The organism is Pseudomonas pseudonitroreducens (genome assembly GCF_021603645.1).
Taxonomy (GTDB): domain Bacteria; phylum Pseudomonadota; class Gammaproteobacteria; order Pseudomonadales; family Pseudomonadaceae; genus Pseudomonas; species Pseudomonas pseudonitroreducens.
In genome coordinates this window covers 389,755-439,862 of sequence record NZ_BQHJ01000006.1, presented here as the reverse complement: position 1 = coordinate 439,862, position 50,108 = coordinate 389,755, and the positions used below count along the sequence as shown (strand labels likewise).

The following is a 50,108-nucleotide window of genomic DNA, read 5'->3' as shown; positions in this document are numbered from 1 at the left end:
TCCTGATGCCGATCGAAGACGTGTTCTCGATCTCCGGTCGTGGCACCGTGGTAACCGGCCGTGTTGAGCGTGGCATCGTCAAGGTCCAGGAAGAAGTGGAAATCGTCGGCATCAAGGCGACCACCAAGACCACCTGCACCGGCGTTGAAATGTTCCGCAAGCTGCTCGACGAAGGTCGTGCTGGTGAGAACGTCGGCGTTCTGCTGCGTGGCACCAAGCGTGAAGACGTAGAGCGTGGCCAGGTTCTGGCCAAGCCGGGCACCATCAAGCCGCACACCAAGTTCGAGTGCGAAGTGTACGTGCTGTCCAAAGAAGAAGGTGGTCGTCACACCCCGTTCTTCAAGGGCTACCGTCCGCAGTTCTACTTCCGTACCACCGACGTAACCGGCAACTGCGAGCTGCCGGAAGGCGTTGAGATGGTAATGCCGGGCGACAACGTGAAAATGGTTGTCACCCTGATCGCTCCGATCGCCATGGAAGATGGCCTGCGCTTCGCGATTCGCGAAGGCGGCCGTACCGTTGGCGCCGGCGTGGTTGCCAAGATCATCGAGTAATCGCTGATCTGCTCCAGAAAAAGGGACCCTTCGGGTCCCTTTTTCGTTGAGTTGGTTAAATATTGACACCCCCCAGGCGCATCCGTACAATTGCGCCTCCTTTTAACGGGCGGAGTCCGTCCGTTGGGAATGGCAACTTGGAGTCTGAGGTCAAATGCAAAATCAACAAATCCGTATTCGGTTGAAGGCTTTTGATCACCGCCTGATCGACCAATCTACCCAGGAAATCGTGGAAACCGCGAAACGTACTGGCGCTCAGGTGCGTGGTCCGATTCCTCTGCCGACCCGCAAGGAACGTTACACCGTGCTGATTTCCCCGCACGTCAACAAGGACGCTCGTGACCAGTACGAAATTCGTACCCACAAGCGTGTTCTCGACATCGTTCAGCCGACCGACAAAACCGTCGACGCGCTGATGAAGCTCGACCTTGCTGCTGGCGTCGAAGTACAGATCAGCCTCGGCTAATGCCTTCGGCATTGGTCGTGTAACGCTCTGAAATGGGCGGCCATAGCGGGTGAAAGCCCCGTACACTAAAGAGGTTCTAAAGATGACAATTGGTGTTGTCGGTCGTAAGTGCGGCATGACCCGCATCTTCACCGAAGATGGTGTCTCCATTCCGGTCACGGTCATTGAGGTCGAGCCGAATCGCGTCACCCAGTTCAAAAACGAAGAGAGCGATGGCTATCGCGCTGTGCAGGTAACTGCTGGCGAGCGTCGTGCTTCTCGCGTGACCAAGGCGCAAGCCGGTCACTTTGCCAAGGCGAATGTCGCCGCCGGTCGCGGCGTGTGGGAATTCCGTCTGGGCGAAGAGGAGTTCAAGGCAGGCGATTCCATCTCTGTCGATCTGTTCCAGGCAGGCCAGCTGGTAGACGTTACCGGCGAGTCCAAGGGTAAAGGCTTCGCCGGTACCATCAAGCGCTGGAACTTCCGTGGTCAAGATAACACCCACGGTAACTCCGTTTCCCACCGCGTCCCGGGTTCCATCGGCCAGTGCCAGACTCCTGGTCGAGTGTTCAAGGGCAAAAAAATGTCGGGCCACATGGGTGCTGAGCGCGTAACCGTTCAATCCCTTGAGGTCGTGCGTGTCGATGCAGAGCGCAATCTGCTGCTGGTCAAAGGTGCCGTTCCTGGCGCTACCGGTGGTGATGTGCTGGTGCGTCCGGCAGCCAAGGCTCGCGGTTAAGAGAGGAAGCTGAGATGCAACTGAATGTAAATGGCGCTCAGGCGATCGAGGTTTCCGAGCGTACCTTTGGTAGCGAATTCAACGAGACCCTGGTTCACCAGGCAGTCGTCGCCTACATGGCTGGCGGCCGTCAGGGCACCAAGGCTCAGAAAACTCGTTCCGAAGTCTCCGGTGGTGGCAAGAAGCCGTGGCGTCAGAAGGGCACTGGTCGTGCTCGTGCTGGCACCATCCGTAGCCCCATCTGGCGTGGCGGCGGCGCGACTTTCGCAGCCAAGCCCCAGGATCACTCCCAGAAGCTCAACAAGAAGATGTACCGCGCTGCTCTGCGCTCCATCCTCTCTGAGCTGGTTCGTCTGGATCGTCTGGTTGTCGTTGCCGACTTCGCTGTCGATGCACCGAAGACCAAGGGTCTGGTCAGCAAGCTGGAAGGCCTGGGCCTGAAAGATGTACTGATCGTCACCGAAGGCGTCGATGAGAACCTGTACCTGGCAGCTCGCAACCTGGCCCACGTCGATGTACGTGACGTTCAGGCTTCCGATCCGGTCAGCCTCATCGCCTACGACAAGGTGCTGGTCACCGTGTCTGCCGTGAAGAAGTTCGAGGAGCTGCTGGCATGAACCAGGAACGCGTATTCAAAGTGCTGCTGGGCCCGCATATCTCCGAGAAGGCCACTGGCCTGGCGGACGGCAACAGCCAATTCGTTTTCAAGGTTGCCACTGATGCAACCAAGCTGGAAATCAAGAAGGCCGTAGAGAGCCTGTTCGGCGTGAAAGTACGTCGCGTCACCACCCTGAATGTTCAGGGCAAGACCAAGCGTACCGTTCGCGGCCTGGGCAAGCGTAACGACTGGAAAAAAGCGTACATCGCTCTCCAGCCGGGCCAGGATCTCGATTTCGCAGCTGGCGCTGAGTAAAGGGGTGCATCATGGCAATCGTTAAATGCAAACCGACTTCCGCTGGTCGTCGTTTCGTCGTCAAGGTAGTGAACCAGGACCTGCACAAAGGTGCTCCGTTCGCTCCCCTGCTCGAGAAGAAGTCCAAGTCGGGCGGCCGTAACAACAACGGTCGTATCACCACCCGTCATATCGGTGGTGGTCACAAGCAGCACTATCGTCTGGTCGACTTCCGCCGCAACAAGGATGGCATTCCTGCCATCGTTGAACGCGTCGAATACGATCCGAACCGTACTGCTCACATCGCTCTGCTGAAATACGCGGACGGCGAGCGTCGTTACATCATCGCCCCCAAAGGCGTGGTGGCTGGCGATCAACTGATCTCCGGTATCGGCGCTCCGATCAAGGCCGGCAACAACATGCCGCTGCGCAACATCCCGGTTGGTAGCACCATCCACGGTATCGAACTGAAGCCTGGCAAAGGCGCTCAGATCGCTCGCTCCGCTGGCGCTTCGGCTCAGCTGGTTGCCCGTGAAGGCGCTTACGTCACCGTGCGTCTGCGTTCCGGCGAAATGCGCAAAGTCCTGGCTGACTGCCGTGCGACCCTGGGTGAAGTCTCGAACTCCGAGCACAGCCTGCGTTCGCTGGGTAAAGCTGGTGCCAAGCGCTGGCGTGGCGTTCGCCCGACCGTTCGTGGTGTTGCCATGAACCCGGTCGACCACCCGCATGGTGGTGGTGAAGGTCGTACCTCTGCTGGTCGTCATCCGGTATCGCCGTGGGGTCTTCAGACCAAGGGTAAGAAGACTCGCGCGAACAAGCGTACCGACAACATGATCGTCCGTCGCCGCAAGTAAATAGAGGGATACGACAGTGCCACGTTCTCTGAAAAAAGGTCCTTTTATCGATCTTCACCTGCTGAAGAAGATCGAAGTGGCGGTAGAAAAGAACGACCGCAAGCCGATCAAGACCTGGTCGCGCCGTTCTATGATCATGCCGCACATGGTTGGTCTGACCATCGCTGTCCACAACGGCCGTCAACACGTGCCGGTTCTGGTCAACGAAGACATGGTCGGTCACAAACTCGGCGAGTTCGCTGCTACCCGCACTTATCGTGGGCACGCTGCGGACAAGAAAGCCAAGCGTTAAGGGGTAAGGAAGATGGAAGTAGCCGCTAAGCTCTCGGGCGCTCGTATCTCCGCCCAGAAAGCCCGCTTGGTCGCCGACCAGATCCGCGGGAAGAAGGTGGGCGACGCGCTCAACCTCCTGGCTTTCAGCAACAAGAAAGCCGCCGAGATCATGAAGAAAGTGCTGGAGTCGGCCGTTGCCAACGCCGAGCACAACGAAGGCGCCGATGTAGACGATCTCAAAGTCTCCACCGTCTTCGTCAACGAAGGTCGTTCGCTCAAGCGCATCATGCCGCGTGCCAAAGGCCGTGCTGATCGCATCGTCAAGCGGTCTTGCCATATCACTGTCAAGGTTGCGGACAAGTAACGGAGTCGATCAGATGGGTCAGAAAGTACATCCCAATGGCATCCGCCTGGGTATCGTCAAGGAGCACACCTCCGTTTGGTACGCAGATAAGCGCACTTACGCCGATTATCTGTTCGCCGACCTGAAGGTACGTGAGTATCTCCAAGACAAACTAAAAAGCGCGTCCGTAAGCCGTATCGATATCCATCGCCCGGCCCAAACCGCACGCATCACCATCCACACCGCTCGTCCCGGCATCGTGATCGGCAAGAAAGGTGAAGATGTTGAGAAGCTGCGTCAGGACCTGACCAAGCAAATGGGTGTGCCTGTGCACATCAACATCGAAGAGATCCGCAAGCCGGAACTCGACGGTATGCTGGTTGCGCAAAGCGTAGCTCAGCAGCTGGAGCGCCGCGTTATGTTCCGTCGCGCCATGAAGCGCGCTGTACAGAACGCCATGCGTATTGGTGCCAAAGGCATCAAGATCCAGGTAAGCGGTCGTCTGGGCGGCGCTGAAATCGCTCGTACCGAGTGGTATCGCGAAGGTCGTGTGCCCCTGCACACCCTGCGTGCCGACATCGACTATGCAACCTACGAAGCGCACACCACTTACGGTGTGATCGGTGTGAAGGTTTGGATCTTCAAAGGCGAGGTCATTGGTGGCCGCCAGGAAGAGCTGAAGCCCCAAGCGCCCGCTCCTCGTAAAAAAGCTGCTAAGTAAGGAGTACGCAAATGCTGCAACCCAAGCGTACGAAGTTCCGCAAGCAAATGACCGGTCACAACCGTGGCCTGGCTCATCGCGGTTCTAAAGTCAGCTTCGGCGAGTTCGCCCTCAAGGCAACCAGCCGTGGCCGTCTCACCGCGCGTCAGATCGAGTCCGCACGTCGTGCGCTGACCCGTCACGTAAAACGTGGCGGCAAGATCTGGATCCGCGTATTCCCCGACAAGCCTGTTACCAAGAAACCCCTGGAAGTACGTATGGGTAAAGGTAAGGGCGGCGTCGAGTACTGGGTAGCCCAGATTCAACCGGGCAAGGTCCTGTACGAGATCGAGGGTGTATCCGAAGAGCTGGCGCGTGAGGCATTCGCCCTGGCTGCTGCAAAGCTGCCGCTCGCCACCTCCTTTGTTAAGCGGACGGTGATGTGATGAAAGCGAATGAACTTCGTGAAAAATCCGTTGAGCAGCTGAACGAGCAACTGCTCGGCCTGCTGCGCGACCAGTTCAATCTGCGCATGCAGAAAGCAACTGGCCAGTTGGGGCAGTCTCACCTGCTCTCGCAGGTTAAGCGCGATATCGCTCGCGTGAAAACTGTGCTCAACCAGCAAGCAGGTAAGTAATCATGGCTGAAGCTCAGAAAACCGTCCGTACGCTGACTGGCCGCGTCGTCAGCGACAAAATGGACAAGACCATTTCCGTTCTGATCGAGCGCCGCGTTAAGCACCCGATCTACGGCAAATACGTGAAGCGTTCGACCAAACTGCACGCACACGACGAAACCAATCAGTGCCGCATTGGTGACCTGGTCACCATTCGCGAGACCCGTCCGCTGGCCAAGACCAAGGCCTGGACCCTGGTTGATATCGTCGAGCGCGCGGTTGAAGTCTAAGGGTCGGAGATAGAAGATGATTCAGACTCAATCCATGCTCGAAGTCGCTGATAACAGCGGCGCGCGTCGCGTAATGTGCATCAAGGTACTCGGCGGTTCGCACCGCCGTTACGCCGGCATTGGCGACATCATCAAGGTCACCGTCAAGGAAGCAATTCCGCGTGGCAAGGTGAAGAAGGGCCAGGTAATGACTGCCGTGGTCGTTCGCACCAAGCACGGCGTACGTCGTACCGACGGTTCCATTATTCGCTTCGACGGCAACGCCGCCGTCCTGCTGAATAACAAGCAGGAGCCGATCGGCACCCGTATCTTCGGGCCGGTGACTCGTGAACTTCGTACCGAGAAGTTCATGAAGATCGTCTCCCTTGCCCCTGAAGTGCTGTAAGGAGTAGCCGTCATGCAAAAAATTCGTCGTGACGACGAAGTCATCGTCATTGCCGGCAAGGACAAGGGCAAGCGTGGCAAAGTGATCAAGGTTCTGGCTGACGACCGTCTGGTCGTTGGCGGTGTGAACCTGGTCAAGCGCCACACCAAGCCCAACCCCATGCTCAACCAGCAAGGCGGGATCGTCGAGAAGGAGGCGCCTCTGCACGTCTCCAACGTCGCCATCTTCAACGCTGAAACCAACAAGGCTGACCGCGTTGGTTTCAAAGTCGAAGACGGTAAGAAGATTCGTGTCTTCAAGTCGACCCAGAAACCGGTTCAGGCTTGAGGGAGCTAGGTAGATCACCATGGCACGATTGAAAGAAATTTATCGGAAGGAAATCGCTCCCAAGCTGAAGCAAGAGCTTCAGCTGGCGAACGTGATGGAAGTTCCGCGCGTTACCAAAATCACCCTGAACATGGGTCTTGGCGAAGCTGTCGGCGACAAGAAAGTCATCGAGAGCGCCGTAGCTGATCTGGAAAAGATCGCGGGTCAGAAGCCGGTCGTGACTTACGCTCGTAAGTCCATCGCTGGTTTCAAGATTCGTGAAGGCTGGCCGATCGGCGTGAAAGTCACCCTGCGTGGCGATCGCATGTACGAGTTCCTGGACCGTCTGCTGTCGATTTCCCTGCCGCGCGTTCGTGACTTCCGCGGTCTGAATGCCAAGTCCTTCGACGGCCGTGGCAACTACAGCATGGGCGTCAAAGAGCAGATCATCTTCCCGGAAATCGATTACGACAAGATCGATGCCCTCCGCGGTATGGATATCACTCTGACCACTACCGCGCGTTCGGATGATGAAGGTCGTGCGCTGCTGCGCGCCTTCAAATTCCCGTTCCGCAACTGATTGGAGTAGGACCATGGCTAAAGAGAGCATGAAGAACCGTGAGCTGAAGCGTCAGCGCACGGTAGCCAAGTACGCCAAAAAGCGTGCCGAGCTGAAAGCGATCATCGTTAATCCGAGCACCACTGCGGAAGATCGTTGGAATGCCCAGGTCGCCCTGCAGAAGCAACCGCGTGACGCGAGCGCCAGCCGCCTGCGTAACCGTTGCCGTCTGACCGGTCGTCCGCACGGTTACTACCGCAAGTTCGGCCTGAGCCGTAACAAGCTGCGTGAAGCAGCAATGCGCGGTGACGTACCGGGCCTGGTGAAAGCCAGCTGGTAAGTGCTAGACGGAGCTGGCAACAGCTCCGTTGATCGCTTTGCGAAGCAAGCCCCCTCGTGGGGCTTGATTCGTTTTTGAGCGATCTCTAGAATACCCGGCTCCCCCGAGCCCGGGTTTAGATCGCCCGGCGTTTTGAGGGCGAGTTTTGTAGTTGAAGGCTTATCTTTTGTATCAGGAGCATTAAGCCCATGAGTATGCAGGACCCGTTAGCAGACATGCTAACTCGCATCCGTAATGCCCAGATGGCTGAGAAGACCGTCGTGAGCATGCCGTCTTCCAAGCTGAAAGCGGCAGTCGCCAAAGTCCTCAAGGACGAAGGTTACATTGCGGATTTCCAAGTCACCGCCGAGGCCAAGCCTCTGCTGTCGATCGAGCTGAAGTACTTCGAAGGCAAGCCTGTCATCGAGGAAGTGAAGCGAATCAGCCGTCCTGGCCTGCGCCAGTACAAATCCGTAGACCAGCTGCCGAAAGTTCGCGGCGGCCTGGGCGTTTCGATCGTCTCCACCAACAAAGGTGTGATGACTGACCGTGCTGCCCGTGCCGCTGGCGTTGGTGGCGAAGTGCTCTGCACTGTGTTCTAAGGGGAATCAGCATGTCTCGCGTTGCTAAGAACCCCGTCATTCTGCCTGCCGGCGTTGAAATCAAGCTGGCTGGTCAGGAACTTTCGATCAAGGGTGCCAAAGGCGCTCTGGAGCTGAAAGTACATCCGTCCGTCGAAGTCATTCAGGACAACGGTGAGCTGCGTTTCGCTGCGCGTAACGGCGACCAGCAGACCCGTGCCATGGCCGGTACCACTCGCGCTCTGGTCAACAATATGGTGATCGGCGTCAGCCAAGGCTTCGAGCGCAAGCTCCAGCTGGTTGGTGTTGGTTACAAAGCGCAGGCCAAAGGCCAAGTGCTGTCCCTGGCTCTCGGCTTCTCCCACCCGGTTGATTACGAACTGCCTGCCGGCATCGTCGCGGAAACCCCCAGCCAGACCGACATCCTGATCAAGGGTATCGACAAGCAGCTGGTTGGCCAGGTTGCCGCGGAAATCCGCGACTTCCGTCCGCCGGAGCCGTACAAAGGCAAGGGCGTGCGTTACGCCGACGAAGTCGTCCTTCGTAAAGAAGCCAAGAAGAAGTAGGGCATAGCAAATGAGCGTCAAGAAAGAAACCCGTCTGCGCCGCGCTCGCAAGGCTCGCCTGAAGATGCGCGAACTGGAAGCCGTACGCCTCTGCGTGTACCGCTCCTCCCAGCACATCTACGCCCAGGTTATTGCAGCCGACGGCGGCAAGGTCCTGGCCAGCGCCTCGACCCTGGACAAAGAACTGCGCGAAGCTGCCACCGGCAACGTCGACGCAGCCAAGAAAGTTGGTCAACTGGTCGCGGAACGCGCCAAGGCTGCCGGCGTCACTCAGGTGGCGTTCGACCGTTCTGGCTTCAAGTACCACGGTCGTATCAAGGCCCTGGCTGATGCCGCTCGTGAAGGCGGTCTGGAGTTCTAAGTTATGGCAAACAACGATCAAAAGCGCGACGAAGGCTACATCGAGAAGCTGGTTCAAGTGAACCGCGTCGCCAAAACCGTAAAAGGTGGCCGTATCTTCGCCTTCACCGCGCTGACCGTGGTTGGCGATGGCAAGGGCCGTGTTGGCTTCGGTCGTGGCAAGGCGCGTGAAGTGCCGGCCGCTATCCAGAAGGCAATGGAAGCTGCTCGCCGCAACATGATCCAGGTTGATCTGAACGGCACCACCCTGCAGTACCCGACCAAGTCCGCCCATGGCGCCTCCAAGGTGTACATGCAGCCGGCTTCCGAAGGTACCGGCATCATCGCCGGCGGCGCCATGCGTGCTGTCCTGGAAGTGGCCGGTGTGCAGAACGTTCTGGCGAAGTGCTACGGCTCCACCAATCCGGTGAACGTGGTCTACGCAACCTTCAAGGGCCTGAAGAACATGCAGTCCCCTGAGTCGGTAGCGGCCAAGCGTGGCAAGAGCGTCGAGGAGATTCTCTAACCATGGCAACTGTCAAAGTTACCCTGATCAAGAGCCTGAACGGCCGTCTGGCCAATCACAAGGCTTGCGTCAAAGGCCTCGGCCTGCGTCGCATTAATCACACCGTCGAAGTTCAGGACACTCCTGAAAACCGCGGCATGATTAACAAGGCCTACTACCTGCTGCGTGTGGAGGGTTAATCCATGCAACTGAACGATCTGCGTTCCGCGCCGGGTGCCCGCCGCGAAAAGCACCGTCCGGGCCGTGGCATCGGTAGCGGTCTGGGCAAGACCGGTGGCCGTGGTCACAAAGGTCAAACCTCCCGCTCCGGTGGCTCCATCGCTCCGGGCTTCGAGGGTGGTCAGCAACCGCTGCACCGTCGTCTGCCGAAGTTCGGCTTCAACTCGCTGAAAGCCATGGATCGCGCAGAAGTGCGCACTTCCGAACTGGCCAAGGTCGAGGGTGATGTCGTTACCGTGCAGTCCCTGAAGGATGCCAACGTGATTAACCAGAACGTACAGCGTGTGAAAGTCATGCTGTCGGGCGACGTTACTCGCGCGGTCACCCTGAAAGGCATCGGCGCCACCAAGGGCGCTCGTGCGGCTATCGAAGCAGCTGGCGGCAAAATCGAGGACTAAATGGCTAAGCAAGGTGCTCTCTCTGCGCTGAGCAACGGTGGTGGTTTGTCCGAGCTCTGGGCACGTCTGCGTTTCCTGTTCCTGGCGATCATCGTCTACCGGATCGGCGCGCACATCCCAGTCCCGGGCATCAACCCCGATCGCTTGGCGGCACTGTTCCGGCAGAACGAGGGGACCATTCTTAGCCTCTTCAACATGTTTTCCGGCGGCGCGCTGGAGCGCATGAGTATTTTTGCACTGGGGATCATGCCGTACATCTCGGCATCGATCATCATGCAGCTCATGACCGCTATCAGCCCGCAGCTGGAGCAGTTGAAGAAAGAGGGTGAGTCTGGGCGTCGCAAGATCAGCCAGTACACCCGCTACGCAACTCTCGCTCTGGCACTCGTCCAGGCCATTGGCATGTCCATTGGTCTGGGTAGCCAGGGTGTGGCCTTCTCCAACGACTTCGGCTTCTACTTCGTGTCGGTCACCACCTTCGTGGCGGGTGCACTGTTCATGATGTGGCTGGGTGAGCAGATCACCGAGCGGGGTGTCGGCAACGGCATCTCCATGTTGATCTTCTCCGGTATCGTCGCGGGCCTGCCCCGAGCAATCGGTCAGTCCTTCGAGTCCGCGCGTCAAGGTGACATCAACATCTTCGCCCTGATCGCCATCGGCCTGCTGGCCGTGGCCATCATCGCGTTCGTGGTGTTCATCGAGCGTGGTCAGCGCCGTATCGCCGTGCATTACGCCAAGCGCCAGCAAGGTCGCAAGGTGTTTGCCGCCCAGACCAGCCATTTGCCGCTGAAAGTGAACATGGCGGGTGTAATCCCCGCGATCTTCGCCAGCAGCATTCTGCTGTTCCCGGCATCCCTGGGTGCCTGGTTCGGTCAGTCGGAAGGCCTGGGTTGGCTGCAGGACGTTGCGCAAGCGATCGCTCCTGGTCAGCCGCTGAACATTCTGCTGTTTAGTGCAGGGATCGTCTTCTTCTGCTTCTTCTATACAGCGCTGATGTTCAACCCGAAGGACGTGGCGGAAAACCTCAAGAAGTCCGGTGCATTTATTCCGGGTATTCGTCCGGGCGAACAGTCGGCGCGCTACATCGATGGCGTACTGACCCGTTTGACCATGTTCGGTGCCCTGTACATGACGGCTGTGTGCCTGCTGCCCCAGTTCCTGGTCGTAGCTGCCCACGTTCCGTTCTACCTTGGCGGGACCTCGTTGCTGATCGTGGTCGTGGTTGTGATGGACTTTATGGCCCAAGTACAATCGCACCTCGTTTCTCACCAGTACGAATCCCTCATGAAGAAAGCCAACCTGAAGGGCTATGGCAGCGGCCTGCTGCGCTGACCCGTAAGGTTCGAGGAGTCACTGATGAAAGTTCGTGCATCGGTTAAGAAGCTGTGCCGCAACTGCAAGATCGTCCGTCGCGAAGGCGTCGTTCGTGTGATCTGCAGCGCGGAGCCGCGTCACAAGCAGCGCCAAGGCTGAGTGTGATTCACGCGTGATAGCCCGGCAGCTAGTGTGCTGCCGGGTTGATTATTTGTTTTTACAGCGCTAATATCCGCGCCCTTTCTTGGCTCCCTGGGCGCCGGGTAGCTGTCAATTGGAGTTTTTCTGAATGGCCCGTATTGCAGGCGTAAACATTCCGGATAACAAGCACACTGTTATCTCGCTGACCTACATCTATGGTGTTGGTCGCACTACCGCACAGAGCATCTGTGCAGCCACCGGCATCAGCCCGGCTGTAAAGATCAAAGAGCTGAGCGAAGAGCAGATCGATTCGCTGCGTACCGAAGTGGCCAAACTGACCACCGAAGGTGACCTGCGTCGCGAAATCAACATGAATATCAAGCGTCTGATGGACCTCGGTTGCTACCGCGGTCTGCGTCATCGTCGCGGTCTGCCGGTTCGCGGTCAGCGTACCAAGACCAACGCGCGCACCCGTAAGGGCCCGCGTAAGCCGATCCGCAAGTAATCGCTTAGGAATATAGTCATGGCAAAACCTGCTGCTCGTCCTCGCAAGAAAGTCAAAAAGACGGTGGTTGACGGGATCGCGCATATCCACGCGTCCTTCAACAACACCATCGTTACCATCACTGATCGTCAGGGCAACGCCCTGTCCTGGGCCACTTCCGGTGGTTCGGGCTTCCGTGGCTCGCGTAAGAGCACCCCGTTCGCTGCCCAGGTAGCGGCCGAGCGTGCCGGCCAGGCTGCTCTGGAATACGGTCTGAAAAACCTTGACGTCAACGTCAAGGGCCCGGGCCCGGGTCGCGAGTCGGCTGTTCGTGCGCTGAATGCCTGCGGTTACAAGATCGCCAGCATCACCGACGTAACCCCGATTCCGCATAACGGCTGCCGTCCGCCGAAAAAGCGTCGCGTGTAATAGGAGACAGTGAGAAATGGCTCGTTACATTGGTCCCAAGTGCAAACTGTCCCGCCGCGAAGGCACTGATCTCTTCCTGAAGAGCGGCGTTCGTGCCCTCGACTCGAAGTGCAAGGCAGAACAAGTTCCCGGCCAGCATGGCCAGCGTCGTGGTCGTCTGTCCGACTACGGTCTGCAGCTGCGCGAGAAACAAAAAGTTCGCCGCATCTACGGCGTTCTGGAACGTCAATTCCGTGGCTACTATCAGGAAGCGTCCCGCCGCAAGGGCTCCACAGGTGAAAACCTGCTGCAGCTGCTTGAGTGCCGTCTGGACAACGTCGTCTACCGTATGGGCTTCGGTTCCACTCGTTCCGAATCCCGTCAGCTGGTGTCCCACAAGACCATCAGCGTCAACGGTCAGACCGTAAACGTACCGTCCTACCAGGTCAAAGCCGGTGATGTGGTTGCTGTTCGCGAGAAATCGAAGAACCAGCTGCGTATCGCCCAAGCTCTGGACCTGTGCGCCCAGCGCGGTCGCGTTGAGTGGGTCGACGTGGACACCGACAAGAAAGCTGGCACCTTCAAAAGTGTCCCGGCTCGTGCCGATCTGTCCGCCGACATCAACGAAAACCTGATTGTCGAGCTCTACTCCAAGTAAGGGCTAGAAAATAGGTGCATCCATGCAGAGTTCGGTAAATGAGTTCCTGACCCCCCGCCACATCGATGTGCAGGTGGTCAGCCAAACCCGCGCCAAGATCACTCTCGAGCCTCTCGAGCGTGGTTTCGGCCATACCCTGGGCAACGCGCTGCGTCGCATCCTGTTGTCCTCCATGCCTGGCTGTGCGGTAGTCGAGGCCGAGATTGACGGTGTACTCCATGAGTACTCCGCCATCGAAGGTGTGCAGGAAGATGTCATCGAGATCCTGCTCAACCTGAAAGGCCTGGCCATCAAGCTGCACGGCCGTGACGAAGTGACGCTGACCCTGGCGAAAAAGGGCTCGGGTGTGGTGACCGCTGCCGATATTCAGCTGGATCATGATGTCGAGATCGTCAACGGTGACCATGTTATCGCCCACCTGGCCGATAACGGCGCGCTGAACATGAAGCTGAAAGTCGCTCGTGGCCGTGGCTACGAGCCGGCTGATGCCCGCTCGAGCGATGAAGACGAAAGCCGTAGCATCGGCCGTCTTCAGCTCGATGCCTCGTTCAGCCCCGTACGTCGTGTTGCCTACGTGGTCGAGAACGCCCGTGTCGAACAGCGTACCAACCTGGACAAGCTGGTCCTTGATCTGGAAACCAACGGCACCCTGGATCCTGAAGAGGCTATCCGTCGCGCCGCTACCATCCTGCAACAGCAGCTGGCAGCGTTCGTGGACCTCAAAGGCGACAGCGAGCCCGTCGTTGAAGAGCAGGAAGACGAGATCGATCCGATCCTGCTGCGTCCGGTCGATGACCTTGAGCTGACCGTCCGTTCGGCCAACTGCCTGAAGGCAGAGAACATCTACTACATCGGTGACCTGATTCAGCGCACCGAAGTAGAGCTGCTCAAAACGCCGAACCTGGGTAAGAAGTCCCTGACCGAAATCAAGGATGTTCTGGCCTCTCGCGGTCTGTCCCTCGGTATGCGCCTCGACAACTGGCCGCCGGCAAGTCTCAAGAAAGACGACAAGGCTACTGCCTGATCGTCGTAGCTACCGAACGTAAAGTTTGGAAAGGAATTGAACCATGCGCCATCGTAAAAGTGGTCGTCACCTGAGCCGCACCAGCGCGCACCGCAAGGCTATGTTCCAGAACATGGCTGTGTCGCTCTTCGAACACGAACTGATCAAAACCACCCTGCCCAAGGCCAAGGAACTGCGTCGCGTTGCCGAGCCGCTGATCACCCTGGCTAAAGTGGATAGCGTTGCCAACCGCCGTCTCGCTTTCGACCGTACCCGTTCGAAAGAAGCCGTAGGCAAGCTGTTCAACGAACTGGGCAAGCGCTACGCCAACCGTCCGGGCGGCTACCTGCGCATCCTGAAGTGCGGCTTCCGCGCCGGCGACAATGCCCCCATGGCATACGTCGAACTGATTGACCGCGCTGTTGGCGGCCAAGCAGTAGAAGCTGCAGAGTAAGGCTCTCGCCTTATAAGAAACCGGGCCCTGTGCCCGGTTTTTTATTGCCTGTAGAAAAGTTTTTCTCTATCGATCAGCTCGAATCAATAAATTGGCTGATCCATCGCCTTGTCACCGATCCTTAACGACGCCGACTTCTACTGCTTGCTGAGCTGGATCAACAGCCGCATTGCCGATGGAGGCGCTTAATTGTCCGATTGGGATGTTGGGTTGCACTCACCGCTCGGTGAAGTGTCGGACTTCCAGCACCCCGCCGTTGAGGAGAGTAACGATGAGTGACAACACCCGCCTGACGACCGCTGCTGGAGCGCCGGTCGCCGATAACCAGAACGTGCAGACCGCCGGCCCGCGTGGTCCGATGCTGCTGCAGGACGTCTGGTTCCTGGAGAAACTGGCACATTTCGACCGCGAAGTGATCCCGGAGCGCCGCATGCACGCCAAGGGTTCTGCTGCGTACGGCACCTTCACGGTTACCCATGACATCACCCGCTACAGCCGCGCCAAGCTGTTCTCCGAAGTTGGTAAGCAGACTCCGCTGTTCCTGCGTTTCTCCACCGTTGCCGGCGAGCGTGGTGCGGCTGACGCCGAGCGTGATATCCGTGGGTTCGCGATGAAGTTCTACACCGAGGAAGGCAACTGGGATCTGGTTGGCAACAACACCCCGGTCTTCTATTTCCGCGACCCGCTGAAATTCCCCGACCTGAACCACGTGGTGAAGCGCGATCCGCGCACCAACCTGCGCAACGCCACGCTGAAGTGGGACTTTTTCTCGCACCTGCCTGAAGCGTTGCACCAGCTGACCATCGACTTCAGCGACCGTGGCCTGCCGCGCAGTTACCGCCACGTTCACGGCTTCGGCAGCCATACCTTCAGCTTCATCAATGCCGGCAACGAGCGTTTCTGGGTCAAATTCCACTTCAAGACCCAGCAGGGCATCGAGAACCTGAGCAACGAGGAGGCCGCCAAGCTCGTCGGGGCCGACCGCGAAAGCTCGCAGCGCGACTTGTACGACGCCATCGAGCGCGGCGACTTCCCGCGCTGGAAGATGTACGTGCAGGTGATGCCTGAGAAGGAGGCGGCGAGCTACCGCTACAACCCGTTCGACCTGACCAAGGTCTGGCCGCATGGCGACTATCCGCTGATCGAGGTGGGTTACTTCGAGCTCAATCGCAACCCGGCGAACTATTTTGCCGAGGTCGAGCAGTCGGCTTTCAGCCCGGCGAACATTGTTCCCGGTATCGGCTTCTCGCCAGACAAGATGCTCCAGGGCCGTCTGTTCTCCTACGGCGATGCGCACCGCTATCGCCTGGGTGTGAACCATCACCAGATTCCGGTGAACGCTGCGCGCAACAACCCGCGGATCTACCACCGCGACGGTGCCATGCGGGTGGATGGCAACAATGGCGACATGACTGTCACCTACGAGCCCAACAGCTTCAACCAGTGGCAGGAGCAGCCGGATTACTCCGAGCCGCCACTGACCCTGGAAGGCAGCGCGGACCACTGGAACCACCGTGTCGACGATGACTATTACAGCCAGCCGGCTGCGCTGTTCCGCCTGTTCGACGAGGCACAGCGGCAGCGCCTGTACGAGAACATCGCCGGGGATATGGCGGACGTGCCGGAGGCTATCCAGCGTCGGCAGTTGGCGCTGTTCTGCAAGATCGATCCGGCGTACGGCGCAGGCGTTGCCAAGGCGCTGGGTCTGAAGCTGGACTAACCTTAAGCGACAAAACGAGCCGCCCCATGAGGGCGGCTTTCTTTTGCGTGCGATCCGCGCTTGACCCCGGTCATGGCCAGTCGCGACCATAGCGCCGTTTAATTCGCTGTCACGTCCCAGGGAGAAGGCTGATGCAAGGCCATGCCGAGGTTATCGATTATCTCAACACGCTGCTGACCGGTGAGCTGGCCGCTCGCGACCAGTACTTCATCCACTCGCGCATGTACGAGGATTGGGGTTTCACCAAACTCTACGAGCGCCTTAACCACGAGATGGAAGAGGAAACCCAGCACGCCGACGCCTTGCTGCGCCGTATCCTGTTGCTCGAAGGCACTCCGCGCATGCGCCCGGACGACATCCACCCGGGCAAGACCGTGCCGGAGATGCTGGAAGCCGATCTGAAGCTGGAGCGCCATGTCCGCGCTGCCTTGGCCAAGGGCATCGCCCTTTGCGAGAAGCACAAGGACTTCGTCTCCCGCGACATCCTTCGCGTGCAGCTGACCGATACCGAGGAAGACCACGCCTACTGGCTGGAGCAGCAGCTCGGGTTGATTGCCAAGATGGGGCTGGAGAATTACCTGCAGTCGCAGATCTGATCCGGGCCTGAAGAGCAAAAGAAGCCCTCGAAGCAAACGCCTCGGGGGCTTTGTTTTTGTAGGAGCGAGCTTGCTCGCGAACAGGGTCACCCGGTAACTCCAGCGTTGAGCGACTCGCGAGCAAGCTCGCTCCTACAGGTGCCAAAGAAAGAGCCCCTGCGCTGGAAGGCGACAGGGGCTTTTTTCATGCCGGTGCGAATCAGGCTCGATCACGCTCCAGCAATGGTTTGAGGAAGTGCCCGGTGTGCGACACCGCCAGTTCCGCGACCTGTTCCGGCGTGCCGGTGGCGATGATCTGGCCGCCCTTGGAGCCGCCTTCTGGGCCGAGGTCGACCAGCCAGTCGGCGGTCTTGATCACGTCCAGGTTGTGCTCGATCACCACCACGGTATTACCGTGGTCGCGCAGGCGGTGCAGCACGTCGAGCAGTTGCTGGATATCCGCGAAGTGCAGGCCAGTGGTCGGCTCGTCGAGGATGTACAGGGTCTTGCCGGTATCGCGCTTGGACAGCTCGCGGGACAGCTTCACCCGCTGCGCCTCACCACCTGACAGGGTGGTCGCGCTCTGCCCCAGCTTGATGTACGACAGGCCGACATCCATCAGCGTCTGCAGCTTGCGGGCGATGGCTGGCACGGCGTCGAAGAACGCGCGGGCGTCCTCGATGGTCATGTCCAGCACCTCGGTGATGCTCTTGCCCTTGTAGCGGACTTCCAGGGTTTCGCGGTTGTAGCGCTTGCCCTTGCAGACGTCGCAGGGGACGTAGATGTCCGGCAGGAAGTGCATCTCCACCTTGATCACGCCATCGCCCTGGCAGGCCTCGCAGCGGCCGCCCTTGACGTTGAACGAGAAGCGCCCCGGGCCGTAGCCGCGCGAGCGGGCTTCCGGCACACCGGCGAACAGCTCGCGGATCGGCGTGAACAATCCGGTGTAGGTTGCCGGGTTGGAGCGCGGGGTGCGGCCGATCGGGCTCTGGTCGATGTCCACCACCTTGTCCAGGTGCTGCAGGCCGTCGAACGAGTCGTAGGGCGCGACTTCCAGCGTGGTGGCGCCGTTCAGCGCGGTGGCGGTGATCGGGAACAGGGTGTTGTTGATCAGCGTCGACTTGCCCGAGCCGGAGACGCCGGTGATGCAGGTGAACAGGCCGACCGGGATTTCCAGGTTGACGTTCTGCAGGTTGTTGCCGCGAGCACCCTTGAGTTTGAGCAATTGTTTCTTGTTGCGCGGGGTGCGCTCGGCGGGCACGACGATCTTGGTACGGCCGGAGAGGTAGGCGCCGGTAACCGAGTCCGGATGGTCCATGACCTGCTGCGGTGTGCCCTCGGCGACGATCTGGCCGCCGTGCACGCCGGCACCCGGGCCGATGTCCACGACATAGTCGGCGAGACGGATGGCGTCCTCGTCGTGCTCGACCACGATCACCGTGTTGCCCAGGTTGCGCAGGTGGGTGAGGGTGCCCAGCAGGCGCTCGTTGTCGCGCTGGTGCAGGCCGATGGAGGGCTCGTCGAGGATGTACATGACGCCCACCAGGCCGGCGCCGATCTGGCTGGCCAGACGGATGCGCTGGGCTTCGCCGCCGGACAGCGTGTCGGCGCTGCGGTCCAGGGTCAGGTAGTCGAGGCCGACGTTGACCAGGAATTGCAGGCGTTCGCGGATCTCCTTGAGGATCTTCGAGGCGATCTCGCCGCGACGACCCGTCAGAGTCAGGCTCTCGGCGTATTCGCAGGCGGTGCCCACCGGCATCGAGGTGATTGCCGGCAACGTCTTGTCACCCACCCATACATGCCGCGCCTCGCGGCGCAGGCGGGTGCCGTGGCAGTCCGGGCACGGCTGGGTGCTGAGGAACTTGGCCAGTTCTTCGCGCACGGTGGCCGACTCGGTCTCGCGGTAGCGGCGTTCCAGGTTCGGCAGAATGCCCTCGAACGGGTGCGCGCGCTTGACGATGTCGCCGCGGTCGTTGAGGTAGCGGAACTCGACGTTCTCGCGGCCCGAGCCGTTGAGGATGAACTTCTGGTGATCCGGGTCGAGATCCTGGAACGGCTCCTCCAGGCTGAAACCGAAGTGCCCGGCCAGCGAGCCGAGCATCTGGAAGTAATAGACGTTGCGCCGGTCCCAGCCGCGGATCGCGCCTTCGGCCAGGGTCAGCTCGCCATTGACCACCCGGCGCGCGTCGAAGAATTGCTTCACACCCAGACCGTCGCAGGTCGGGCAGGCGCCGGCCGGGTTGTTGAAGGAGAACAGCTTGGGTTCCAGCTCGCTGATGGAGTGCCCGCAGATCGGGCAGGCGAAGCGGGCGGAGAAGATCATCTCCTCACCTTCCTCGTCGTCCATCGGAGCAACCAGGGCGATGCCGTCGGCCAGGTTGATCGCGGTTTCGAACGACTCCGCGAGGCGCTGCTGCAAGTCGCCACGGACCTTGAAGCGGTCGACCACGATATCGATCGAGTGCTTGAGCTTCTTGTCCAGCTTGGGCACTTCATCCAGCTCGTAGAGCTTGCCGTCGACGCGGGCGCGGACGAAGCCCTGGGCGCGCATCTCCTCGAACACTGCCAGGTGCTCGCCCTTGCGCTCGCGGATCACCGGGGCCAGCAGCATCAGCTTGCGGCCTTCGGGCAGCGCCAGTACCTGGTCGACCATCTGGCTGACGGTCTGTGCCTCGAGCGGGATATCGTGATCCGGGCAGCGCGGGATACCGACGCGAGCGTAGAGCAGGCGCAGGTAGTCGTAGATTTCGGTGATGGTGCCCACGGTGGAGCGCGGGTTGTGGGAGGTGGATTTCTGCTCGATGGAGATCGCCGGCGACAGGCCTTCGATGGTGTCGACGTCGGGCTTTTCCATCATCGAGAGGAACTGCCGGGCGTAGGCCGACAGGGATTCCACGTAACGGCGCTGGCCCTCGGCATAGAGCGTGTCGAAGGCCAGGGAAGATTTGCCGGAACCGGACAGCCCGGTAATCACGATCAGCTTGTCGCGCGGCAGGGTCAGGTCGATGTTCTTCAGGTTGTGGGTACGTGCCCCACGGATGAGGATCTTGTCCACTACGGCCTCGCATGGCGGGCGAAAACTATCGATTATACGGGGCGTTTCCGGCACGCGGCAAAGTAGCGCGTGTGTGCCGTTGGACCGTTGGGCTGATAGAATGCGCGGCTATTTTTCGGCGTTGGCGACAACCGGCCCCGCAGGGCCCGGCAGGCGCGTCGCCACGGGGGCAATGTAGCGCATTCCCGTTTTTCGTCTTTCCATGAGGGGCCTATGCACGATTCCCACACTGAGCGCATGAGTGGCACCGAAACCCGCGCGGCCGCCGGCCTGTCCCTGGTCTTCGCTTTCCGCATGCTCGGCATGTTCATGGTCCTGCCGGTACTCGCCACCTACGGCCAGGACCTGGCGGGCGCCACCCCGGCACTGATCGGCCTGGCCATCGGCGCCTACGGGCTGACCCAGGCGATCCTGCAGATCCCGCTGGGTACCTTGTCCGACCGTATCGGCCGCCGCCCGATCATCGTCGTCGGCCTGTTGGTGTTCGCCGCTGGCGCCGCGCTGGCGGCCAATGCCGACTCCATCTGGGGCATCATCGCCGGTCGCGTCCTGCAAGGCGCCGGGGCGATCTCCGCGGCGGTGATGGCGATGCTCTCCGACCTTACCCGCGAGCAGCACCGCACCAAGGCCATGGCCATGATCGGCATGAGCATCGGCGTGTCCTTCGCCGTGGCGATGGTCGCCGGCCCTGTGCTGACCCACTGGTTCGGCCTGCACGGCCTGTTCTGGTTCACCGCCGGCATGGCCCTGGTGGGCATGCTGATCATCCTGTTCTTCGTGCCGACGCCCGACCATCGCATGCAGCACCGCGAGTCCAGCGTGGCCAAGCAGTCGCTGCTGCCGACCCTGAAGAACGGTGAGCTGCTGCGCCTGGACGCCGGCATCCTGGTGCTGCACGCCATCCTCATGGCCAGCTTCGTGGCACTGCCGTTGGCGCTGGTGGAGCGGGCCGGTCTGCCCAAGGAAGAACACTGGTGGGTCTACCTGACGGCACTTCTGGTGGGCTTCTTCGGGATGGTCCCGTTCATCATCTACGCCGAGAAGAAGCGTCAGATGAAGCGCGTCCTGACCGGCGCCGTGGCGACCCTGATGCTCTGCGAACTGTTCTTCTGGGAGTTCGGCAACAGCCTCAAGGAACTGGTGTTCGGCATCATCGTCTACTTCACCGCGTTCAATCTGCTGGAGGCCTCGCTGCCCTCGCTGGTGAGCAAGGTGTCGCCGGCCGGCGGCAAGGGCACGGCGATGGGCGTGTACTCCACCAGCCAGTTCCTCGGCGCGGCAGTAGGCGGCATTCTTGGTGGCTGGATGTTCCAGCACGGCGGGCTCGACGGGGTGTTCATCGGCTGCGCGGTGCTGGCTGCCATCTGGCTGGCGATTGCTGTTACCATGCGTGAACCGCCTTATGTAACGAGTATTCGCCTGCCTCTTTCCGATGAGGCCCTGCGCGATGCTTCGTTGGCTGAGCGTTTCAAGGCATTGCCCGGTGTGAGCGATGTGATGGTGGTCGCTGAAGAAGCGGCCGCTTATGTCAAAGTGGATTCCCAACAAGTTGATCGCACGTCCCTCGAGCGCCTCGCTGGCGCCGAGCAGGCGACGTGCTGAAGCCTTTAGGAGAGCGTCATGGCCCGTGGGGTTAACAAAGTCATTCTGGTGGGTAACGTCGGTGGCGATCCGGAAACCCGTTACATGCCCAACGGCAACGCGGTGACCAACGTCACCCTGGCCACCAGCGAGAGCTGGAAGGACAAGCAGACCGGCCAGCAGCAGGAACGTACCGAGTGGCACCGCGTGGTGTTCTTCGGTCGCCTGGCGGAAATCGTCGCCGAGTACGTGCGCAAGGGTTCGCAGATCTACGTCGAAGGCAGCCTGCGTACCCGCAAGTGGCAGGGTCAGGACGGCCAGGACAAGTACACCACCGAAATCGTGGTCGACATCAACGGCAACATGCAGCTGCTCGGCGGCCGTCCGGGCGCCGGTGGTGACGATGCTCCGCGCGCTCCCCGCGAGCCGCAGCAGCGTCCGCAGCAGGCCCAGCGTCCTGCGCCGCAGCAGCAGTCCCAGCCCGCGCCGCAACCGGCTCCGGACTACGACAGCTTCGACGACGATATTCCGTTCTGACGGAACGATCGCCAGCCAGCTTCACCGAACCCCCTGCGACGCAAGTCCCAGGGGGTTTTTGTTGTGCACAGCCGCCCCAACGCGCCGCTGGAAATAGCGCTTCAGCTGAATCGCTGCTGCATGGCCTTGTCGATCGCGGCCAGATCGTGGATCTGCAGCGGGCTGCCGGCCTTCTGCAATTGCAGGTGCGGCCAGTCCTTGAATTTCGGCCAGTGCCCGCCGGCGTCGAGTTTGACGGACTCCGCCAGGTTGGCCATCACCTGGTAACCATTCTGTCCGCCGACGAGGCGCTTGGTGGACCATTCCGCCTTGCCGTCCAGCAGCCAGAAGCAGTCCAGCGCTTCCCCCCATTGATGCCAGGAAAGCCCCGGAATGGCATTGGTGACGTGCTTGCCATCCTGTGGCCCGACCGACTCGATGCAGTGGGCGAGAAACGGGGCTTTCTGTTGCTTCAGCGATTTGATCTTCTCGCTGATCTCCTCGATCGACCGCGACTGCCTCCATAGTCGTCCTTGTTCCAGCGGGTCTCGCAGCCCGGTGCTCGGGCGCATGGTGACGCCCGCCTTGGCGCATGCGCCAAGCAGTACAGTCACCTTGTCGCGGAACTCCGCTACGAGTTCATTCAGGTCGGCGGCCATGATTCGTCTCCAATGAAATAGAGGGCGCTCAGGAATCAGTTGGACACTTCAGTGAGGATCTCCTCGATCAACTGGTTGGTCTTTGGTGTTTCGACGGACTTCAGCTGTTCGACTTTCTCCGCCAATGCCTGCTTCTGCTCCGGGCTGGCTTGCGCAAGCGATCCCTTGATCACCAGCAGCAGGTTGTACTTGCCGTTGGCCGAAGACGACGGGAACTTGTTCAGGGCGGGTGTGATGGCGCGTGGGTCGCCGATCCGGTAGAGGAACTCGGAAGCGTATTTGCGCAGGGTTTCATCGTTGTGGGCAGTCGCGCCGACCAACTCTTCCAGTTCGACGTCGCTTATCCCGGCCTTGAATGTCTCGGCATCGGTTTTCTGCCGGGCCATCGAGTTGAGCGCTACCAGCGCGCCGAGTTGGGTGCGGTAGCTGACGTTGGGCTGACTGAAGCTATCGAGTAACGGCTCGATGGCCGGTACGCCGGATTCGCCCAGCCGGGTTCGTGCGTCACGCCTGACGAGACTGCTGTCGGAGTCGAGGTCGGCGATGAGGTCCTGAATCTTCGCGTCGTTCGCAGGCACTTCGTCGTCGGCCATGGCCTCGTTGATCATCCTGAAGGCGATCATCTGCCTGGTGGTTGCAGGCTGCCGGGCGAAATCCTCCGGTGTTTCACAGCCGATGATGCCGACGACCTGGTTGGTTTCCACATTGACCAGGCGATTGTTCTTCTTCGAATACTTCCAGTGGATGGTCTTTCCGGAAGCAAGATACGGAGTGATCTGCTCCGATTTGATGCAGCCGAAGTCGGCCTCCAGATCTTCCTCACCGGTGAACACTATCTTCAGGTCGACGGTCGGACTTCTGATTTCCCTGCCGAATATATAGAAGCTCCAGGAGTTGCGGTTGCTCAGCAGACTTCCAGGATATTGATTGTCGCCATACAGTTCGACGGTCTTGACTTGTTTCGGCTGAATGTCACCGCTGAGTTTGATGTGGACATAGCGGTCGGACATCTGGTTGATCAGGGTCACGAAGATAATGATCGCGATAGCGGCAACCCCTACCAGCACTCCCGCCTCGCCCAGCACCTTGACTTTGGCTCGGGCACCGAAGGCGCCCAGTATGATGCTCAGCCCTGTGCAGACAATGAAGGTTTCCAGCATCCAGCTGAATGGGGCGAACCTTGCCACCAGCCAGCCGAACAGGATCAGGATGAAGCCGATCACGATGGCGGTGCAGATAATCGGCGTGGCAAAGGCCGGCCAGCCGTCTTCGGTGGGGCTGGATTGTGGTGGCGGAGGGTTGGGCGTGGGGTCGCCGGGCGGGTCTGATACTCCGTTCATGATGAATCTCCCTGGCAAGCCTGATGACACTTCGAGTGTTTAAGGCAAGCTCAGGTTGGTTTGGCTTTCAAGCAAATAATCCAAGGGCTTAGTTGAAGTTGAAATACAGCCAATTCCAATGTTTCGCGACTATGTAAAGTGGCTGAAACAATACCTGTAAAGTGTTCGCGACGACGTGTTTTAAAGTTGATTGGACTCTCTCTTCGCGCGAGTGCAGTGGCGAAACTTGGTACGCTCGTTTCGGCGAAGTCTTGTAAAAGTCTTTCTCGAAATCGACTATTTAATTAGCTGGCTAACTGAATGATTCTGGAGCTGCCTTGATGTACGGCAACACCGGAGAAGAAAAGACATGAGCATTACAGTGACCGAGCGTGACGATGACCATAAATCCCGCGAGTTCCGCGCCCTCGGTGGGCGTTGCTGGGATGTGCACCAGGAAGGCCAGCTGGTCGGTATCTTCCACACCGAAGGTGAGGCGCAAGCCTATCGAGTATCCCTGGAACTGGAAGCGCGCTACCGCCACGCGGCGGAGTTCTGAAGGGTAAAAAACCGTGGCGCCGGCTGCGCCACGGGGCTAATGAGTGCGAGGTTTGCCTGTAGGAGCGAGCTTGCTCGCGAACCGGGTTGGCACGGTGTGACGCGTTCGCGAGCAAGCTCGCTCCTACAAAAAGTGCAACCCGGCGAGCTGGGCGGCGAGCGGTCAGAACCGGTAGTTCACCGTCGCGGTGACGTTGCGCTTTTCGCCGAAGTAGCAGAAGTCCAGGCTGTAGCAGGACGCCACGTAGTCCTTGTCCAGCAGGTTGTTGGCGTTGAGGCTGACGTCCAGACCTTTCAGACCGACGCGGGACAGGTCGTAGCCGATGCGCGCATCCACCAGGGTGTAGTCCGGTACGCGCAGGGTATTTTCCTTGTCCGCCCAGGTCTCGCCGACGTAGCGGGCGCCGCCGCCAAGAGTCAGGCCGTCCAGCAGGCCGGCGTTGAAGCCATAGTCGGCCCACAGCGAGGCCATGTGCTTGGGCGCCTGGTTCGGCGTGTGGCCCTGGTTGCCGTCCAGCGACCTGGTGTAGGTGATGTCGGTGTAGGTGTAGCTGCCGAGCACCTTGAGGTTGTCGGTGACCTGGGTGTGGGCTTCCAGTTCCAGGCCCTGGGAGCGCACTTCGCCCACGGAGGTGTAGAAGTTGTCCTGCGGCTCCTTGGAGGCGACGTTCTCCTGGGTGATGTGGAAGATCGACGCGGTGTACAGGCTGCGGCTGCCTTCGGGCTGGAACTTCAGGCCGGCTTCCCACTGCTTGCCCTCGGTCGGCTCCAGCGGCGTACCGGACTGGTCGGAGTAGGCGTTGGGGTTGAACGACTCGGAGTAGCTGATGTACGGCGCGATGCCGTTGTCGAACAGGTACAGCGCACCGATGCGCCCGGTGAACTTCTTCCAGTCGTCGTCGGCCTTGCTGCCGCTGCTGCGGTTCTTGTCCTCGACCGTCACCCAGTCCTCGCGCATGCCCAGCGAGAAGCGCCAGTTGTCGATGTCGATGAGGTCCTGCAGGTAGACGCCGGTCTGCTCCAGGCGACGGGTATGGTTGTCGTCGGGGTAGTAGCTGATGGCGTCGTTGCCGTAGTGCGGGTCGAAGGCATCCAGCGGTTGCGCCGAGCCCGAGCGCCAGTCCACGGTGGTGCGACGCTTCTGGTAGTCCAGGCCCATCAGCAGGGTGTGCCTGGCGGCGCCGGTGTTGAACTCGGCCTGGGTCATGTTATCGATGATGTACGCCTGCAGGTGTTCGCTGGCGCCGGAGAAGTAGCGGTTCAGGGTGTTTTCGCCAGGCGCGGTCCAGCCGTAGGCATAGACCTGGGAGAGGTCGACGTCGGAGTCCAGGTAGCGGAAGTTCTGCCGCGCGGTCCAGACGTCGTCGAAGCGGTGCTCCAGCTGGTAGCCGAACATGCGCTGCGTACGGTCGAAGTCGTCCTTGCTCGGTTCGCCATCGAAGAATTCGCGGGAGATCTTCTGGCCGTTGTGGTGGAACAGCGCGCCATCCGCCGGGACGCCCCCGTGGTAGCCGCCGTTCGGATCGTGCTGCAGGTAGCCCTGCAGGGTCAGCGTGGTGTCGTCGGTGAAGTCGATGGCCAGGGTCGGGGCGATGGCGTAGCGCTCTTCCTTGACGTGGTCGAACTGGGTGTCCGAACCCTTGCCCAGGCCGACCAGGCGATAGGCGATGCGCTTTTCCTCATCCAGCGGGCCGCTGAAGTCGAAGCCCATCTCCTTCTGGCCCATGTTGCCCACGGTGCCGGTGATCTGGTGGTAGTCCTCGTACAGCGGCTTCTTGCTGGTCAGCGCCACCAGGCCGCCGGGCAGGCTGCGGCCGTAGAGCACCGAAGACGGGCCCTTGAGCACGTCGATGCGTTCGAGGAAGTACGGATCGATCTGCATCGAACTGAAGGTGCCGCTGTCGCCCATGGCCTTCAGACCGTCGAGGTAGATGTTGTCCACGCTGTTGTCGGCGAAGCCGCGCATGACGATGTAGTCGTAGCGGTTCGAGGCGCCGACCTGGCCGGTGAAGATGCCGGGGGTGTAGCGGATCGCCTGCTGCACGGTCTTCGACGCGGTGTCGTCGATCTGCTCGCGGGTGATCACCGAGACGCTCTGGCTGGTTTCCAGCAGGGACTTGGAGGTCTTGGTGGCGATCTGGCTGTGGGTTGCCAGGTAGCCGTCTGCCTCGCCCAGCGCGTTGCCCAGGGCGAACACGTCGCTGGAGGGCATGGCCAGCACATCGGTGGGGGCAGCCGGGCGCAGCACGAAGTTGCCGTTGCCCTGGTCCACGGCTTCCAGCGGGGTGTCCGCCAGGAGGCGTCCGAGGCCCTGATCCACCGAGTAGGTGCCGTTCAGCCCGGACGAGTTCAGGCCACGGGTTTGCTCGGGAGTAGCCGACAGGGTAATTCCCGCCTCACGGGCAAAACTGTTCAGTACCTCGCCCAGGGGCCCGGCCGCAATCGCGTAGGCGCGGCTACTGGTGACAGTCGCGGCATCGGCGGCGACGGCGCTCAGCGGCAGGCTGGCTCCCAGGCTGGCGCAGAGCAGCGCGCCGCGCACGGCATGGGCCAGCCGGCTGGCGCGGGGCAGGGCGGGGGAGGGCATCGGGACGTGAACGGCTCGCATGTTTGGGGATTCCGGGGACAAGGGAAATGATCGGGGTATTCCTCCTTGCCGGCCGAGGCGGTGAAACCCGACAAAAATAATTCTCGATTGCGAAGAGATATTATTTGAGGGTCGTGTGTAGGAGCGGAATTCTCAGCCGCGGGCATTCACCGTCACCCACCAGTCCGTCCGCTTCTCCACCCGCACTGGCAGGGTCTGCGGCAGCAGGGCGAGCAGTTGGTTGGTGTCATCCAGACGGAACACGCCGGACAGGCGCAGGTCGGCCACGCTGGCATCGCAGTGCAGGTGCCCGTGTCGATAGCGAGCGATTTCAGCGAGGAAGTCGGCCAGGCGCATGTCGCGGGTGACGATCAGGCCGTCGGCCCAGGCGGCGCTGTCCATGTTGCTGCGTTCGGCCAGGAGGGCGCTGTCGCCGTTGATCTCGAAAGTCTGCCCGGACTCGGCGATCGCAGTGGTCCGGCCGCGCACGCGCGGAGCGATGGCCACCGAGCCTTCCTCGACGCTCAGGCGTGTGCTGCGCTCGTCCTGGCGCAGGACAAACCGCGTACCCAGCGCCTCGAACAGACCATCCCGGTTGCTCACCCGCAGTGGGCGTGAAGTGTCCTTCGCCGTGCTCAGGAGGATTTCGCCGCGTTCCAGGGTCAGCAGACGCTGGCTCGAGTCGAAGCGCACATTCACCGCGCTGTCGGTGTTCAGTTGCAGCACGCTGCCATCGGCCAGGGTGAAGCGCTGGCGCTCGCCCATCGCTGTGCTGAAGTCCGCCATCCAGCGTTGCCAGGGTGCGACTTCGCGGGCCAGCCATAGCGCAGAGGCGCCGACGGCGAAGGTCGAGAGCAGCTTGAGCGCCTGGCGTCGCTGCAGACGCTGAGTGGAGTTTTCCAGGGTCTCCAGCACCACCCGTGCGCCCGGTACGGCCTGGTAGCCGGCCGCCAGCTCGCTGTTCAGCGCTTGCACCCGCAGCCAGGCGATTTCGTGCTCGGGGTTGGCCTGGCGCCAGTGCTCGCAGGCGCTGAGGAGCTCGGGATCGGCATTGCCGTTGAGCCGCAGGGTCCACTGGATGGCCTGCTTCACCACCCGTGGATCGGGCGTGGCGCTGGCGCCGCTCACTCGGCGTACCGCAGCTGGTAGCAGTGGAACAGCGCCTCGGCGATGTAGCGCTCCACGGAGCGAACCGAGACGCCCAGTTCCTCGGCGATCCGCGCGTGGGGCATGCCTTCGCACTGGGCCAGCAGGAAGGCGTTGCGCACCTTCGGCTTGAGGCCGTCGAGCAGGCGGGCGATGTTCTCCAGCAACTGCAGGATGCTGTGCTGCTCTTCTGCCGACGGCACCTGCGCCTCCGGCAGATGGGCAAGGGCGTCGAGGTAGGCGCGCTCCAGCTCCTGGCGACGCCAGTGGTCGATCACCAGGCCACGGGCGACGGTGCGTAGGAACGCGCGTGGGGTGTGCAGTTCGACGCGCTCGGGTCTGAGCAATACGCGCAGGAAGGTGTCCTGGGCCAGGTCCGCGGCATCGGCGGCATTGCCCAGCCGGCCGCGAAGCCAGTTGTGCAGCCAGCCGTGATGGTCGCTGTAGAGCGACTGGACGTCGAAGGTCGAGGACATGGGCGCGCAAAGGTTACAAATGATAATTTATCGCATTTTCAACAAGGCGATGGCCATTTGCAAGATGTGTCTGAGGCTCCAGTGTTCCCTGTAGGAGCGAGCTCGCTCGCGAACTGCTTGGCACCGGAACTGCCGGGAAATCCGTTCGCGAGCAAGCTCGCTCCTACAGATCTGCGCAGTTCGTAGGATGGGTGGAGCGAAGCGATACCCATCGGCCTGATTGGCAGGACATTGATGGGTACCGCTTCGCCCCACGCCATCCTGCGGCGGCTGTCGCAGACGATTGCGGCTCGAGGAGCTGATCGTCAGCGATACCAGCGCGGGGTGTACACCCAGTCGCCACCGCCAGCACGGGGGAAGCGCCGGGTCAGCGACGAGCCGATGATCACCAGGGTGCGCATATCGACCATCTCCGGCGTCAGCTCGCCGAGGGTGACGACGCGCAGGGCCTCCGCCAGGCGACCGATGTCGCGGCCGAGCACCACCAGGGTTTCCGGGCTGCGGTGGCGGCGGACGATTTCCAGCGCGCGCCCCAACTGCCACGGTCGCGCCTTGGAGATCGGGTTGTAGAAGGCCATGGCCAGGTCGGCGGCACCGGCATGGTCGAGGCGTTTCTCGATGGTTTCCCAGGGCTTGAGGTTGTCTGACAGGGAGATCAGGCAGAAATCGTGCCCCAGCGGCGCCCCGGCCTTGGCGGCGGCGGCCAGTGCGGCGGACACGCCCGGCAGCACCTCAAGCTCCACGCCATGCCAGTGCGGGTCTTCGCTCTCGTGCAGGGCTTCCATTACCGCGGCGGCCATGGCGAATACGCCGGGGTCTCCGGAGGAAATCACCACGACGCGCCGCCCGCTGGCGGCCAGTTCGAAGGCGTGGCGGGCGCGCTGCATTTCCTCGCGATTATCCGTGCAGTGGCGCACCTGGTCTTCACGCAGGGGCTCGGCCATCTTCACGTAGGTCTCGTAGCCGAGCAGGTCCTGGGCTTCGTCCAGTGCACGGCGTACGGCGGGGATCATGAAGTCGCTGGCGCCGGGGCCGAGGCCGATCACGCTGAGCCGCCCGCGTGGCTGGCCAATGCCTTCGGCTTCAGCGGGTGTAGCGGCGCGGTGGAGGTGGAAGGAGTCGCCATGCAGCACCTCCGGCGGCAGCGTTTCATCGGGGGCGATGAAGCGCAACGGTAAACCCATCTCGGCGGCGGCGCTGGCCAGCGCCGGGTCGGCCATGCGGCAGCGTGGCGCAATTACCGCGGCCAGCGCACCTTCCGCCAGGCCCGTCTGGGCAAGGCCCTGGCGAATGCGCTCAGGTAGCTGGGAATCCACCAGCGTGACATGGGCGAGCACGACGCGCGGATGGATGCGCAGCTCGTTCTGCGCGATGCCTTCGGCGCGGGCGTCGATGCGCAAGGTGTGCGCGGCGTCTTCGGCCAGCGGCAGGTCCAGTGCGTCCAGCCATGGCGCATCGCCCTCGATGCGCAGGGTGTCGCCGCCGAGCAGGTCGGCGACGAAGCGCTTGCCCTGTTCGATATCAGCCAGGGCGTAACCTTCTGGCGGGTCGAGCAGGCAGGCGCCGAAACGCAGCTCGCCGCTGGTGGTGATCGCTGGCGCTACTTCCAGCGTGGCGGCGATCTCGCGGGCCATGCGGTTCACCCCGCCGAGCCCGCCGATCAGCGGCACCACGGCGCTGCCATCTTCGGCGACCGCCAGCACCGGTGGCTCCGCAACCTTTTCGACGAGCAGCGGGGCGAGCGTGCGGATGACGATGCCGGCAGCGCACAGGGCGATGATCGGGGTGTCGTCGCGGTAAAGCTGGCGCAGGGTATCGCCGAAGTTCGCGTAGGACTCATCGGCACCTACGACGCGGTCTTTCAGCCCCATCACGCGCGCCTGTGGATAAACGCCCTGCAGGCGCCGGGCCGTGGCCAACGCGCCCTGGCCGAGAATGACGATAGCGGCGCGCATCAACCGTTCCACCGCTGGCCGGGGATGACGATCATCGAGAAGTAGGGCGAGGCCATCGGGTCAACGTCATCCAGCGCGACGATGCGCTGCTCGCGCATGGTCGCGCGCTCGACGTAGTGCGCGCCGCCGTCACGGCCCAGCTCGCGCAGTACACGGCGGACCTTGTCGAAGTTGCGGCCGAGCTTCATCACCACGGCCGCATCGGCGTCGGCCAGGCGGTGCTTGAGTTCGTCCTCCGGCAGCACGCCGGAAAGTACCGACAGGCTCTGGTTGCGGTACACCAGCGGCACGCCGAGCACCGCCGCGCTGCCGAGCATCGAGCAGACGCCGGGCACGACTTCGGTGTCATAGCGATCCGCAAGGCGGTCGTGCAGGTACATGTAGGAGCCGTAGAAGAACGGGTCGCCCTCGCAGATCACCGCCACGTCGCGGCCGGCATCCAGATGCTCGGCCACCTGTGCGGCTGCGGTGTCGTAGAAGTCGCTGATCACCCCTTCATAGGTCAGCGGCGGCTCCAGCTTTTCGGTGGTCACCGGGTAGACCAGCGGCAGGCGTTGCTGCTCATCGAGCAGGTGCTGCTCGATGATGGCGAAGGCGTTACCGCCCTGGCCGGCGTGGTGCTTGGCCTTGGCCACGAAGTACGCGATCACCGGCGATGCACGCAGCAGGCGCAGGGCCTTGAGGGTCAGCAGTTCCGGATCACCCGGGCCGACGCCCAGGCCGATGAGGCGGCCGGTCATCACTCCACCTCCGTGGCCAGGGCGTTCACCGCTGCGGCCGCCATCGCGCTGCCGCCACGACGACCACGGACGATCACGTAGGGCACGCCACGGCTGTCGGCGGCGAGGGCGTCCTTGGACTCCATGGCACCGACGAATCCCACCGGGAAGCCGAGGATCAGTGCCGGTTTCGGTGCGCCGGCGTCGAGCATTTCCAGCAGGTAGAAGAGCGCGGTCGGCGCATTGCCGATCACCACCACGCTGCCTTCGAGGTGCTCACGCCAGTGCTCCAGCGCCACCGCCGAGCGGGTGTTGCCCAGCTCGCGAGCGAGTTCGGGGACATCGGCATTGTTGAGGGTACAGATCACTTCGTTATGCGCCGGCAGACGCGCGCGGGTGATGCCCTCGGCGACCATCCGCGCATCGCAGAGGATCGGCGCGCCAGCGGCCAGCGCTGCGCGGCCGATAGCCCCGGCGCCCTTGGAGAAGCGCAGGTCCTGCACGACGTCGACCATGCCGCAGGCATGGATTACGCGCACGGCCAGTTTCTCCAGGTCGGCAGGAATACCGCTGAGGTCGGCTTCGGCGCGGATGGTGGCGAAGGACTGGCGATAGATCGCCTGGCCGTCGCGGATGTAATCAAGCATCGGGTTGAGCTCCGGGTGCGGCCAGCAGATCGCCGGCGGCATCGAGGGAAAGGTTGCGCGCCAGCGGCAGGCCGAAGCCGGCCACGCCATCGGCGCGACGGAACAGGTCATAGCGGCCGTCGGCGACGGCCAGCAGGGTGTAGGGGGCGACGTGGGCGGCGGCGCAGGAGCGCGGGCAGCCGCACAGGTGCACGCCGGCCGGCGGCGCATGGCGCAGGCGCTCGGCCAGGCGCAAGGCATCGGCCTTGGTATCGGCCAGCCCACGCGCGCAACCGCTGGAGCCGCTGCAGGCGATGAGACGGGACAGCGGTTGCGCGGCATCGACCAGCAGGCCGAGGTTGGCCAGCGCACCGAGCACGACGGCGGCATCGGCTTGCGCCACGTTGGGGAGGATCAGGCTTTGCCAGGGGGTCAGGCGCAGCTGTCCGCCGCTGAAGCGCTCGGCGAGTTCTGCCAGGCCGAACAGCGTGGTGCTGTCGAGACGTCCGAGGACGAATCCCGCGCCGACCATGACGCGTTCCGGTTGGCGCTGAGGCTGAATCCCCAGATGGCCGAAAGCATTCGGTGCAGGACGTCGCCAGTTATCCACAGCCGGCCCGAGACGCAGCGTGAAGGGCAGGCGCTGCTGCAGGCGCTCCAGCAGCACTTCGTCGCGAAGCATCGCTTGCAGGTGGCGCATGCGTGTCTGGCCATCGCCGGCGAGATCGAGGAACAGGTGCAGCAGGGTTTCCACCAGTTGCGGCACCTGCTCGGCGGAGACGGCGGCGAGGGCGGGGCGGTCGCTCTCGCGCTGCGGCGGGCAACCGGCCAGGCCGAAGGCGAACAGTGGCGTCGCGTTGTCTGCGATGGCCGACAGCCAGATATCGTTGGGGTGGTCCAGCATCGCCAGCGCCTCGCCGGCATCCAGCTGGATGCCGAACTTGGGTGACAGACCATGGAGGCGCGGGGTGCGCTCCAGCAGGTCGAGCAGTTGGCGGGCCAGCGGGGTCGCATCGAAAGTGCTGCAGGCGTCCAGGCCCAGGGCCGGGCTGACCAGCAGGTTGCGCACGTCATCCGCTGCCAGCTCCCGCGGGCCGAGTCCAGCGGCCAGCAGTTCGCGGCTCAACGCATTCTCGGCGCCGGCCTGCACACCACGAATCTGCAGGTTGGCGCGGTTGGTCGCTTCCAGCACGCCAGCGGCATGCCGCTCGGCGGCCAGGGCGATGGCGCGTGCGGCGCCGGCGTCGAATTGCCCGCAGGGCAGCTTGATGCGGCAGATGCCGCCATCGCGGGAGGCCACGATGCGCAGCAGGCCGGGGCAGGCATGCGGGCGGACGGGCAGGGCTGAGGAGTCTTGCACTGAGGTCACCAGGGCTGGGTCGCGGTGACCTGCGAATCCCCCATAGGGGGACTTCACGACACCGATACACCCCGCTCGATGTCTGCACGCGCGACTGGTTTCGTCGGCAGGTCTCCTGGCTGGCAGGTCCTCATCCAGCGCGGCCTTCCCGGTTGCCCAGTGGCCTGGCCGGCGGCACGGAACGCTGTTCTCGTGTCGCCGCATTGCGCGGACTCGCTGCTTACAGTTGCGGGGGCAGCCACGGCTTAACCGTGTTCCCTCTTCGGCTCTGGGAAACCTCACCACGAAAGGCGAAGCGTCCTACGAGCACCGACGAAGCGGGTATTATGCCTGCTTTGCCCGAAGGCAGGAAAAGCCTGCCCGTCGGATCGATCGTCGCACCCCTGAGGACATTTCATGACGCCCTGGCTGACCATCGTCGGCATCGGCGAGGACGGTTATGCCGGCCTCGGCAAGGCCGCACGCCGCGCCCTGCTTGCCGCCAGCGAAGTGATTGGCGCACCGCGCCAGCTGGAGCTGCTGCCGCACTGCCTGGGCGCCCGCCGCCAGGCCTGGCCGAGCCCGTTCAGCCTGGAACCGGTGCTGCGCCGGCGCGGCGAGCCGACCTGCGTCCTGGCCAGCGGTGATCCAATGCTGTTCGGCGTTGGCGCGAGCCTTGCCCGTCAGATTCCGCCCGCGGAAATGCTCGTGCTTAGCGCGCCGTCCTCCGCCTCGCTCGCCGCCGCGCGAATGGGCTGGGCGTTGCAGGACTGCACGCTGCTGTCGCTGGTGGCGCGGCCGTTGGCCGCACTCAACGCGCAGATCCACGACGGTACGAAGCTGCTGATCCTCAGCAATGATGGCGACAGCCCGGCGGCCATCGCCGCGCTGCTGCGCGAGCGGGGCTTCGGTGCAAGTCGCCTCAGCGTGCTGGAGCACCTGGGTGGCGAGGCGGAGCGCCGCATCGATGGGCTCGCCAGCGACTGGTCGCAGAGCGAGACCGCTGCGCTGAACCTGGTGGCTGTGCAGTGCGTTGCCGGCATGGGCGCGGTTCGTCTGCCACTGACCACCGGCCTGCCTGACGACGCTTACCGCCATGACGGCCAACTGACCAAACGCGATGTGCGCGCCGTGACCCTGGCGCGGCTGGCGCCGAAGCCCGGCGAGCTGCTCTGGGACGTCGGCGCCGGCTGCGGCTCCATCGGCATCGAATGGATGCGTGCGCATCCGAGCTGCCGCACGCTGGCCATCGAAGCCAACGAAGGGCGCCAGGAGCACATCCGCTTCAATCGCGATGCCCTCGGCGTACCGGCGCTGCAATTGGTTTGCGGCGCCGCGCCGGAGGCGTTGCAGGGGCTGGAGCGCCCGGACGCGATCTTCATCGGCGGCGGTGTCACCCTGCCCGGCATCTTCGAGCACTGCTGGGAGCAACTGAAGCCCGGTGGCCGGCTGGTCGCCAATGCCGTGACCCTGCAGAGCGAGGCGGCGCTGGTGAGCTGGCGCGAGCGCGTGGGTGGCGAGCTGACCCGTCTGTCGGTATCACAGGCGCAACCGCTCGGCGGCTTCGATACCTGGCGCGCGGCGTTGCCGATCACCCTGCTGGAAGTCTGGAAGGAATGAAGCGTTTTTCGTACCGCGACTGCATGGGTATCGCTTCGCTCCACCCATCCTACGATGCTGCTCGTTATGCGTGACGAGACGCCCGAAGAACCCCGCCCGCTGCGCAGCGGCTACACCACCGGCAGTTGCGCTACCGCCACCAGCCTCGCCGCAGCGCGCCTGTTGCTCACCGGCGAAGTGCTGGATGCCGCGCAGATCGTCCTGCCGAAAGAACGCAACGCGACGCTGCGCCTGGAGTTCTGCCGGCGCACCGCCGAGGGGGCTGAAGCCGGTACGCTGAAGGATGCCGGTGATGACCCGGACGTGACCCACGGTGCGCTGGTCTTCGCTCGCGTGACGCTGGGCGTCGAGCCCGGCGTGCGCTTCCATGCCGGCGTTGGCGTCGGCACGGTCACCAAACCGGGGTTGGTCCTGCCGGTGGGCGAGCCGGCGATCAACCCGGTGCCGCGCCAGATGATGCGCGACAACCTCGCGGCACTGGCGGCCGAGTGCGGCTATGCCGGTGGCTTCGAGGTCACCATTAACGTAGAGGGCGGCGCCGAGCTGGCGCTGAAGACCATGAATCCGCGCCTGGGCATCCTTGGCGGCCTGTCGATCCTCGGCACCACCGGCATCGTCCGGCCGTTCTCCTGCTCGGCTTACATCGCCTCGATCCAGCAGGGCATCGATGTCGCCCGTGCCAACGGCTTCCGTCATCTCGCCGCCTGCACCGGCAACGCCAGCGAGGACGCCATGCGCCGTCGCTACGGTTTCGACGATACCGCGCTGATCGAGATGGGCGACTTCGCTGGCGCCGCGCTCAAGCACCTGCGCAAGGGGCCGGTGGCGCGCTTCAGCGTCTGCGGTGGCTTCGGCAAGATCAGCAAGCTCGCCGCCGGCCACATGGACCTGCACAGCCGTCACTCCAGCATCGACCTGCCACAGCTGGCCGAGTGGGCCGCGGAAGTCGGCGCTTCGGCGGACCTGCAGCAGCGCATGCGCGAGGCCAACACCAGCCAGCAGGCGCTGGCGTTGTGCCGCGGGGAGGGCGTCGCCCTGGGCGATGCAGTCTGTGCCCGTGCACTGGCCATTGCCCGGCGCATCGTGCCGGCCGACGTACAACTGGAAGTCTTCGCCATCGACCGCCAGGGCAACCTGGTGGGCGAGGCGCTGGAGGCGCGATGAAGCGCATATTGCTGCTGGGCGGAATCGGAGAGGCACTGAGCATTGCGCGCCGTCTGGGGCCTCAACACCTGTACAGCCTCGCCGGTCTGGGCAAGGTGCCGGATGGTCTGGCCTGCGAGGTACGCGTCGGTGGATACGGCGGTGCCGAAGGTCTTGGCCAGTTTATCCACGAGCAGGGCTTCGACCTGCTGCTCGACGCCACCCATCCCTATGCCGCGCAGATCAGCGCCAACGCTGCCCGCGCCGCGCAACTGGCTGGCGTGCCCTGTTGGGCGCTGCGTCGCCCCGGCTGGCAGGCTGGGGCAAGAGACGACTGGCGTGAGGTCGCCGACTGGCCTGTGTTGATCGAGGCACTCAAGAATTTCCGCCGTCCGCTGTTCACGATGGGGCGCGAGCCGCTGGAGCACCTGGACGAGATTCCCGCACACCAGCACTGGACCGTGCGCTGTCTGCAAAGCCAGCCTGGCACCGCGCGCGCTGAAGTGCTCGGCGCGCGCGGCCCGTTCACCCTGGAGGGCGAGCGCGAGTTGTTCAATCGTCTGGGCACCGACGTGCTGGTCAGCAAGAACAGCGGTAGCCAGGCCACCGAGCCGAAGCTGCAGGTCGCCCGCGAGCGCGGCGTGCCAGTGCTGATTCTGGCGCGGCCATTGCTGCCCGCGGTGGATTGCGAGTTCGACAGCATCGACTCGCTGTGGGCTGCCTTGGAGGGTCGCCTTTTGTAGGAGCGAGCTTGCTCGCGAACCCATCGGCCTTCTCCGAGCCGCCAGTGCTTCTGCCACTGAGCCACGAGGAAGGCTCTGTGGGGCGACCTGTTCCGGGGAGTTCACCGCTTCGTAGTGGTTCGCGAGCAAGCTCGCTCCTACAGCTGTAGCGTCTCTTCTCCGCCGGCGCACCTGGCTCTATGCTGGGCCCCGGTTTTCACAGGGAGTGACACCATGCTGCGTATCCTCGGACGCGCTTCATCGATCAACGTGCGCAAGGTGCTTTGGGCCTGCGCCGAACTGAACCTGCCCTACGAGCGGGAAGACTGGGGCACGGGCTTCCGCTCCACTGCTTCGGCGGAATTCATCGCGCTCAACCCCAACGCCATGGTGCCGGTCCTCGTCGACGGCGACTTCGTGCTCTGGGAATCCAACGCCATCTGCAGCTACCTCGCCACCCAGTACCCGCGGGGCGAATTGCTGCCGACCTCGCCGCGCGAGCGGGCGCTGGTGGAACAATGGATGGGCTGGCAGGCCACCGAACTGAACAACGCCTGGCGCTATGCGTTCATGGCCCGCGTACGCAACAGCCCCAGCCATACCGACGAATCCGCCATCGCCCTGAGCGAGGCGCAGTGGAACCACTGCATGGCCCTGCTGGACCGACAACTGCAGCGTACTGGCAGCTATGTCACCGGGGCCTGTTTCAGCCTTGCCGATGTCGTGCTCGGCCTGTCGGTAAACCGCTGGTACCTGACGCCCATGCAGCGCCCGGAACTGCTCGCAGTCGCCGCCTACTACGAGCGGCTGAGCGAGCGACCGGGGTTCCTGTTGCATGGGCGCAATGGGGAACCTTGAGATGAGCGGAAATCGGTGCCAGGGGACGACCCTCACCCCAGGCCTCTCCCTGGGGGAGAAGGGGGCGTTTTGAGTGGGGCAATGTATCGGCGTTAGCCGGCGAACGTTGTTCGAGCAGAGCGCACAGGACTGTTCCCTCTCCCTCTGGGAGAGGGCTAGGGTGAGGGGCTCTTGGTGACTCTTGGTGACTCACGCAGGGAGTTCACCAATAGGCCGATACTCCGCGCCCAGTTCCTGCGCCAGTTTTTCCGCACGGCCAAGCCGCACCGCGCCACCCTCGATATCCACCACCAGCGCCGGGCAAGCCAGCGGCTGCAATGCCGGCCAGTCGCGCAGGCGGCCATCTGTGAGTACCAGCAGGCGCTGGCGCTCGCCCGGTTTCTGTCGCTGGCGCTTGTCCAGCCACTCGCGGGCTTGCTCAAGCGCCTCGATCAGCGGCGTGCCGCCGCCAGCGCCGAGTTGCTCCAGCCACTCCTGCAATTGAGCAGAGGCCTTCTGGCCCTGCCACAGCCAGCGCGCTTGCGCGCCGGTAGCGTGCAGCACGGCGAGGCGCGCGCGTCGGCGATAGGCCTGTTCGAAAGTGTCGGCCAGCAGCCCCTTGGCCTGGGCGAGGGCGCCGTGGCGGCGGGTGCTGGCAGAGGCGTCGACGATCACCAGCCAGAGTTCACCGGGCTTGCGGCTGCGGGCGCGCAGTACCAGCTCGGCGCGGCATTGCGGGCGGCCGTTGCGCAGGGTCGCGGGCCAGTCGATTCGGCCGTGCGCGCCCGGCTGGCGGGCGCCGCTGCGGCCGCCGGCGAGCTGGCCGGGTCGGGGGTTGGCATCCGCGCCTGGGGCCGGGCGCGGGCGGATGCTCAGGGCTTTTTTGGCCAGCCCGCCAGTTGCCGACGCTCGCCCACGGCGACGCTCTGGGCGGGGAGTTCACCCCACTGGCCTTCGCCGTTGGAGGCTTTGGACTGCGCTTGTGCCTGGCTGGGCGAAGACTGCGGAGGTGTGGCTGATTGCGCTGGTGCATGCCGGCGACGATGGGCGAGGGCGAAGTGCTCCACTGCATCGATATCCTGCTGCTCGATGACGCTGGCGCCGCGCCAGGCTGCATGGGCACGGGCTGCGCGCAACCAGACCAGGTCGGCGCGCAAACCATCGACGCCGGCGGCGTGGCAGCGCTCGGCGATCTCGTTCAATGCAGCATCATCCAGCGCAATCGCGGCAAGGCTCTGCCGGGCATCGATGCAGCGCTGTTGCAGTGCCTGTTGCGCACCTTGCCATTGAATGAGGAAGGCCTGCGCATCGGCATCAAAGGCCAGCCGGCGGCGAACGATCTCGGCGCGCTCGGTCGGCGCCGGGGTGCCGTGCAGTTGCACCTTGAGGCCGAAGCGGTCCAGTAGCTGCGGGCGCAGTTCGCCTTCCTCGGGGTTCATCGTGCCGATCAGCACGAAGCGCGCCGGGTGGCTGTGGGACAGGCCGTCGCGTTCGATCAGGTTGACCCCGCTGGCGGCCACGTCGAGCAGAAGGTCGACGAGGTGGTCAGGCAGCAGGTTCACTTCATCCACATAGAGCACACCACCGTGTGCGTGAGCCAGCACGCCGGGGGAGAACTGCGCGCGGCCTTCGCCCAGCGCCGCGTCCAGGTCGAGGGTGCCGACGATGCGTTCCTCGCTGGCGCCCAGCGGCAGGGTGACGAAGCGCCCGCCGTCCAGCAGGTCGGCGACACCGCGCGCCAGGGTGGACTTGGCCATCCCGCGCGGCCCTTCGATCAGCACGCCGCCAATGGCGGGGTCGATGGCCGCCAGGCACAGGGCCAGCTTCAGCTCATCGGCGCCGACGACGGCGGCCAGGGGGAAGTGGGGAAGGGCGCTCATGGGGGATTTCCTGCGGATTTCGTCCGTGCATGGTAGCGAACCGGGCGCAGGAGGTGCGACCAATGTCCATCGGAACGATAGAGCCAAGTCATTGATCGGCACGCCGCGATGCAGTAACTTGGTCCCACTTCCACGGAGAACATCATGCCGTCCAGCCTGTCCATCCAGTCCCTCGCCCGCCTCGGTGCCATCGGCTCCGTGGTCGCTCGCGCGCAGGTCCTGGCCGCTGCTGCCGGTTATTTCTTCTATGGGTATTGGTTTAGCCAAAGGCGCGCCTGATACCCCACAGGCGCCCTAGCAAGCAGGGTCGCCAACCAGACAGTTTCCCAAAACCCCGGTCGGCAACCCGACCGGGGTTTTTGTTTTTCAAAGCCCACAAGGCCCAACGCATTGCAACGAGCGAAAACGCTCAGACCGAGGATCGACACATGACCGCCTATACCACCGACTACCGCTATTACCGCAACTCCGACTGGCGATTTAGCAGCGCGCTGCGTGCCACCCAACGAGCCTTGCCACGAACACTTAGATAGAGCGCCGAGCGCGGAACGACCACCGCGCCGGCCAAGGATGCCAGTCAGATGAACGCTTCCACCTCCACCCTGATCCGCCAAGCACACGCAGCCACCGCCGAAGTCCTCGACCTGCCGCTGCCCTCCGCTCGTCGCCGCGAACAACCGCTGCCGAGCCCCGCCGAACTGCGTCAGCACCTGCCGTTGTCCGCTGCCATGGCCCACCGCGTCCGCGAAGGCCGCGACGCGATCCGCGCCGTACTCGATGGCCGCGACCCACGCCTGCTGGTAGTGATCGGCCCCTGCTCGCTGCACGACCCTGTCTCCGCCCTCGAATACGCCGACCGCCTCGCCGAACTCGCCCCGCAAGTGAGCGACCAGCTGCTGCTGGTGATGCGCGCCTACGTCGAGAAACCGCGCACCACCATCGGCTGGAAAGGCCTGGTCTACGACCCGCAGCTGGACGGCAGCGGCGACATGGCCGGCGGCCTGGAGCTGTCGCGCCGGCTGATGCTGGGCATGCTCGAACGCGGCCTGCCGGTCGCCACCGAACTGCTGCAACCGCTGGTGGCCGGCTACTTCGACGACCTGCTGGGCTGGGCCGCCATTGGTGCGCGTACCAGCGAATCCCAGGTGCATCGCGAGATGGTCAGTGGTCTCGATCTGCCGGTGGGCTTCAAGAACGGCACCGATGGCAGCATCGGCATCGCCACCGACGCCATGCGCTCGGCAGCGCACCCGCACCAGCACTTCGGCATCGATGCGCAGGGCCGACCTTCGCTGGTGCAGACCCAGGGCAACCCGGACACCCATCTGGTGCTGCGCGGTGGGCACGCCGGGCCGAACTTCGATGTGGCCAGCGTGCAGCAGATTCGCAAGGGGCTGGAGAAGCTCGGTCTCGACTCGAGCATCATGGTCGATTGCAGCCACGCCAACAGCGGCAAGGACCCGCTGCGCCAACCGGCGGTACTGGACAGCGTGCTCGACCAGCGCCTGGCCGGCGACGGCTCGCTGCGCGGCGTGATGCTGGAGAGCCACCTGTTCGACGGCTGCCAGCCGCTGTCCGGCGAGCTGCGCTACGGTGTTTCGATCACCGACGGCTGCCTGGGCTGGAGCGGCACCGAGGCGCTGCTGCTGAACGCGGCGGAGCGGCTGCGCCGGGGCTGAGGCTCTTCCTGCAGGAGCGAGCTTGCTCGCGAACATGGCCCCGCAGCGGTGGCGGGTTCGCGAGCAAGGACTAGGTGTCCCCTCGGTCCCGCAAGATCAAAAGCCCCTCACCCTAACCCTCTCCCGCAAGCGGGAGAGGGGACTGACCGGTGCAGGATGAAACGATGGCGTCAGCTGGCACGATCTGCTCCCTCTCCCTCCGGGAGAGGGCTGGGGTGAGGGGATGCATTCGCGCGGAAACGCAGGTTTCTTCGATGGCGCGCGCCCTCACCGCTCCTCGCTATCCACCAGCAGATTCTCCAGCGTCTCGCGGTATTCCCCCGGCTCTTCCCACAACCTGCGCTGCTGCGCTTCCACCAGGCGCTCGGCGATATCGCGCAGGGCTTCGGGGTTGTGCTGGCGGATGAACTCGCGGGTGTCGTCGTCCAGCAGGTAGGCGTCGGCCAGCAGGCAGTACTGGTGGTCGTCGACCAGTTCGCTGGTGGCGTCGAAGGCGAACAGGTAGTCCACCGTCGCTGCCAGTTCGAAGGCGCCCTTGTAGCCGTGGCGCTTCATGCCGGCGATCCATTTCGGGTTCACCGCGCGCGCGCGCACCACGCGGCCCAATTCTTCCTTCAGGGTGCGGATGCGCGGGTTGTCCGGCTGGCTATGATCGCCGTGGTAGCTGGAAAGTGATTGCCCCTGGATGACCTCGGCGGCGGCGAGCATGCCGCCCTGGAACTGGTAGTAGTCGTTGGAATCGAGGATGTCGTGCTCGCGGTTGTCCTGGTTGTGCAGCACCGCCTGCAGGCCGGACAGGCGCTGGGCGAAGCGCTCGCGCGCCGGGGTGCCGTCATCGCCGGCACCGTAGGCGTAGCCGCCCCAGTTCAGGTAGGCCTCGGCCAGGTCGGCGCGGCTGTCCCACTGGCGCGACTCGATCACGCCCTGCACGCCTGCGCCATATGCGCCGGGTTGTGCACCGAAGATGCGCCAGCCTGCCTGGCGGCGGGCTTCGGCGCTTTCCAGACCTTCGCTCAGCAGGCGTGCCTGATCGGCGCGCACCCGGGCGGCCAGCGGGTTCAGATCGTCCGGTTCGTCCAGCGCGGCGACCGCCTGCACGGCGGCGTCGAACAGGCGGATCAGGTTGGCGAAGGCATCGCGGAAGAAGCCGGACACCCGCAGCGTCACGTCCACCCGCGGGCGGTCGAGCAGGCTGATCGGCAGGATCTCGAAATCCTCCACGCGCTGGCTGCCGGCCTGCCACACCGGGCGCACGCCGAGCAGCGCGAGTGCCTGGGCGATATCGTCGCCGCCGGTGCGCATGGTCGCCGTGCCCCACACCGACAGGCCGAGCTGGCGCAGGTGGTCGCCGTGGTCCTGCAGGTGGCGTTCGAGCAGGCGGCTGGCGGATTGGAAGCCGAGGCGGAAGGCGGTGGGCGTGGGCAGGTTGCGCACGTCGACGGTGAAGAAGTTGCGCCCGGTGGGCAGCACGTCGACCCGCCCGCGACTGGGCGCGCCGCTGGGGCCGGGCGGGACGAAGCGGCCGGCGAGGCCGGCGAGCAGGTGGCCGATCTCGCTGGCGCCGCAGGCGTCGAGGGTGGGCGCGATCTGCTGGTGCAGTTGCGCGAGGACCGCCGCGCTGGCGTCTCCGGGAGCGCTGGCCGAGCCTTCGATCAGGCGCAGGGCGAATAGCTCCAGGCGCTCGCGGGTGTCGCCGTTGCTGCGCCAGGGTTCGTCGCTGACGGCGCTCAGCACATCAGGGCGCGGACCTTCCCACGGCTCGGCGAAAGCTTCGTCCAGCGGGTCGCGGCCCAGCTTCAGGTCTTCGCTCAGCGCCCGCAGCAGGCTGGCGTTGCCGCCGCGTCCGTCGCCGCGTGGAATGCGCACCAGCGACAGCAGTGTGTCGCGGCGCAACTCGCCCACCGGTGATTCGCCGAACACATGTAGGCCATCGCGAATCTGTGATTCCTTGAGGTCGCAGAGGTAGGCGTCCAGCTGCGGCAGCCAGCTTTCCGGGTCGTCGCTCAACTGCAAGCCCAGCTCGCGGTCCAGCGCGGTATCGCGCACCAGCGTGAGGATGTCGCCACGCAGTTCGCTGGCGCGGCGCGGGTCAAGCAGGGAGGCGTCGTAGTACTCGTCGGCCAGGCGCTCGAGGTCGCGCAGCGGGCCGTAGTTTTCCGCACGGGTCAGCGGCGGCATCAGGTGGTCGATGATCACCGCCTGGGCGCGGCGCTTGGCCTGTGCGCCTTCGCCGGGGTCGTTGACGATGAACGGGTAGAGGTTCGGCAGCGGGCCGAGGATCGCATCCGGCCAGCACTCCTCGGAGAGCCCGACGCCCTTGCCCGGCAGCCATTCCAGGTTGCCATGCTTGCCGACGTGGATCACTGCGTCGGCGCCGAACACTTCGCGCAGCCAGAAGTAGAAGGCGAGGTAGCCGTGGGGCGGCACCAGCGACGGATCGTGGTAGATCGCCGCCGCGTCCAGCTGGTAGCCACGCGCCGGCTGGATGCCGACGAAGCCGAGGCCGAAGCGCAGGCCGGCAACCATCATCCGCCCGCTGCGGAACATCGGGTCCTGCTGCGGTTCGCCCCAGCGCTCGCGCACGGCTTGCTGGTTGGCTTCGGGCAGGCGGGCGAAGCAGGCGAGGTAGTCGTCCAGCGCGAGGCTCTGCGCGCAGGGCCGCAGGTCGAGGCTGTCGAGGTCGTTGCTGACGCCGCCGAGCAGTTGCTGGATCAGCGCGGTGCCGGAGTCGGGCAGGCCGGCCACCGGATAACCCTGGGCCTCCAGCGCACGCAGGATGTTCAATGCGGCGGCCGGCGTATCGAGGCCGACGCCATTGCCGATGCGCCCGTCGCGGGTCGGGTAGTTCGCCAGGATCAGCGCCACGCGCTTGTCGGCGTTGGCCTTGCGCGCCAGCAGCATCCAGCGCCGCGCCAGTTCGGCGACGAAATCCATGCCCGGCCGGTGCGCCAGGTAGCAGACCACGTCGCTCTGGCTGCGCTCGCTGCGCCAGGCCAGGCCCTTGAAGCTGATCGGCCGGGTGATGAGGCGGCCATCCAGCTCCGGCAGCGCGATGTGCATGGCCAGGTCGCGCGGGTCGAGGCCCTGCGGATTGGCGCGCCAGAGCTCGAGGTTGTCCAGCGAGCAGATGGCTTGCAGCACCGGCACGTCGCGGCGGAAGGGGCGCTCCTGCGGCGATTCCGGGTTCGATTGGGCGAAGCCGGTGGTGTTGATGATCAGCTCGGCGTCGGCGCTATCGAGCAGGTTTTCCACCGTCTCCAGGCAAGCGGATTCCTTGAGGCTGGCCACGGCGATAGGGAGCGGATTGATGCCCTGGGCCTGCAGGCGCTCGCAGAAGGTATCGATGAAGCCGGTGTTCGCCGCCTGCAGGTGCGTGCGATAGAACAGCAACGCGGCCACTGGGCACTCCGGGTGCCAGTCGGCCTGCCAGCGGGCGAGGTCGCAGCTGCCGGTCTGCGGGTGATAGAGCGCGACGCGGGGCAGCGTCTGCGGCTCGCTCCACGGATAGTCGCGTTGCAGGTGGCGCGTGGCGAGGCAGGCGAAAAATTGCCGGGCGTTGTCCATGCCGCCCTGGCGCAGGTACTGCCAGAGGCGCTCGGCGTCCTGCGTGGGCACATTGCACAGCGCGGCCAGTTCGGGGTCGGGCTTGTCGTCGCCGGGTACGGCGATCAGCGCGATGCCGCGTTCGGTCAGTGCCGCGAGTTGCTCCATGCCGTAGCGCCAGTAGCCGACGCCGCCATGCACCGAGATCAGGATGACTTTCGCGTGCTGCAGCACCTGGTCGACGTAGAGGTCCACCGAGGCGTGGTTCTGCAGCTGCATGGGGTTGGCCAGGCGCAGGCTCGGGTAGTCCTCCGGCAGCTCGCGGGCGGCCTCGGCGAGCAGCGCCAGGTGCGAATCGCCGCTGCAGAGAATCACCAGGTCGGCAGGCGTCTGGGCCAGGTCGGCGATGCCGTCGTCAGGAACGAAGCCGCCGGGTTGGGTGCGCAGCAGGTGCATGGGCTTGCTCGATGGTGGCTCTTCGTAGGAGCGAGCTTGCTCGCGAACATTGCCCCGCTGCGGGGTTGGTTCGCGAGCAAGCTCGCTCCTACAAAAACAGTGTTATGCCAGGGCGGTACGCAGTTCGTTGGTGATGGCGGCCTGGTCCAGTTCCTGGCCGATCACCACCAGGCGGGTGCTGCGGGTTTCATCGCTGCGCCAGGCGCGGTCGAAGTGCTTGTCGAAGCGCTTGCCGACGCCCTGCACCAGCAGGCGCATGGGCTTGCCGGGGATGGCGACGAAGCCCTTGATACGCAACACAGCGTGGCGCTCGACCAGTGCGTTCAGTGCGTCGAGCAGGGCGCGCTCTTCCACTTCCGGCAGGTCGACGTGGAAGGAGTCGAACTCGTCGTGGTCGTGATCTTCATGACCCTCGTGGTCGTGGTGCGTCGGGCGGCTGTCGATGTGCAGCTCGGCCTCGGCGTTCAGCCCCAGCAGCACGGAGAGCGGCAGCTGGCCGGAATTGGCTTCGACGATCTTCACCGCCGGCGGCAGTTCCTCGGCGACTTCGGCGCGGACCCGGGCGAGCGCGTCGGCGTCGAGCAGGTCGGCCTTGTTCAGCACCACCAGGTCAGCGCTGGCGAGCTGGTCTTCGAAGAGTTCGTGCAGCGGCGATTCGTGGTCCAGGTTCGGGTCCTGCTTGCGCTGCTCGTCCACCTGTTCGGGATGGGCGGCGAAGGTGCCGGCGGCCACGGCCGGGCTGTCGACCACGGTGATCACCGCGTCAACGGTGCAGGCGTTGCGGATTTCCGGCCACTGGAAGGCCTGCACCAGCGGCTTGGGCAGGGCCAGGCCGGAGGTCTCGATGAGGATCTGGTCGAGGTCGCCACGGCGTGCCACCAGTTCGCGCATCACCGGGAAGAATTCTTCCTGCACGGTGCAGCACAGGCAGCCGTTGGCCAGCTCGAAGACGCGGCCGACCGCTTCTTCTTCGCTGCAACCGATGGAGCACTGCTTGAGGATTTCGCCGTCGATGCCCAGCTCGCCGAATTCGTTGACGATCACCGCGATGCGGCGGCCTTCGGCGTTATCCAGCATGTGGCGGAGCAGGGTGGTCTTCCCGGCGCCGAGGAAGCCGGTGACGATGGTGACGGGGAGTTTGGCCAGGGTCTTCATGCGCGCCTCGCAAGCAGAGAGTTGGAGGGCGGATGAAGGGCGCGCGCGCGGGTTCGCCGCGCAACGAAGGTCGCCACCGGATCACCCCGCCCGGTTGTCGTGATACTGGTCGAGGCAGGTCTCCTGGCTCACAGCCCTCTTGAGTTCTTTCGCCTTCCCGCCGTGGCCGGCAGTGGCTTGTGAAAGAACAGGCTGTTCACAGTTGCGGGGGCAGCCGTGGCACATCCGAAGATTTCCACGTTCCCTCTTAGCTCCGGCCAGCGCCGGAGAACCTCGAAGCAGGGAAGGCTACGCAGCGACGGCGGGGCGGTCAATCGCCGGGGATCGGTTGACGCTTGCAGGGCTTCGTGGTCAGCTAGCGCGGTTTCAGGTGTCTCGCGCCACGCGCGCGAGGTGAAACGGGAAGCCGGTGCGTCCGCAAGGACCAGTCCGGCGCTGCCCCCGCAACGGTAAGCGATCGTAGGGTCATCAGTAGCCACTGTGCTCCGGCATGGGAAGGTTGACCCGCTTGGCCACTGGCCGACATCGCAAGCCCGGAGACCGGCCTGGAATTCTTCGTTTTTGGCAAACCCGCGGTGGGCGGGCGCAGGCCGTGGCGCGACCGTTCCGGCGCGTTCGAATGCGTTCAACCTCTGCGTTCTCTTACTTTGATTTCCAGAGGGAACGTTCATGTCCAGCAGCACCCTGACGCACGCGTCGAGCACTTCCATCCCCCTTTCCAAGCGCATCAGCCTGGCCGTTGGCGCCAGCCTGCTCGGTGCGCTGCTGGTGTATTTCGCCGGCTTCTCGCACATCGATGCGGTGCACAACGCCGCGCACGATACCCGCCACAGCGCCGGTTTCCCCTGCCACTAATGCTGTTCTGAGCCCAATCGACTGCGCGTCGGCCAGGCTGCGTTGGAGTATCGCCGTGGACTGCTCATTGACTTCAGTCAGCTCCGCGTCCCCGCCGATCCTCCGCCTTGCCTGGCGCTAGCCCGCTCGATTCGAGAGTTCGGAAAGGAAAGGAAAAAATGATCAAACGTATCGCCCAGACCGCCGGGTTCGCCGGTCTGATCGCGGCGCTGGTGCTGACTGTGGTTCAGCTGCTGTGGGTGTCCCCGCTGATCCTCAAGGCGGAAACCTACGAGAAGGCCGAGCCGGCCGCCGCGCTGGTCGAGGAACACCACGAGCACGCCCACGACCACGCCGCTGGCGCAGTGGCCGCCCACGAGCACGACGCGGAAGCCTGGGAGCCGGAAGACGGTTGGCAGCGCATCCTCTCCACCACTGGCGGCAACCTGGTGGTCGCGGTGGGCTTCGCCCTGATGCTGGCTGGCCTGTTCACCCTGCGTGCGCCAGGCAAGACCTCCGAAGGCCTGCTCTGGGGCCTGGCCGGTTTCGCCGTGTTCACCCTGGCACCGTCTCTCGGCTTGCCGCCGGAGGTGCCCGGCACCGCCGCCGCCGACCTGACCCTGCGCCAGACCTGGTGGATCGGCACCGCCGCTGCCACCGCTGGCGGCCTTGCGCTGCTGGTGTTCGGCCGCAACTGGGCGCTGCGTGGCATCGGTATCGCCCTGCTGGTGGTGCCGCATGTAATCGGCGCACCGCAGCCGGAAGTGCATTCCAGCCTCGCGCCGGAAAGCGTCGCCCATGAGTTCATCGTCGCCTCGCTGATCACCAACGCGGTGTTCTGGGCGGCCCTGGGCCTGGTTGCCGCCTGGCTGTTCCGTCGCTTCGCGCCGTCGGCCTGATCCGCGCGTTATGTTCGACCCCCGCAGCCGGCACCGCCGCCTGCGGGGTTTTGTTTTGTGGAGATAGACAATGACGCTGGTTGCCGGCCTGGGTTGCCGTCGCGGCTGCTCGCTCGATGAACTGCGCGAGCTGCTGCGCGATACGCTGGTGGAAGCCGGGCTCGATGAGTCGGACCTTACCGCGCTGGCCAGTGCCACCTTGAAGGCGGACGAAGAGGGCCTGACGGCACTGGCCGCCGCCCTCGACCTGCCGCTGGCGCTGTTCACGCCGCAGCAACTGGCCGCGTGCGAATCGCGCCTGGACCGTACATCCGAAACGGTCCGCACGGCCATCGGCGCTGCCAGTGTGGCCGAAGCCGCGGCACTGCTGCAGGCCGAAGCCCAGGCCGGTGCGCCGGCGCGCCTGCTGGTGGGCAAACGCCGCAGCGATCAGGCCACCTGCGCGCTGGCCTTCATCCCCATCGAATTCGCACAGGAGCAGCCATGACGGTCTTCTTCATCGGCGCCGGCCCCGGCGACCCCGAGCTCATTACGGTCAAGGGCCAGCGGCTGGTCCGTTCCTGCCCGGTGATCCTCTACGCTGGCTCGCTGGTGCCGTCGGCGGTGCTGGAAGGGCATCGCGCTGAGCGCGTGGTGAATACCGCCGAGCTGAACCTGGAGGAGATCGTCGCGCTGCTGGCGCAGGCCCATGCCGAGGGCAAGGACGTGGCACGGGTGCACTCCGGTGATCCCTCGCTGTACGGCGCCATCGGCGAGCAGATTCGTCACCTGCGCGAGTTGGGCATTCCCTACGAGATCGTTCCCGGCGTCACCGCTACGTCCGCCTGCGCGGCGATCCTGGGTTGTGAGCTGACCCTGCCGGATATCTCGCAGACGCTGATCCTCACTCGTTACGCCAGCAAGACGCGCATGCCTAACGGCGAATCCCTCGCCGAACTGGCGCAGCACCGCGCAACCCTGGCCATTCATCTGGGCGTCGGCCAACTGCCGAACATCGTCGCCGAACTGCTGCCGCACTATGGCGCCGACTGCCCCATCGCAGTGATCCACCGCGCCAGTTGGCCGGACCAGGACCAGGTTACTGGCACCCTCGGCGACATCCTGCCCAAGGCCGAAGCCAAGGGTTTCCGACGTACGTCGCTGATCCTGGTGGGCAAGGTGCTGGGGGCGGAGGGCTTTGCCGACTCTTCGCTGTACAGCGCGGGGCATGCGCACCTGTATCGCCCGTAAGCCTGCTTTGTGATGCCACTGCAAGCGTAGGGAGCAACTGTCTTTTTCAGGTAAGTCCGTGCCAGCGCCTTCCCCTCACCCCAGCCCTCTCCCAGGGGGAGAGGGAGCCTCCCGTGCCGGCGAACGACAAGGTTTCCTGTACCGAACAATCCCCTCTCCCCTTGGGAGAGGGTTAGGGTGAGGGCTGATCCGAGTACAGGACTGTCGGGTAGGAGCGGACTCCGTCCGCGATCGACTCAACGCCGCCTCGGTATATCAGGCAGCTCGGGCAACCCATCGCGGACGGAGCCCGCTCCCACGCAGGGTTGGGCTCCTTGCTCAGGCCAGCCAAGCCTCCCCGCGCGGCGCCATGCCGCGCCGCAGGTACCAGCGCACCCACAGGTGCACGCCGAGTGCGGCGCACACCGTGAGCAGGATCATCAGGCCTTCGGCATCCATGGCAGCGTCCCTCGTCCGGGTTTCCTGCCTGTCAGGGTAATGCCTGCGACAAAGCGCCGCACAGGTACAGATCGTTTCCGAATGTGCGGATCAGTCAGAAAGCCGAGGCCTTCAACCCTGCAGCGAGTGAATGATCCGCCCGAGGGTCTCCATCGCCTGTTCGCTGCTGGCCGTCCACGGATGCCCGTAGTTCAGCCGCAGGCAGTGGCCGAAGCGCCGTGTGGCGGAGAATATCGGCCCCGGCGCCAGGCTGATGCCCTGGGCATGGGCGAGCTGGAACAGCTTGAGCGCGTCGATCTGCTCGGGCAGCTCCAGCCACAGGAAGTAGCCGCCGCTGGGCCGGGTGACGCGGGTTGCCGCGGGGAAGTGCCGGGCCACGGCGGCGAGCATCGCGTGCTGCTGGCTTTCCAGCGCGTGGCGCAGCTTGCGCAGGTGGCGGTCGTAGCCGCCGTGCTGCAGGTAGTCGGCGATGGCG

The 50,108-nt window shown here is 63.8% G+C and carries 59 protein-coding genes and 3 riboswitches (1 of these 62 running past the window's edge); of the genes, 44 read left to right on the top strand and 15 right to left on the bottom strand.

Annotated features, from left to right (window positions below; genetic code table 11):
- The 31 genes from L6D89_RS17530 to bfr form a co-directional block, all read left to right on the top strand.
- Positions 1–554 (top strand): EF-Tu C-terminal domain-related protein (locus L6D89_RS17530; protein WP_248285745.1); only part of this gene is annotated, 554 nt, incomplete at its 5' end.
- 154 nt (positions 555–708) lie between these two features.
- Complete coding sequence (gene rpsJ, locus L6D89_RS17525; protein WP_003243886.1) at positions 709–1,020, top strand: 30S ribosomal protein S10; 312 nt, start codon at positions 709–711, stop codon at positions 1,018–1,020.
- An 82-nt stretch (positions 1,021–1,102) separates the two neighbouring features.
- On the top strand, positions 1,103–1,738 hold the full coding sequence (gene rplC / locus L6D89_RS17520) for a 50S ribosomal protein L3 (RefSeq protein ID WP_024767389.1): 636 nt from the start codon (positions 1,103–1,105) through the stop codon (positions 1,736–1,738).
- 14 nt (positions 1,739–1,752) lie between these two features.
- Complete coding sequence (gene rplD / locus L6D89_RS17515) at positions 1,753–2,355, top strand: 50S ribosomal protein L4 (protein ID WP_017521904.1); 603 nt, start codon at positions 1,753–1,755, stop codon at positions 2,353–2,355.
- Entirely contained in the window at positions 2,352–2,651 is a 300-nt protein-coding gene (gene rplW / locus L6D89_RS17510) for a 50S ribosomal protein L23 (protein ID WP_015475322.1), read from the top strand. Before rplD ends, rplW begins: the two co-directional genes overlap by 4 nt.
- 11 nt (positions 2,652–2,662) lie before the next feature.
- The gene (gene rplB, locus L6D89_RS17505; protein WP_024767388.1) at positions 2,663–3,484 is read left to right on the top strand and encodes a 50S ribosomal protein L2; all 822 of its coding nucleotides are present in this window, start codon (positions 2,663–2,665) and stop codon (positions 3,482–3,484) included.
- Positions 3,485–3,500: 16 nt separating this feature from the next.
- Positions 3,501–3,776 (top strand): 30S ribosomal protein S19, encoded by a 276-nt coding sequence (gene rpsS, locus L6D89_RS17500; RefSeq protein WP_017521902.1) that lies wholly within the window; start codon positions 3,501–3,503, stop codon positions 3,774–3,776.
- 12 nt (positions 3,777–3,788) lie between these two features.
- Complete coding sequence (rplV, locus tag L6D89_RS17495; protein ID WP_015475325.1) at positions 3,789–4,121, top strand: 50S ribosomal protein L22; 333 nt, start codon at positions 3,789–3,791, stop codon at positions 4,119–4,121.
- 13 nt (positions 4,122–4,134) lie between these two features.
- Positions 4,135–4,821 carry a 30S ribosomal protein S3 gene (gene rpsC, locus L6D89_RS17490; RefSeq protein WP_024767387.1) on the top strand — a complete coding sequence of 229 codons (687 nt, stop codon included), beginning with the start codon at positions 4,135–4,137 and terminating at the stop codon, positions 4,819–4,821.
- Between the two features lie 11 nt (positions 4,822–4,832).
- A complete protein-coding gene (rplP, locus tag L6D89_RS17485) occupies positions 4,833–5,246 on the top strand; it encodes a 50S ribosomal protein L16 (RefSeq protein ID WP_009617163.1) in 414 nt (137 codons plus the stop codon).
- Positions 5,246–5,437, top strand: a complete 192-nt coding sequence (gene rpmC, locus L6D89_RS17480) for a 50S ribosomal protein L29 (protein ID WP_003093720.1) — start codon at positions 5,246–5,248, stop codon at positions 5,435–5,437. The genes rplP and rpmC overlap by 1 nt, the downstream gene beginning before the upstream one ends.
- 2 nt (positions 5,438–5,439) lie before the next feature.
- Positions 5,440–5,706: a 30S ribosomal protein S17 gene (gene rpsQ, locus L6D89_RS17475; RefSeq protein ID WP_236172369.1), complete on the top strand. Its 267-nt coding sequence runs from the start codon at positions 5,440–5,442 to the stop codon at positions 5,704–5,706.
- 16 nt (positions 5,707–5,722) lie between these two features.
- Positions 5,723–6,091: a 50S ribosomal protein L14 gene (gene rplN / locus L6D89_RS17470; protein WP_017521901.1), complete on the top strand. Its 369-nt coding sequence runs from the start codon at positions 5,723–5,725 to the stop codon at positions 6,089–6,091.
- A gap of 12 nt (positions 6,092–6,103) precedes the next feature.
- Positions 6,104–6,418: a 50S ribosomal protein L24 gene (gene rplX / locus L6D89_RS17465; RefSeq protein WP_045215317.1), complete on the top strand. Its 315-nt coding sequence runs from the start codon at positions 6,104–6,106 to the stop codon at positions 6,416–6,418.
- Between the two features lie 19 nt (positions 6,419–6,437).
- Complete coding sequence (gene rplE, locus L6D89_RS17460) at positions 6,438–6,977, top strand: 50S ribosomal protein L5 (RefSeq protein ID WP_017521899.1); 540 nt, start codon at positions 6,438–6,440, stop codon at positions 6,975–6,977.
- Positions 6,978–6,990: 13 nt separating this feature from the next.
- Positions 6,991–7,296, top strand: coding sequence for a 30S ribosomal protein S14 (gene rpsN / locus L6D89_RS17455; RefSeq protein WP_024767384.1), 306 nt, complete (start codon positions 6,991–6,993; stop codon positions 7,294–7,296).
- 188 nt (positions 7,297–7,484) lie between these two features.
- Positions 7,485–7,877 (top strand): 30S ribosomal protein S8, encoded by a 393-nt coding sequence (rpsH, locus tag L6D89_RS17450; protein ID WP_015475331.1) that lies wholly within the window; start codon positions 7,485–7,487, stop codon positions 7,875–7,877.
- Positions 7,878–7,888: 11 nt separating this feature from the next.
- The gene (rplF, locus tag L6D89_RS17445; RefSeq protein ID WP_015475332.1) at positions 7,889–8,422 is read left to right on the top strand and encodes a 50S ribosomal protein L6; all 534 of its coding nucleotides are present in this window, start codon (positions 7,889–7,891) and stop codon (positions 8,420–8,422) included.
- A 10-nt stretch (positions 8,423–8,432) separates the two neighbouring features.
- The gene (gene rplR / locus L6D89_RS17440) at positions 8,433–8,783 is read left to right on the top strand and encodes a 50S ribosomal protein L18 (protein ID WP_017521897.1); all 351 of its coding nucleotides are present in this window, start codon (positions 8,433–8,435) and stop codon (positions 8,781–8,783) included.
- Between the two features lie 3 nt (positions 8,784–8,786).
- Positions 8,787–9,287, top strand: a complete 501-nt coding sequence (gene rpsE / locus L6D89_RS17435) for a 30S ribosomal protein S5 (RefSeq protein ID WP_009617173.1) — start codon at positions 8,787–8,789, stop codon at positions 9,285–9,287.
- A 2-nt stretch (positions 9,288–9,289) separates the two neighbouring features.
- Positions 9,290–9,466, top strand: a complete 177-nt coding sequence (gene rpmD, locus L6D89_RS17430; protein WP_009617174.1) for a 50S ribosomal protein L30 — start codon at positions 9,290–9,292, stop codon at positions 9,464–9,466.
- A 3-nt stretch (positions 9,467–9,469) separates the two neighbouring features.
- Positions 9,470–9,904, top strand: coding sequence for a 50S ribosomal protein L15 (rplO, locus tag L6D89_RS17425; RefSeq protein ID WP_045215310.1), 435 nt, complete (start codon positions 9,470–9,472; stop codon positions 9,902–9,904).
- Positions 9,905–11,236 carry a preprotein translocase subunit SecY gene (secY, locus tag L6D89_RS17420; protein WP_017521895.1) on the top strand — a complete coding sequence of 444 codons (1,332 nt, stop codon included), beginning with the start codon at positions 9,905–9,907 and terminating at the stop codon, positions 11,234–11,236.
- A gap of 24 nt (positions 11,237–11,260) precedes the next feature.
- Positions 11,261–11,377, top strand: a complete 117-nt coding sequence (gene rpmJ, locus L6D89_RS17415) for a 50S ribosomal protein L36 (protein ID WP_014854209.1) — start codon at positions 11,261–11,263, stop codon at positions 11,375–11,377.
- Between the two features lie 130 nt (positions 11,378–11,507).
- Positions 11,508–11,864 carry a 30S ribosomal protein S13 gene (gene rpsM / locus L6D89_RS17410; protein ID WP_024767079.1) on the top strand — a complete coding sequence of 119 codons (357 nt, stop codon included), beginning with the start codon at positions 11,508–11,510 and terminating at the stop codon, positions 11,862–11,864.
- An 18-nt stretch (positions 11,865–11,882) separates the two neighbouring features.
- Complete coding sequence (gene rpsK / locus L6D89_RS17405; RefSeq protein ID WP_003093689.1) at positions 11,883–12,272, top strand: 30S ribosomal protein S11; 390 nt, start codon at positions 11,883–11,885, stop codon at positions 12,270–12,272.
- Between the two features lie 16 nt (positions 12,273–12,288).
- Positions 12,289–12,909 carry a 30S ribosomal protein S4 gene (gene rpsD / locus L6D89_RS17400; protein WP_054906702.1) on the top strand — a complete coding sequence of 207 codons (621 nt, stop codon included), beginning with the start codon at positions 12,289–12,291 and terminating at the stop codon, positions 12,907–12,909.
- A 22-nt stretch (positions 12,910–12,931) separates the two neighbouring features.
- Positions 12,932–13,933 (top strand): DNA-directed RNA polymerase subunit alpha, encoded by a 1,002-nt coding sequence (locus L6D89_RS17395; protein ID WP_009617182.1) that lies wholly within the window; start codon positions 12,932–12,934, stop codon positions 13,931–13,933.
- A gap of 43 nt (positions 13,934–13,976) precedes the next feature.
- Entirely contained in the window at positions 13,977–14,366 is a 390-nt protein-coding gene (gene rplQ, locus L6D89_RS17390) for a 50S ribosomal protein L17 (protein WP_015475338.1), read from the top strand.
- Positions 14,367–14,637: 271 nt separating this feature from the next.
- Positions 14,638–16,086: a catalase KatA gene (katA, locus tag L6D89_RS17385; RefSeq protein WP_236200629.1), complete on the top strand. Its 1,449-nt coding sequence runs from the start codon at positions 14,638–14,640 to the stop codon at positions 16,084–16,086.
- A gap of 131 nt (positions 16,087–16,217) precedes the next feature.
- The gene (gene bfr / locus L6D89_RS17380) at positions 16,218–16,682 is read left to right on the top strand and encodes a bacterioferritin (protein ID WP_236172371.1); all 465 of its coding nucleotides are present in this window, start codon (positions 16,218–16,220) and stop codon (positions 16,680–16,682) included.
- Positions 16,683–16,881: 199 nt separating this feature from the next.
- On the opposite strand, the gene uvrA is transcribed toward bfr, so the two are convergent.
- Positions 16,882–19,716: an excinuclease ABC subunit UvrA gene (gene uvrA / locus L6D89_RS17375; RefSeq protein WP_081517084.1), complete on the bottom strand. Its 2,835-nt coding sequence runs from the start codon at positions 19,714–19,716 to the stop codon at positions 16,882–16,884.
- A gap of 213 nt (positions 19,717–19,929) precedes the next feature.
- Here uvrA and L6D89_RS17370 point away from each other — a divergent pair, with 213 nt between their 5' ends.
- Together L6D89_RS17370 and ssb are read left to right on the top strand one after the other, a co-directional pair.
- Positions 19,930–21,318, top strand: a complete 1,389-nt coding sequence (locus L6D89_RS17370; protein ID WP_081517085.1) for an MFS transporter — start codon at positions 19,930–19,932, stop codon at positions 21,316–21,318.
- Between the two features lie 18 nt (positions 21,319–21,336).
- Positions 21,337–21,834, top strand: coding sequence for a single-stranded DNA-binding protein (gene ssb, locus L6D89_RS17365; RefSeq protein WP_017521888.1), 498 nt, complete (start codon positions 21,337–21,339; stop codon positions 21,832–21,834).
- 101 nt (positions 21,835–21,935) lie between these two features.
- Here the strand turns inward: ssb and L6D89_RS17360 are convergent, their stop codons facing one another.
- Positions 21,936–22,472: a M15 family metallopeptidase gene (locus L6D89_RS17360; RefSeq protein ID WP_236200628.1), complete on the bottom strand. Its 537-nt coding sequence runs from the start codon at positions 22,470–22,472 to the stop codon at positions 21,936–21,938.
- Positions 22,473–22,507: 35 nt separating this feature from the next.
- On the bottom strand, positions 22,508–23,812 hold the full coding sequence (locus L6D89_RS17355) for a HEAT repeat domain-containing protein (protein ID WP_236200627.1): 1,305 nt from the start codon (positions 23,810–23,812) through the stop codon (positions 22,508–22,510).
- A 349-nt stretch (positions 23,813–24,161) separates the two neighbouring features.
- Here L6D89_RS17355 and L6D89_RS17350 point away from each other — a divergent pair, with 349 nt between their 5' ends.
- On the top strand, positions 24,162–24,350 hold the full coding sequence (locus L6D89_RS17350) for a hypothetical protein (RefSeq protein WP_236172374.1): 189 nt from the start codon (positions 24,162–24,164) through the stop codon (positions 24,348–24,350).
- 162 nt (positions 24,351–24,512) lie between these two features.
- On the opposite strand, the gene L6D89_RS17345 is transcribed toward L6D89_RS17350, so the two are convergent.
- The 7 genes from L6D89_RS17345 to cobG form a co-directional block, all read right to left on the bottom strand.
- The gene (locus L6D89_RS17345) at positions 24,513–26,957 is read right to left on the bottom strand and encodes a TonB-dependent siderophore receptor (protein ID WP_236200626.1); all 2,445 of its coding nucleotides are present in this window, start codon (positions 26,955–26,957) and stop codon (positions 24,513–24,515) included.
- A gap of 132 nt (positions 26,958–27,089) precedes the next feature.
- Positions 27,090–28,064: a FecR domain-containing protein gene (locus L6D89_RS17340; protein WP_236200625.1), complete on the bottom strand. Its 975-nt coding sequence runs from the start codon at positions 28,062–28,064 to the stop codon at positions 27,090–27,092.
- A complete protein-coding gene (locus L6D89_RS17335; protein ID WP_236200624.1) occupies positions 28,061–28,558 on the bottom strand; it encodes a sigma-70 family RNA polymerase sigma factor in 498 nt (165 codons plus the stop codon). Before L6D89_RS17335 ends, L6D89_RS17340 begins: the two co-directional genes overlap by 4 nt.
- Positions 28,559–28,863: 305 nt before the next feature.
- Positions 28,864–30,513 (bottom strand): precorrin-3B C(17)-methyltransferase, encoded by a 1,650-nt coding sequence (cobJ, locus tag L6D89_RS17330; protein ID WP_236200623.1) that lies wholly within the window; start codon positions 30,511–30,513, stop codon positions 28,864–28,866.
- Positions 30,513–31,253 (bottom strand): precorrin-2 C(20)-methyltransferase, encoded by a 741-nt coding sequence (locus tag L6D89_RS17325; protein ID WP_236172379.1) that lies wholly within the window; start codon positions 31,251–31,253, stop codon positions 30,513–30,515. The genes cobJ and L6D89_RS17325 overlap by 1 nt, the downstream gene beginning before the upstream one ends.
- A complete protein-coding gene (locus tag L6D89_RS17320; RefSeq protein ID WP_236200622.1) occupies positions 31,253–31,879 on the bottom strand; it encodes a precorrin-8X methylmutase in 627 nt (208 codons plus the stop codon). The genes L6D89_RS17325 and L6D89_RS17320 overlap by 1 nt, the downstream gene beginning before the upstream one ends.
- A complete protein-coding gene (cobG, locus tag L6D89_RS17315; protein WP_373874962.1) occupies positions 31,872–33,227 on the bottom strand; it encodes a precorrin-3B synthase in 1,356 nt (451 codons plus the stop codon). Before cobG ends, L6D89_RS17320 begins: the two co-directional genes overlap by 8 nt.
- Before the next feature lie 79 nt (positions 33,228–33,306).
- Positions 33,307–33,547: riboswitch (cobalamin riboswitch) on the bottom strand.
- Between the two features lie 67 nt (positions 33,548–33,614).
- On the opposite strand from cobG, the gene cbiE reads away from it, so the two are divergent.
- The 4 genes from cbiE (at position 33,615) to L6D89_RS17295 (ending at position 37,540) form a co-directional block, all read left to right on the top strand.
- Positions 33,615–34,817, top strand: a complete 1,203-nt coding sequence (gene cbiE / locus L6D89_RS17310) for a precorrin-6y C5,15-methyltransferase (decarboxylating) subunit CbiE (RefSeq protein ID WP_236200620.1) — start codon at positions 33,615–33,617, stop codon at positions 34,815–34,817.
- Between the two features lie 66 nt (positions 34,818–34,883).
- Positions 34,884–35,981, top strand: coding sequence for a cobalt-precorrin-5B (C(1))-methyltransferase (locus tag L6D89_RS17305; RefSeq protein WP_236200619.1), 1,098 nt, complete (start codon positions 34,884–34,886; stop codon positions 35,979–35,981).
- Positions 35,978–36,703 (top strand): cobalt-precorrin-6A reductase, encoded by a 726-nt coding sequence (locus L6D89_RS17300; RefSeq protein WP_236200618.1) that lies wholly within the window; start codon positions 35,978–35,980, stop codon positions 36,701–36,703. The genes L6D89_RS17305 and L6D89_RS17300 overlap by 4 nt, the downstream gene beginning before the upstream one ends.
- A 213-nt stretch (positions 36,704–36,916) precedes the next feature.
- The gene (locus L6D89_RS17295; RefSeq protein ID WP_236200617.1) at positions 36,917–37,540 is read left to right on the top strand and encodes a glutathione S-transferase family protein; all 624 of its coding nucleotides are present in this window, start codon (positions 36,917–36,919) and stop codon (positions 37,538–37,540) included.
- A 189-nt stretch (positions 37,541–37,729) separates the two neighbouring features.
- Here the strand turns inward: L6D89_RS17295 and L6D89_RS17290 are convergent, their stop codons facing one another.
- Together L6D89_RS17290 and L6D89_RS17285 are read right to left on the bottom strand one after the other, a co-directional pair.
- Positions 37,730–38,389 carry a vWA domain-containing protein gene (locus L6D89_RS17290; protein WP_236200643.1) on the bottom strand — a complete coding sequence of 220 codons (660 nt, stop codon included), beginning with the start codon at positions 38,387–38,389 and terminating at the stop codon, positions 37,730–37,732.
- Between the two features lie 2 nt (positions 38,390–38,391).
- Positions 38,392–39,399 carry a magnesium chelatase ATPase subunit I gene (locus L6D89_RS17285; protein WP_236200616.1) on the bottom strand — a complete coding sequence of 336 codons (1,008 nt, stop codon included), beginning with the start codon at positions 39,397–39,399 and terminating at the stop codon, positions 38,392–38,394.
- A gap of 144 nt (positions 39,400–39,543) precedes the next feature.
- On the opposite strand from L6D89_RS17285, the gene L6D89_RS32620 reads away from it, so the two are divergent.
- Both L6D89_RS32620 and L6D89_RS17280 read left to right on the top strand, forming a co-directional pair.
- Complete coding sequence (locus tag L6D89_RS32620) at positions 39,544–39,678, top strand: hypothetical protein (RefSeq protein WP_256205205.1); 135 nt, start codon at positions 39,544–39,546, stop codon at positions 39,676–39,678.
- A gap of 302 nt (positions 39,679–39,980) precedes the next feature.
- The gene (locus L6D89_RS17280) at positions 39,981–41,078 is read left to right on the top strand and encodes a 3-deoxy-7-phosphoheptulonate synthase (protein WP_236200615.1); all 1,098 of its coding nucleotides are present in this window, start codon (positions 39,981–39,983) and stop codon (positions 41,076–41,078) included.
- 267 nt (positions 41,079–41,345) lie between these two features.
- Here the strand turns inward: L6D89_RS17280 and cobN are convergent, their stop codons facing one another.
- Entirely contained in the window at positions 41,346–45,077 is a 3,732-nt protein-coding gene (gene cobN, locus L6D89_RS17275) for a cobaltochelatase subunit CobN (RefSeq protein ID WP_236200614.1), read from the bottom strand.
- A 102-nt stretch (positions 45,078–45,179) separates the two neighbouring features.
- Positions 45,180–46,232, bottom strand: a complete 1,053-nt coding sequence (cobW, locus tag L6D89_RS17270) for a cobalamin biosynthesis protein CobW (RefSeq protein WP_236172389.1) — start codon at positions 46,230–46,232, stop codon at positions 45,180–45,182.
- 96 nt (positions 46,233–46,328) lie between these two features.
- Positions 46,329–46,523, bottom strand: a riboswitch (cobalamin riboswitch).
- Positions 46,524–46,583: 60 nt separating this feature from the next.
- Positions 46,584–46,795: riboswitch (cobalamin riboswitch) on the top strand.
- A 106-nt stretch (positions 46,796–46,901) separates the two neighbouring features.
- Between cobW and L6D89_RS17265 the strand changes: the two genes are divergently transcribed.
- The 4 genes from L6D89_RS17265 to cobM all read left to right on the top strand — a co-directional run bounded on the left by L6D89_RS17265 (position 46,902) and on the right by cobM (position 49,195).
- Positions 46,902–47,087, top strand: coding sequence for a CbtB domain-containing protein (locus L6D89_RS17265; protein WP_024764032.1), 186 nt, complete (start codon positions 46,902–46,904; stop codon positions 47,085–47,087).
- A 158-nt stretch (positions 47,088–47,245) separates the two neighbouring features.
- Positions 47,246–47,965: a CbtA family protein gene (locus tag L6D89_RS17260; RefSeq protein ID WP_236200613.1), complete on the top strand. Its 720-nt coding sequence runs from the start codon at positions 47,246–47,248 to the stop codon at positions 47,963–47,965.
- Between the two features lie 70 nt (positions 47,966–48,035).
- Positions 48,036–48,452 carry a cobalamin biosynthesis protein gene (locus tag L6D89_RS17255; protein WP_236200612.1) on the top strand — a complete coding sequence of 139 codons (417 nt, stop codon included), beginning with the start codon at positions 48,036–48,038 and terminating at the stop codon, positions 48,450–48,452.
- Positions 48,449–49,195: a precorrin-4 C(11)-methyltransferase gene (gene cobM / locus L6D89_RS17250; RefSeq protein WP_236200611.1), complete on the top strand. Its 747-nt coding sequence runs from the start codon at positions 48,449–48,451 to the stop codon at positions 49,193–49,195. Before L6D89_RS17255 ends, cobM begins: the two co-directional genes overlap by 4 nt.
- Before the next feature lie 549 nt (positions 49,196–49,744).
- Here the strand turns inward: cobM and mapR are convergent.
- On the bottom strand, positions 49,745–50,108 hold the 3' end of the coding sequence (mapR, locus tag L6D89_RS17245; protein WP_236200642.1) for a GntR family transcriptional regulator MpaR. The gene runs 1,052 nt beyond the window's last position; 364 of the gene's 1,416 nt are visible here — the last part of the coding sequence; its start codon lies off the right edge, out of view; the stop codon is at positions 49,745–49,747.

Bases quoted from the DNA above. Each gene is read 5' to 3' on its own strand.
- L6D89_RS17265 (WP_024764032.1), top strand. From the start codon at position 46,902: ATGTCCAGCAGCACCCTGACGCACGCGTCGAGCACTTCCATCCCCCTT.
- rplP (WP_009617163.1), top strand. From the start codon at position 4,833: ATGCTGCAACCCAAGCGTACGAAGTTCCGCAAGCAAATGACCGGTCAC.
- rplB (WP_024767388.1), top strand. From the start codon at position 2,663: ATGGCAATCGTTAAATGCAAACCGACTTCCGCTGGTCGTCGTTTCGTC.
- L6D89_RS17360 (WP_236200628.1), bottom strand. From the start codon at position 22,472: ATGGCCGCCGACCTGAATGAACTCGTAGCGGAGTTCCGCGACAAGGTG.
- rplD (WP_017521904.1), top strand. From the start codon at position 1,753: ATGCAACTGAATGTAAATGGCGCTCAGGCGATCGAGGTTTCCGAGCGT.
- L6D89_RS17280 (WP_236200615.1), top strand. From the start codon at position 39,981: ATGAACGCTTCCACCTCCACCCTGATCCGCCAAGCACACGCAGCCACC.
- L6D89_RS17260 (WP_236200613.1), top strand. From the start codon at position 47,246: ATGATCAAACGTATCGCCCAGACCGCCGGGTTCGCCGGTCTGATCGCG.
- katA (WP_236200629.1), top strand. From the start codon at position 14,638: ATGAGTGACAACACCCGCCTGACGACCGCTGCTGGAGCGCCGGTCGCC.
- L6D89_RS17300 (WP_236200618.1), top strand. From the start codon at position 35,978: ATGAAGCGCATATTGCTGCTGGGCGGAATCGGAGAGGCACTGAGCATT.
- rpsE (WP_009617173.1), top strand. From the start codon at position 8,787: ATGGCAAACAACGATCAAAAGCGCGACGAAGGCTACATCGAGAAGCTG.
- rplW (WP_015475322.1), top strand. From the start codon at position 2,352: ATGAACCAGGAACGCGTATTCAAAGTGCTGCTGGGCCCGCATATCTCC.
- rplE (WP_017521899.1), top strand. From the start codon at position 6,438: ATGGCACGATTGAAAGAAATTTATCGGAAGGAAATCGCTCCCAAGCTG.
- cobN (WP_236200614.1), bottom strand. From the start codon at position 45,077: ATGCACCTGCTGCGCACCCAACCCGGCGGCTTCGTTCCTGACGACGGC.
- L6D89_RS32620 (WP_256205205.1), top strand. From the start codon at position 39,544: ATGCCGTCCAGCCTGTCCATCCAGTCCCTCGCCCGCCTCGGTGCCATC.
- L6D89_RS17335 (WP_236200624.1), bottom strand. From the start codon at position 28,558: ATGTCCTCGACCTTCGACGTCCAGTCGCTCTACAGCGACCATCACGGC.
- L6D89_RS17395 (WP_009617182.1), top strand. From the start codon at position 12,932: ATGCAGAGTTCGGTAAATGAGTTCCTGACCCCCCGCCACATCGATGTG.
- rpsC (WP_024767387.1), top strand. From the start codon at position 4,135: ATGGGTCAGAAAGTACATCCCAATGGCATCCGCCTGGGTATCGTCAAG.
- rplN (WP_017521901.1), top strand. From the start codon at position 5,723: ATGATTCAGACTCAATCCATGCTCGAAGTCGCTGATAACAGCGGCGCG.
- bfr (WP_236172371.1), top strand. From the start codon at position 16,218: ATGCAAGGCCATGCCGAGGTTATCGATTATCTCAACACGCTGCTGACC.
- L6D89_RS17285 (WP_236200616.1), bottom strand. From the start codon at position 39,399: ATGAGCGCCCTTCCCCACTTCCCCCTGGCCGCCGTCGTCGGCGCCGAT.
- rpsD (WP_054906702.1), top strand. From the start codon at position 12,289: ATGGCTCGTTACATTGGTCCCAAGTGCAAACTGTCCCGCCGCGAAGGC.
- rpsN (WP_024767384.1), top strand. From the start codon at position 6,991: ATGGCTAAAGAGAGCATGAAGAACCGTGAGCTGAAGCGTCAGCGCACG.
- cbiE (WP_236200620.1), top strand. From the start codon at position 33,615: ATGACGCCCTGGCTGACCATCGTCGGCATCGGCGAGGACGGTTATGCC.
- rpsH (WP_015475331.1), top strand. From the start codon at position 7,485: ATGAGTATGCAGGACCCGTTAGCAGACATGCTAACTCGCATCCGTAAT.
- rplX (WP_045215317.1), top strand. From the start codon at position 6,104: ATGCAAAAAATTCGTCGTGACGACGAAGTCATCGTCATTGCCGGCAAG.
- rpsM (WP_024767079.1), top strand. From the start codon at position 11,508: ATGGCCCGTATTGCAGGCGTAAACATTCCGGATAACAAGCACACTGTT.
- rplC (WP_024767389.1), top strand. From the start codon at position 1,103: ATGACAATTGGTGTTGTCGGTCGTAAGTGCGGCATGACCCGCATCTTC.
- L6D89_RS17370 (WP_081517085.1), top strand. From the start codon at position 19,930: ATGCACGATTCCCACACTGAGCGCATGAGTGGCACCGAAACCCGCGCG.
- L6D89_RS17325 (WP_236172379.1), bottom strand. From the start codon at position 31,253: ATGACCGGCCGCCTCATCGGCCTGGGCGTCGGCCCGGGTGATCCGGAA.
- secY (WP_017521895.1), top strand. From the start codon at position 9,905: ATGGCTAAGCAAGGTGCTCTCTCTGCGCTGAGCAACGGTGGTGGTTTG.
- L6D89_RS17295 (WP_236200617.1), top strand. From the start codon at position 36,917: ATGCTGCGTATCCTCGGACGCGCTTCATCGATCAACGTGCGCAAGGTG.
- L6D89_RS17350 (WP_236172374.1), top strand. From the start codon at position 24,162: ATGAGCATTACAGTGACCGAGCGTGACGATGACCATAAATCCCGCGAG.
- L6D89_RS17355 (WP_236200627.1), bottom strand. From the start codon at position 23,812: ATGAACGGAGTATCAGACCCGCCCGGCGACCCCACGCCCAACCCTCCG.
- L6D89_RS17305 (WP_236200619.1), top strand. From the start codon at position 34,884: ATGCGTGACGAGACGCCCGAAGAACCCCGCCCGCTGCGCAGCGGCTAC.
- rpmD (WP_009617174.1), top strand. From the start codon at position 9,290: ATGGCAACTGTCAAAGTTACCCTGATCAAGAGCCTGAACGGCCGTCTG.
- rplV (WP_015475325.1), top strand. From the start codon at position 3,789: ATGGAAGTAGCCGCTAAGCTCTCGGGCGCTCGTATCTCCGCCCAGAAA.
- cobW (WP_236172389.1), bottom strand. From the start codon at position 46,232: ATGAAGACCCTGGCCAAACTCCCCGTCACCATCGTCACCGGCTTCCTC.
- rpsQ (WP_236172369.1), top strand. From the start codon at position 5,440: ATGGCTGAAGCTCAGAAAACCGTCCGTACGCTGACTGGCCGCGTCGTC.
- cobJ (WP_236200623.1), bottom strand. From the start codon at position 30,513: ATGCGCGCCGCTATCGTCATTCTCGGCCAGGGCGCGTTGGCCACGGCC.
- rplF (WP_015475332.1), top strand. From the start codon at position 7,889: ATGTCTCGCGTTGCTAAGAACCCCGTCATTCTGCCTGCCGGCGTTGAA.
- L6D89_RS17345 (WP_236200626.1), bottom strand. From the start codon at position 26,957: ATGCGAGCCGTTCACGTCCCGATGCCCTCCCCCGCCCTGCCCCGCGCC.
- rpmJ (WP_014854209.1), top strand. From the start codon at position 11,261: ATGAAAGTTCGTGCATCGGTTAAGAAGCTGTGCCGCAACTGCAAGATC.
- rpsK (WP_003093689.1), top strand. From the start codon at position 11,883: ATGGCAAAACCTGCTGCTCGTCCTCGCAAGAAAGTCAAAAAGACGGTG.
- rplO (WP_045215310.1), top strand. From the start codon at position 9,470: ATGCAACTGAACGATCTGCGTTCCGCGCCGGGTGCCCGCCGCGAAAAG.
- L6D89_RS17255 (WP_236200612.1), top strand. From the start codon at position 48,036: ATGACGCTGGTTGCCGGCCTGGGTTGCCGTCGCGGCTGCTCGCTCGAT.
- rpmC (WP_003093720.1), top strand. From the start codon at position 5,246: ATGAAAGCGAATGAACTTCGTGAAAAATCCGTTGAGCAGCTGAACGAG.
- ssb (WP_017521888.1), top strand. From the start codon at position 21,337: ATGGCCCGTGGGGTTAACAAAGTCATTCTGGTGGGTAACGTCGGTGGC.
- rplR (WP_017521897.1), top strand. From the start codon at position 8,433: ATGAGCGTCAAGAAAGAAACCCGTCTGCGCCGCGCTCGCAAGGCTCGC.
- cobM (WP_236200611.1), top strand. From the start codon at position 48,449: ATGACGGTCTTCTTCATCGGCGCCGGCCCCGGCGACCCCGAGCTCATT.
- rplQ (WP_015475338.1), top strand. From the start codon at position 13,977: ATGCGCCATCGTAAAAGTGGTCGTCACCTGAGCCGCACCAGCGCGCAC.
- rpsJ (WP_003243886.1), top strand. From the start codon at position 709: ATGCAAAATCAACAAATCCGTATTCGGTTGAAGGCTTTTGATCACCGC.
- L6D89_RS17320 (WP_236200622.1), bottom strand. From the start codon at position 31,879: ATGCTTGATTACATCCGCGACGGCCAGGCGATCTATCGCCAGTCCTTC.